55 protein-coding genes (2 of these 55 running past the window's edge) are annotated in these 57671 nt (G+C 32.4%); 25 read left to right on the forward strand and 30 right to left on the reverse strand.

Annotated features, from left to right (window positions below):
• On the forward strand, positions 1 to 254 hold the final stretch of the coding sequence (locus PW52_RS06660; protein ID WP_044632138.1) for a M23 family metallopeptidase. Its footprint begins 1435 nt before the window's first position; only the last 254 of its 1689 coding nucleotides appear in the window; its start codon lies off the left edge, out of view; its stop codon occupies positions 252 to 254.
• A gap of 12 nt (positions 255 to 266) precedes the next feature.
• Positions 267 to 2729 carry a TonB-dependent receptor gene (locus tag PW52_RS06665; RefSeq protein WP_044632139.1) on the forward strand — a complete coding sequence of 821 codons (2463 nt, stop codon included), beginning with the start codon at positions 267 to 269 and terminating at the stop codon, positions 2727 to 2729.
• Positions 2730 to 2735: 6 nt separating this feature from the next.
• On the opposite strand, the gene PW52_RS06670 is transcribed toward PW52_RS06665, so the two are convergent.
• Both PW52_RS06670 and PW52_RS06675 read right to left on the reverse strand, forming a co-directional pair.
• Complete coding sequence (locus tag PW52_RS06670; protein ID WP_044632140.1) at positions 2736 to 4184, reverse strand: hypothetical protein; 1449 nt, start codon at positions 4182 to 4184, stop codon at positions 2736 to 2738.
• Between the two features lie 84 nt (positions 4185 to 4268).
• Positions 4269 to 5408 (reverse strand): cysteine desulfurase family protein, encoded by a 1140-nt coding sequence (locus PW52_RS06675; protein ID WP_044632260.1) that lies wholly within the window; start codon positions 5406 to 5408, stop codon positions 4269 to 4271.
• 118 nt (positions 5409 to 5526) lie between these two features.
• Between PW52_RS06675 and PW52_RS06680 the strand changes: the two genes are divergently transcribed.
• Entirely contained in the window at positions 5527 to 6420 is an 894-nt protein-coding gene (locus tag PW52_RS06680; protein WP_044632141.1) for a hypothetical protein, read from the forward strand.
• Here the strand turns inward: PW52_RS06680 and PW52_RS06685 are convergent.
• Both PW52_RS06685 and PW52_RS06690 read right to left on the reverse strand, forming a co-directional pair.
• Positions 6413 to 6955 (reverse strand): Smr/MutS family protein, encoded by a 543-nt coding sequence (locus tag PW52_RS06685; protein WP_044632142.1) that lies wholly within the window; start codon positions 6953 to 6955, stop codon positions 6413 to 6415. The two genes, PW52_RS06680 and PW52_RS06685, sit on opposite strands and share 8 nt — an antisense overlap.
• Before the next feature lie 5 nt (positions 6956 to 6960).
• The gene (locus PW52_RS06690) at positions 6961 to 7155 is read right to left on the reverse strand and encodes a hypothetical protein (protein ID WP_044632143.1); all 195 of its coding nucleotides are present in this window, start codon (positions 7153 to 7155) and stop codon (positions 6961 to 6963) included.
• Between the two features lie 147 nt (positions 7156 to 7302).
• Here PW52_RS06690 and PW52_RS06695 point away from each other — a divergent pair, with 147 nt between their 5' ends.
• The 3 genes from PW52_RS06695 to PW52_RS06705 are packed head-to-tail and all read left to right on the forward strand — an operon-like array spanning position 7303 to position 9845.
• Positions 7303 to 9171 (forward strand): T9SS type A sorting domain-containing protein, encoded by a 1869-nt coding sequence (locus PW52_RS06695; protein ID WP_044632144.1) that lies wholly within the window; start codon positions 7303 to 7305, stop codon positions 9169 to 9171.
• 58 nt (positions 9172 to 9229) lie between these two features.
• Positions 9230 to 9505: a DUF2752 domain-containing protein gene (locus tag PW52_RS06700; RefSeq protein ID WP_044632145.1), complete on the forward strand. Its 276-nt coding sequence runs from the start codon at positions 9230 to 9232 to the stop codon at positions 9503 to 9505.
• A gap of 7 nt (positions 9506 to 9512) precedes the next feature.
• Entirely contained in the window at positions 9513 to 9845 is a 333-nt protein-coding gene (locus PW52_RS06705) for a CCC motif membrane protein (protein ID WP_044632146.1), read from the forward strand.
• A 54-nt stretch (positions 9846 to 9899) separates the two neighbouring features.
• Here the strand turns inward: PW52_RS06705 and rocD are convergent, their stop codons facing one another.
• Positions 9900 to 11141 carry an ornithine--oxo-acid transaminase gene (rocD, locus tag PW52_RS06710; protein ID WP_044632147.1) on the reverse strand — a complete coding sequence of 414 codons (1242 nt, stop codon included), beginning with the start codon at positions 11139 to 11141 and terminating at the stop codon, positions 9900 to 9902.
• Positions 11142 to 11543: 402 nt separating this feature from the next.
• On the opposite strand from rocD, the gene rlmD reads away from it, so the two are divergent.
• Genes rlmD through PW52_RS06725 form a run of 3 tightly spaced genes read left to right on the forward strand, consistent with a single transcriptional unit; the run spans position 11544 to position 14292 of the window.
• Positions 11544 to 12995: a 23S rRNA (uracil(1939)-C(5))-methyltransferase RlmD gene (rlmD, locus tag PW52_RS06715; RefSeq protein ID WP_044632148.1), complete on the forward strand. Its 1452-nt coding sequence runs from the start codon at positions 11544 to 11546 to the stop codon at positions 12993 to 12995.
• Between the two features lie 3 nt (positions 12996 to 12998).
• Positions 12999 to 13541, forward strand: a complete 543-nt coding sequence (locus PW52_RS06720) for a DUF6452 family protein (RefSeq protein WP_044632149.1) — start codon at positions 12999 to 13001, stop codon at positions 13539 to 13541.
• The gene (locus PW52_RS06725) at positions 13513 to 14292 is read left to right on the forward strand and encodes a DUF6048 family protein (protein WP_240475156.1); all 780 of its coding nucleotides are present in this window, start codon (positions 13513 to 13515) and stop codon (positions 14290 to 14292) included. The genes PW52_RS06720 and PW52_RS06725 overlap by 29 nt, the downstream gene beginning before the upstream one ends.
• An 83-nt stretch (positions 14293 to 14375) precedes the next feature.
• On the opposite strand, the gene glyA is transcribed toward PW52_RS06725, so the two are convergent.
• Positions 14376 to 15647, reverse strand: coding sequence for a serine hydroxymethyltransferase (gene glyA, locus PW52_RS06730; protein WP_044632150.1), 1272 nt, complete (start codon positions 15645 to 15647; stop codon positions 14376 to 14378).
• A 203-nt stretch (positions 15648 to 15850) separates the two neighbouring features.
• Here glyA and fahA point away from each other — a divergent pair, with 203 nt between their 5' ends.
• Complete coding sequence (fahA, locus tag PW52_RS06735) at positions 15851 to 17134, forward strand: fumarylacetoacetase (protein WP_044632151.1); 1284 nt, start codon at positions 15851 to 15853, stop codon at positions 17132 to 17134.
• A gap of 108 nt (positions 17135 to 17242) precedes the next feature.
• Here the strand turns inward: fahA and PW52_RS06740 are convergent, their stop codons facing one another.
• The 3 genes from PW52_RS06740 to ytxJ are packed head-to-tail and all read right to left on the reverse strand — an operon-like array spanning position 17243 to position 19723.
• Entirely contained in the window at positions 17243 to 18928 is a 1686-nt protein-coding gene (locus tag PW52_RS06740) for an RluA family pseudouridine synthase (RefSeq protein ID WP_044632152.1), read from the reverse strand.
• The gene (locus PW52_RS06745) at positions 18915 to 19322 is read right to left on the reverse strand and encodes a gamma-glutamylcyclotransferase family protein (RefSeq protein WP_044632153.1); all 408 of its coding nucleotides are present in this window, start codon (positions 19320 to 19322) and stop codon (positions 18915 to 18917) included. The genes PW52_RS06740 and PW52_RS06745 overlap by 14 nt, the downstream gene beginning before the upstream one ends.
• Positions 19323 to 19333: 11 nt before the next feature.
• Positions 19334 to 19723, reverse strand: a complete 390-nt coding sequence (gene ytxJ / locus PW52_RS06750) for a bacillithiol system redox-active protein YtxJ (protein WP_044632154.1) — start codon at positions 19721 to 19723, stop codon at positions 19334 to 19336.
• A gap of 193 nt (positions 19724 to 19916) precedes the next feature.
• On the opposite strand from ytxJ, the gene clpB reads away from it, so the two are divergent.
• Positions 19917 to 22523, forward strand: coding sequence for an ATP-dependent chaperone ClpB (gene clpB, locus PW52_RS06755; RefSeq protein WP_044632155.1), 2607 nt, complete (start codon positions 19917 to 19919; stop codon positions 22521 to 22523).
• 324 nt (positions 22524 to 22847) lie between these two features.
• Positions 22848 to 23606 carry a deoxyribose-phosphate aldolase gene (gene deoC / locus PW52_RS06760; RefSeq protein ID WP_044632156.1) on the forward strand — a complete coding sequence of 253 codons (759 nt, stop codon included), beginning with the start codon at positions 22848 to 22850 and terminating at the stop codon, positions 23604 to 23606.
• Here the strand turns inward: deoC and PW52_RS06765 are convergent.
• The 7 genes from PW52_RS06765 to PW52_RS06795 form a co-directional block, all read right to left on the reverse strand.
• Positions 23603 to 24343: a DUF6503 family protein gene (locus PW52_RS06765; protein WP_044632157.1), complete on the reverse strand. Its 741-nt coding sequence runs from the start codon at positions 24341 to 24343 to the stop codon at positions 23603 to 23605. The genes deoC and PW52_RS06765 overlap by 4 nt on opposite strands.
• Before the next feature lie 41 nt (positions 24344 to 24384).
• Positions 24385 to 25233, reverse strand: a complete 849-nt coding sequence (locus tag PW52_RS06770; RefSeq protein ID WP_044632158.1) for a 5-oxoprolinase subunit C family protein — start codon at positions 25231 to 25233, stop codon at positions 24385 to 24387.
• Positions 25226 to 25957: a 5-oxoprolinase subunit PxpB gene (pxpB, locus tag PW52_RS06775; protein ID WP_044632159.1), complete on the reverse strand. Its 732-nt coding sequence runs from the start codon at positions 25955 to 25957 to the stop codon at positions 25226 to 25228. The genes PW52_RS06770 and pxpB overlap by 8 nt, the downstream gene beginning before the upstream one ends.
• 3 nt (positions 25958 to 25960) lie before the next feature.
• Positions 25961 to 26698, reverse strand: coding sequence for a 5-oxoprolinase subunit PxpA (pxpA, locus tag PW52_RS06780; protein WP_044632160.1), 738 nt, complete (start codon positions 26696 to 26698; stop codon positions 25961 to 25963).
• Positions 26698 to 27933 (reverse strand): Nramp family divalent metal transporter, encoded by a 1236-nt coding sequence (locus PW52_RS06785; protein ID WP_044632161.1) that lies wholly within the window; start codon positions 27931 to 27933, stop codon positions 26698 to 26700. Before PW52_RS06785 ends, pxpA begins: the two co-directional genes overlap by 1 nt.
• Positions 27920 to 29044, reverse strand: coding sequence for a DUF2891 domain-containing protein (locus tag PW52_RS06790; RefSeq protein WP_044632162.1), 1125 nt, complete (start codon positions 29042 to 29044; stop codon positions 27920 to 27922). Before PW52_RS06790 ends, PW52_RS06785 begins: the two co-directional genes overlap by 14 nt.
• 72 nt (positions 29045 to 29116) lie before the next feature.
• On the reverse strand, positions 29117 to 30652 hold the full coding sequence (locus tag PW52_RS06795) for a YifB family Mg chelatase-like AAA ATPase (protein WP_044632163.1): 1536 nt from the start codon (positions 30650 to 30652) through the stop codon (positions 29117 to 29119).
• Between the two features lie 278 nt (positions 30653 to 30930).
• Between PW52_RS06795 and PW52_RS17080 the strand changes: the two genes are divergently transcribed.
• The 4 genes from PW52_RS17080 (at position 30931) to PW52_RS06815 (ending at position 33458) form a co-directional block, all read left to right on the forward strand.
• A complete protein-coding gene (locus tag PW52_RS17080; RefSeq protein ID WP_052823407.1) occupies positions 30931 to 31446 on the forward strand; it encodes a hypothetical protein in 516 nt (171 codons plus the stop codon).
• Between the two features lie 146 nt (positions 31447 to 31592).
• Positions 31593 to 32099 (forward strand): hypothetical protein, encoded by a 507-nt coding sequence (locus PW52_RS06805; RefSeq protein ID WP_131453982.1) that lies wholly within the window; start codon positions 31593 to 31595, stop codon positions 32097 to 32099.
• Positions 32069 to 32827 (forward strand): sensor histidine kinase, encoded by a 759-nt coding sequence (locus PW52_RS06810; protein ID WP_044632165.1) that lies wholly within the window; start codon positions 32069 to 32071, stop codon positions 32825 to 32827. The genes PW52_RS06805 and PW52_RS06810 overlap by 31 nt, the downstream gene beginning before the upstream one ends.
• Positions 32817 to 33458 (forward strand): response regulator transcription factor, encoded by a 642-nt coding sequence (locus PW52_RS06815; protein WP_044632166.1) that lies wholly within the window; start codon positions 32817 to 32819, stop codon positions 33456 to 33458. Before PW52_RS06810 ends, PW52_RS06815 begins: the two co-directional genes overlap by 11 nt.
• On the opposite strand, the gene PW52_RS06820 is transcribed toward PW52_RS06815, so the two are convergent.
• From PW52_RS06820 to PW52_RS06860, 9 genes are all read right to left on the reverse strand, one after another.
• Positions 33455 to 35743 (reverse strand): FdhF/YdeP family oxidoreductase, encoded by a 2289-nt coding sequence (locus PW52_RS06820; protein WP_316930129.1) that lies wholly within the window; start codon positions 35741 to 35743, stop codon positions 33455 to 33457. The two genes, PW52_RS06815 and PW52_RS06820, sit on opposite strands and share 4 nt — an antisense overlap.
• On the reverse strand, positions 35743 to 36363 hold the full coding sequence (locus tag PW52_RS06825; RefSeq protein ID WP_052823408.1) for a nucleotidyltransferase family protein: 621 nt from the start codon (positions 36361 to 36363) through the stop codon (positions 35743 to 35745). Before PW52_RS06825 ends, PW52_RS06820 begins: the two co-directional genes overlap by 1 nt.
• A gap of 1 nt (position 36364) precedes the next feature.
• Positions 36365 to 37375, reverse strand: a complete 1011-nt coding sequence (locus PW52_RS06830) for an XdhC family protein (RefSeq protein WP_044632168.1) — start codon at positions 37373 to 37375, stop codon at positions 36365 to 36367.
• Between the two features lie 7 nt (positions 37376 to 37382).
• Positions 37383 to 39602 (reverse strand): xanthine dehydrogenase family protein molybdopterin-binding subunit, encoded by a 2220-nt coding sequence (locus PW52_RS06835; protein ID WP_044632169.1) that lies wholly within the window; start codon positions 39600 to 39602, stop codon positions 37383 to 37385.
• Positions 39603 to 39614: 12 nt separating this feature from the next.
• Positions 39615 to 40079, reverse strand: coding sequence for a (2Fe-2S)-binding protein (locus PW52_RS06840; RefSeq protein WP_044632170.1), 465 nt, complete (start codon positions 40077 to 40079; stop codon positions 39615 to 39617).
• Positions 40080 to 40160: 81 nt separating this feature from the next.
• On the reverse strand, positions 40161 to 41126 hold the full coding sequence (locus PW52_RS06845) for a YheT family hydrolase (RefSeq protein ID WP_044632171.1): 966 nt from the start codon (positions 41124 to 41126) through the stop codon (positions 40161 to 40163).
• 17 nt (positions 41127 to 41143) lie between these two features.
• A complete protein-coding gene (gene ade, locus PW52_RS06850) occupies positions 41144 to 42763 on the reverse strand; it encodes an adenine deaminase (protein ID WP_044632172.1) in 1620 nt (539 codons plus the stop codon).
• A gap of 95 nt (positions 42764 to 42858) precedes the next feature.
• Positions 42859 to 44181 (reverse strand): tRNA lysidine(34) synthetase TilS, encoded by a 1323-nt coding sequence (gene tilS / locus PW52_RS06855; protein WP_044632173.1) that lies wholly within the window; start codon positions 44179 to 44181, stop codon positions 42859 to 42861.
• Positions 44182 to 44334: 153 nt separating this feature from the next.
• A complete protein-coding gene (locus PW52_RS06860) occupies positions 44335 to 45633 on the reverse strand; it encodes an anthranilate synthase component I family protein (protein WP_044632174.1) in 1299 nt (432 codons plus the stop codon).
• 87 nt (positions 45634 to 45720) lie between these two features.
• Between PW52_RS06860 and PW52_RS06865 the strand changes: the two genes are divergently transcribed.
• Entirely contained in the window at positions 45721 to 46611 is an 891-nt protein-coding gene (locus PW52_RS06865; RefSeq protein WP_044632175.1) for an aldose 1-epimerase family protein, read from the forward strand.
• A gap of 42 nt (positions 46612 to 46653) precedes the next feature.
• A complete protein-coding gene (locus tag PW52_RS06870) occupies positions 46654 to 48006 on the forward strand; it encodes a DEAD/DEAH box helicase (protein WP_044632176.1) in 1353 nt (450 codons plus the stop codon).
• Positions 48007 to 48070: 64 nt separating this feature from the next.
• Here PW52_RS06870 and PW52_RS06875 read toward each other — a convergent pair whose 3' ends face one another.
• A complete protein-coding gene (locus tag PW52_RS06875; protein ID WP_044632177.1) occupies positions 48071 to 48463 on the reverse strand; it encodes a MotA/TolQ/ExbB proton channel family protein in 393 nt (130 codons plus the stop codon).
• Between the two features lie 190 nt (positions 48464 to 48653).
• Here PW52_RS06875 and PW52_RS06880 point away from each other — a divergent pair, with 190 nt between their 5' ends.
• The 6 genes from PW52_RS06880 (at position 48654) to PW52_RS06905 (ending at position 53751) form a co-directional block, all read left to right on the forward strand.
• Positions 48654 to 49706, forward strand: a complete 1053-nt coding sequence (locus PW52_RS06880; RefSeq protein ID WP_044632178.1) for a sensor histidine kinase — start codon at positions 48654 to 48656, stop codon at positions 49704 to 49706.
• 2 nt (positions 49707 to 49708) lie between these two features.
• A complete protein-coding gene (locus PW52_RS06885) occupies positions 49709 to 50425 on the forward strand; it encodes a LytR/AlgR family response regulator transcription factor (protein ID WP_044632179.1) in 717 nt (238 codons plus the stop codon).
• Positions 50426 to 50562: 137 nt separating this feature from the next.
• Positions 50563 to 50925, forward strand: coding sequence for a hypothetical protein (locus tag PW52_RS06890; RefSeq protein WP_044632180.1), 363 nt, complete (start codon positions 50563 to 50565; stop codon positions 50923 to 50925).
• A 15-nt stretch (positions 50926 to 50940) separates the two neighbouring features.
• Positions 50941 to 51759 (forward strand): hypothetical protein, encoded by an 819-nt coding sequence (locus tag PW52_RS06895; RefSeq protein WP_044632181.1) that lies wholly within the window; start codon positions 50941 to 50943, stop codon positions 51757 to 51759.
• A complete protein-coding gene (locus tag PW52_RS06900; RefSeq protein ID WP_044632182.1) occupies positions 51746 to 52234 on the forward strand; it encodes a Rab family GTPase in 489 nt (162 codons plus the stop codon). The genes PW52_RS06895 and PW52_RS06900 overlap by 14 nt, the downstream gene beginning before the upstream one ends.
• Before the next feature lie 5 nt (positions 52235 to 52239).
• Positions 52240 to 53751, forward strand: coding sequence for an ATP-binding response regulator (locus PW52_RS06905; RefSeq protein WP_044632183.1), 1512 nt, complete (start codon positions 52240 to 52242; stop codon positions 53749 to 53751).
• A gap of 5 nt (positions 53752 to 53756) precedes the next feature.
• On the opposite strand, the gene PW52_RS06910 is transcribed toward PW52_RS06905, so the two are convergent.
• The 3 genes from PW52_RS06910 to PW52_RS06915 all read right to left on the reverse strand — a co-directional run bounded on the left by PW52_RS06910 (position 53757) and on the right by PW52_RS06915 (position 55900).
• Positions 53757 to 54305 carry an RNA polymerase sigma factor gene (locus tag PW52_RS06910; RefSeq protein WP_240475157.1) on the reverse strand — a complete coding sequence of 183 codons (549 nt, stop codon included), beginning with the start codon at positions 54303 to 54305 and terminating at the stop codon, positions 53757 to 53759.
• Between the two features lie 238 nt (positions 54306 to 54543).
• Entirely contained in the window at positions 54544 to 54714 is a 171-nt protein-coding gene (locus PW52_RS17525; RefSeq protein ID WP_165586765.1) for a hypothetical protein, read from the reverse strand.
• A 286-nt stretch (positions 54715 to 55000) separates the two neighbouring features.
• Positions 55001 to 55900 carry a YihY/virulence factor BrkB family protein gene (locus tag PW52_RS06915; protein WP_082050854.1) on the reverse strand — a complete coding sequence of 300 codons (900 nt, stop codon included), beginning with the start codon at positions 55898 to 55900 and terminating at the stop codon, positions 55001 to 55003.
• A gap of 268 nt (positions 55901 to 56168) precedes the next feature.
• On the opposite strand from PW52_RS06915, the gene PW52_RS06920 reads away from it, so the two are divergent.
• Complete coding sequence (locus PW52_RS06920; protein ID WP_044632185.1) at positions 56169 to 56951, forward strand: S1/P1 nuclease; 783 nt, start codon at positions 56169 to 56171, stop codon at positions 56949 to 56951.
• A gap of 34 nt (positions 56952 to 56985) precedes the next feature.
• Here PW52_RS06920 and PW52_RS06925 read toward each other — a convergent pair whose 3' ends face one another.
• Positions 56986 to 57671, reverse strand: partial view of an MGH1-like glycoside hydrolase domain-containing protein gene (locus PW52_RS06925; protein ID WP_044632186.1) — the 3' portion only. 1933 nt of this gene lie beyond the right edge of the window; only the last 686 of its 2619 coding nucleotides appear in the window; its start codon lies off the right edge, out of view — the gene reads right to left on this strand; the stop codon is at positions 56986 to 56988.

Below are 57671 nucleotides of genomic sequence, written 5' to 3' on the forward strand. Positions count from 1 at the left end.
TTAAAAACAAACAATGGCTTAGCGATTTTAGGTTTTTAAAATTAAACATTCAAGATAAGGAATCTGGTATTAAAAGTTATCACGCCAGCATAAACGATGAATGGATTTTAATGGAATATGAATACAAAAAAGATTTACTTACCTTCGATTTTAACGACCTAGACCAAAAAGAAACCAATAACAAATTAAAAGTAATTGTTACCGATAATGTTGGAAATAGTTCTACTTTTGAAGCTGTATTTTACAGAAAATAAATTCACCAACTTTTGAAACTTATACATTTATTTTTTACTGCTCTGTTTTTACTATTTTCAGTTAATATTTTTGCGCAAACGGCAACTATAAAGGGTGTTATTTTAGATGAAAATAACTTACCCATTGAAAATGTAAATATTAAGACAGAAAACTACGGCACACAAACCAATGCTAACGGTTTTTACTTACTAAAAATACCGGCCAATAAAAATATAACGCTAACGTTTACTCATCTTTCTCATAAAAAAGTAACCAGTACATTTAACTTAAAAAATGCAGAAGAAACCGAATTTAACCCGGTAATGAGTGCTACTATTGAGCAAATTGCCACCGTTGTAGTTACCAATACCAGCCGTAAAACTATTGAAGGTGTTGTTACCTTAAAACCTGAAACAATTCGTAATATTCCTGGTGCCAATGCCGGTGTAGAAAATTTATTAATGACGTTACCTGGTGTAAGTAACAATAATGAGTTAAGTACACAATACTCGGTTCGTGGTGGAAATTACGACGAAAATTTAGTTTATGTAAATGGTATTGAAGTGTATCGTCCGTTTTTAATTCGCTCCGGGCAACAAGAAGGATTGAGTTTCGTAAATACAAACTTGGTACAAAATGTCGATTTTTCGGCAGGCGGATTTCAAGCCAAATACGGCGACAAACTGTCTTCGGTGTTAGATATAACCTATAAAACACCTTACAAATTTGAAGCTAATGCCGACTTAAGTTTATTAGGCGCAAGTGTATCGGTTGAAAACACAAGTAAAAACAATAAATTTTCGAGTATTGTTGGATTACGCTATCGAGATAATAGTTTGCTAGTTGATGCTAAAGAAACAGAAACCAACTTTAACCCTATTTTTGCCGATGCTCAAGGATTTTTTACCTATAAATTTTCCGGTAAATTCCATTTGAGTTTTTTAGGAAATGCTTCGTTAAATAAATATAACTACCAACCACAAACCAGACAAACTAATTTTGGTACACTTACCGACCCTATTGCTTTACTTGTTTTTTACGACGGACAAGAAAAAGACCAATATCAAACACTTTTTGGAGCTTTTAAAGGTTCATATTTTGTAAACGATAAGTTAAATTTACACTTAACCGCATCAACATATCATACTACCGAAGAAGAATATTTCGATATTTTGGCGCAATACAGACTTGGAGAAGTTAACTCAAATATCGGCGATGAAAATTTAGGTGAAGTGGAATTTAGCGAAGGTGTTGGAAGCCAATTAAATCATGGCAGAAACGATTTAGACGCCTTAATTACTAACATTGAACATAAAGGTGATTTATCAATAAAAGGCAACAGAATAGAATGGGCTTTTAAATATACAAATGAAGATATTCGCGATCGCTTGGTAGAATGGGAAGTAATCGACTCGGCAGGTTTTTCTATTCGTCCACCAAAAACCACACCAATAAACGAGCAACCATATACACCTTATACAGGACCTTTAGAGCCATATCAAAACGTTCGTACCACTAACAACACCACAATAAATCGTTTTCAAGCCTACGCACAATGGAGCAAGCGTAGCACCATTGGTAATAGCAATGTTTGGTATAATGCCGGTATTCGAGCCCATAATTGGACTGTAAGTGGTGAGGGTTTATCAACACATACTCAAACCGTTTATAGCCCAAGGGCACAATTCGCTATTAAACCCGATTGGGAAAAAGATATGTTGTTTAGAGTTGCTGGTGGCTTATATTATCAACCGCCATTTTATCGCGAACTAAGAGACTCGGCTGGTGAAGTGCAACCTAATGTGAAAGCTCAAAAATCATTTCATGTCGTTTTAGGAAACGATTATAGTTTTAAAATGTGGGAGCGCCCATTTAAACTTACTACAGAAATGTATTATAAAGGATTAAGTAATGTTAACACCTATACTTTAGAAAATGTACGCATTCGATACAGAGCAAATAACAATGCCAAAGCTTACGCCTATGGTTTAGATATGCGCTTAAATGGCGAATTTGTTCCAGGTACAGAATCGTGGTTTAGCTTTGGTTATTTAAAAACTGAAGAAAACCTAGATAATCGCGGCTATATTGCAAGACCAACCGATCAACGTTTAAAATTTGCTGCTTTATTTCAAGATTATGTTCCAACCTTACCTAACTTAAAAGTTTACTTAAACTTAGTTTATAACACTGGATTGCCTGGTGGTTCGCCAAGTTATGCCGATCCATATGTGTACCAAAATCGTTTACCCGACTATAAACGTGCCGATTTAGGTTTACAATACGTTTTGGTAAATACACAAAAGCAATATAATAAAGGTTGGAAAAAACCATTTAAAGAATTATCCTTTGGTTTCGAGATTTTTAATATGTTCGATGTGCAAAACTCAATAACAAATACTTGGGTTCGCGATGTGTACTCTAAAACACAATATGCCATTCCAAATTATTTAACACCTCGTGTTTTTAATGTAAGAACAAGAATGCGGTTTTAATTTACACTAATTAATACTTAAATTTTCAGAAAATACGGCTAACGTGTCTGTACCACTACCTGTTAAGCGTTGAACATGAACTTCAATGTAATCTCCATTGGCTAAGCTTACATTAGCATTTAAAGATATACTTTGAATTTGAGAACTACTATTAATTTCAATTATCGAGTTAGATTCAATTAAAGCTGTTCCGTTTTTTACTAAATAGAAGGCGTAAAAATTACCGTTTGCCCCAGAAACTCTTACCGACATAGATGTGTTAATGTTAAACTCTCTTTCCTTAACACCATCGTAAACAAGCCTATTGTCGCCTCCGGCACTCGTAAACCTGAATAAACTATTTGCTGTAAAAGAAGGTAATGCTGACTCCACTTCGTAATCTGTATTAGTCGAATTAATAGTTTGTGTAAAACCTGTAGTTAAACTACCGTCATAATAAAAATTACCAGAGGCAACGCCATCAGTTTCTACAGGTATTCCCGGGCTATCAACATCCCAGTCTCGAGTAAAATTATACCCAGTATAAGGAGAACTGCCATTAATATAGTTACCACCACCATAAAAATCTACCGTCCTTATGGAATAACTACCAGTAGTCGACGTTATGCCTGTTACGTCTATCGCAGCTGTAGCACCAATTACTTCACTAAAACCACCTTGCTTTGTTATAACATCGAAAGTACCTACATATGTTTCGTAAATTCCACCATTGCTTTCATCCCAACCCAATGTATTTAATAATAGTTGATTAATGTTTGTGTAGGTTATGCCTACCGTATTAAATAAAAATTGCGTTGTGCTTACAAAAACTAAATTAAAGTTTGAAATTGTACCTACACTACCGGAATTTATAACAAAACTATCTCTAAATATTAGGTTTTCTGAACCAGAACCATTTAAACTAAAAACAGCACCTGTAGTGGTTAAAGTTAAATTTCTAATAGAACCTCCTGTTGTGCCTGAAAATATTATGCCAGTACTTACAAGTTTATCTTCATTTGTATCTTCGCCTGCTATATAAGCTCCATTTAAATTAATGGGTACACCTAAATTGATTGTTCCGTTTATTTCATAATATGTGTTAGTTGAAAGTTCATATTCTATATTACCACCAACCGTTAATTCATCTGCTAAATCAGCTACACTTTTTACTAATTTGTAATTATCTCTCATAACCACACCTTCAAGTTTAACCCAATTAGTAGCAGTTGCGTCGTAATAATAAAAAGCATCTTCGTCTAAATCAAACACCAAAAGCCCTTCTGCAGGAGAGACTATAGCAAGTCTTTGTAAAGATGTCATTCGTGGGGTTAAAACACCTTGGGTAGTAGATTCTATGTCTAAAATTGAAGATGCATTCGGATTAGTTGTACCTATTCCTACCTGTGCATAAGTTTCATTAAAAATAAATACTAAAAATAATATAATAAGAAAGGGATGCAAAAACGTCTTCATAACATCGTTAAGTATAAATAAATCCTAACTAATATAGCGATTTTTCATACATAAAAATGAATTAGAAAGATTTTTAACATAAAATCAACACAATTCCTCTATAATTTTAACTACATAATCTATTTCTTCTTTTGTATTATAGGAACTAAAAGAAAATCGAAGGGATGCCTTTTGCAACTCTCTATCATTTAAAATTTCGGTTAAAACATGCGATTTTATTGTACTTCCACTTTGGCACGCGCTACCTCTAGAACAAGCTACACCTTTTAAATCGAGCTGAAACAAAATCATATTCGACTTTCCATCTAAATTTGGTAATCGTACGTTTAATATAGTGTAACTACTATTATTTAAATCTCTACTAACCCCGTTAAACTCTACATTAGGTATTTTGCTTTCTAAACTTTTTATAAAGTATTCTTTAATTTCTAAAATATATTTTGAATATTTATCTAAATTATCATAAGCTATTTTTAAAGCAGTTTCCATACCGATAACATTATGCAAACTCTCTGTGCCAGCACGTAATCCACGTTCTTGTTCACCTCCAAAAATGATGGGTTGTAAATTTGAATTTCTTCTAATAAAAACAAATCCTACACCTTTAGGTCCATGAAATTTATGTGCCGAAGCCACTAAAAAATCAACAGGAATAGCTTTTAAATCTAAAGCATAATGTCCAACAGCTTGCACAGCATCAGTATGAAATAAACCGTGGTTTTCACGACATAAATTAGCAACCGTTTTTAAGTTTAAAACAGTTCCTATTTCATTATTAATATGCATTAAACTAACTAAAGTTTTCACTTCGGTTTGCAATAAGGTTTCAAGATGCGTTAAGTCAATTTTACCTTGGCTATCAACTCGTACATAACTCACCTTTACATCATTATTTTTCTCCAAGGCTTCAACTGTATTTAATACAGCGTGATGCTCAATTTTAGATGTAATTATATGACCAACTTTTAAGTTTTTAACAGCACTTTGTAATATTAAATTATTTCCTTCGGTACCGCCCGAGGTAAAAACAATTTCCCCTGCTTCGGCGTTTAAATACTTCGCAATTGTTTTTCTACAGGTTTCTAATAAAACTTTCGAAGATCTTCCAAAACTATGTGTAGACGAAGCGTTTCCATAATTAGATTTTAAAACCGTACTCATTGCATCAACAACAATATCGTGTACTTTTGTAGTTGCGGCATTATCAAAATAAACCTTTTTAATCATGGTAATAATCGAATTTTCTCTTCAAATAGTCAACAAAAATACTTTAAATAAAATTATTATCGTTAAGTGACGTTATAAATAACAATTCTATTATTTTTGCTTAAAAATTCAATTTATGCGTAAGCTTTTTCTATATATTTTATCAATTAGCCTTTTTACGCTTTTGTCTTGTGACGATGGCGATATTCTTGATTTCGAATTTGAATTCGATGAAGATTTCGAATACTGCGAAGGCGTTAGCGATTTAGTATTATACAAATCTAAAAGTGACCCATCGGAAACCATGTCGTTACTTATTTCTCGTTACGATTTAGACGATCTTCTTGATGTAGGGGCTAATGACACTTTATTTATTGAAGATGAAGATGCTTCGTTTACTTATAGAAGTTATTACGATACCAGTATTGATGATATTTTTTGTAACGAAATACCAACTAATCTCAACATTAATATTGATGAAACCGATGATGTTTTAGTAGATATTTTAACGGTATTAACAGCTTATGATGACGATGATATAGATTCAGATTTAGAAGACCTTGACGGTGATGGCGATTTAACAAATGACGACACCGATGGCGATGGCATACCAAACTATCTTGATGCAGATGATGATGGCGACAATGTTTTAACAGCCGATGAAAACCCAGATCCAGATGGTGATGGCGATTTAAGCGATGCTCAAGATACCGATGACGATGGCATACCAGATTACTTAGATGATGACGATGATGACGATGGCGTTTTAACCAGAGATGAAGAAAACGACTCTACAGACCAAAACCCAACCAACGACCTAACAGACGGTGTAATCCCAGATTATTTAAACGATCTAGTAAAAAACACAGTTCCTGCTACGGCATATCGCTCCAACACGTATTACAAAAGTTACTATATTACTTTAGATATAAAAGAAATTGGTTTGAGCATACTGTCTCAAGACACTCTAGATTTTGGCTATATGACTGAAGGTCCTGATTCTGTAACTACAACTCCAGATTTTAATTAGGGTTCTGAAAAATGTAAACCTCGGTAGCGCCTAAACCATACTTTTGATAATTGGCATCGTAGTATTTTACATTATCGTATCTGCCAAACAAGTATTCTAGTTCTAATTTTAATACGCCCTCGCCTACACCATGAATAAATACAATTTTTTGTATGCGTTTGGCTATGGCAAAATCTAACTTGCGTCTTGCTGTATCTAATTGCAAGGTTAGCATATCATGATTGGTCATACCACGAGTAGATGGCACTAATTGATGAATATGCAAATCGACCTCCATGGTTGGCTCAAATTTAGCTTTACCCTTTTTTACAGGAGATGCTTTACGTTTTTTTTCTTCCTTTTGAGCTAAACTAAAATTTGAAGTTAAAGATTGCTTACTAAGTTCGTTTTTTTGCTTTATTAAATCTGATGCGTTAAAATCTATTAAAAATCCATCTGCCGTTTCAATAGTAATCGTTTGTCCTAAAACTTTTTTTACAGTGCCCTGCAAGTCTTCATCTAAAACCATAACCATATCACCTAGCTTAAAATTCATTTTATTTAATTTTTATCTTCATCAAATTTATCAGAGTCATCTATAATTTTACTAGAAATTGTTCTAGAAACACGGTAAGCACCAACCATCAATAAAACAATGCCCACTATTAATATAATCTGGTTTTGATTTGCCCCTGCCTTTGCATACATTGCAATTACAGCTCCTATAATTATTAAAATATAATTTAAATACTTCATGTTAATAATATTGAATACAAATGTAAGCCATATTGAAAATCTATGAAATTAATTCGTCTAAACTCTTATTCTGAAAAGTTAAAACCATAAGTTTTCAATAATTTCAAAGTATTATGCGTATATTTAATTTACAATAAAAATTAATGTATGCAAAAACTTCTAACTTTAATAATATGGATTGGCCTCTCTAGTTTGTCGTATTCTCAAGATTTGTATATCGCCGATAATAGCTACCTTTTTTCTAACGATATAAATATTTTTGTAAATAATGATATTAGGTTAGAAACAGCAACATCATATATCTACTTGCGCGGCGATGCTCAATTAACGCAAAATAATGATATTAAAAACTCTGATGCTGGTTCTTTATCTATTTATCAAAATCAAACCACAAATGTTTACGAATACAACTATTTTTGCTCACCCGTAGGCTTAGGTACAGATGGAACTGTAAAGATTAATTCCGACTTTAATGGAAGTAATATTTATGACCCGATAGATGACACAGATGTTAGCAATGTTAATTCACTGGCTTACAGCTACACTACAAATTATAACAGTACGACAACCGAACTTTCTAGCTACTGGATTTATACTTTAAAAAATGCAGAAGGATATTACAACTGGCAGCAGGTGTTTAATACTGGAGATATAGAGGCTGGATATGGTTTTACCTTAAAAGGAAGTCCAAATGTAAACAATGTCTTAGATTTTAGAGGACGTCCAAACAATGGTACAATTACGGTAAGCTGCTCTTTTGACGGTATAGATGATCAACCTTCGGGACTTCCAAACTACGCTGAAACACTAACAGGAAACCCCTACCCTTCGGCCATAGATTTAAAGTTGTTTTTTGTTAATTCCAATAACCAAACAGTTCTAAGTCCGCAATTATTTTTTTGGGAACAAGAGCCAAAATTTTCTCATTATTTACAAGATTACGAAGGTGGTTATGCTACTTACATTCCCGGAGACCCAGCCGATTTAAGTGACAACGGAACCTATGTTATTGCTCCTTTTATAAGCTATAATAACGATGGAACTGATGGCACAGGTGCAACCGGAAATACTACAGATTATACTACTAATAACTCTAGAAGATATGCTGCAGTAGGTCAAGGTTTTATTATTGCTAGTAATGTTAATGGTGGTTATGCCGAATTTACAAACGCTATGCGCATAGCGTTTAGTGAAGACTCTAATCCTTTAGGAAATGGCTCTGTATTTGCCAAAAACACAAATTCCAAAGCAAATAGTACTATTAAACATCCTATTTCTCATAATGGAATAGATTATAAAAGTATTTTTGAAAATCCAACCGTTGTTCCTGAAATACGTATTCACACCAAAGTTAATAATACCTATTATAAAGAAAATGTTATTGCCTTACGAGATGCCACACCAAACAATAACACTTATAATAAGTTTTTTGATGCAATTAATATTAATAACTTAAATTCTGATGCTTATTTAATTTCTGAAGGAAAGCATCTTTCAATAAAATCCATTACTTATAACGTTAACACCACAATTCCTTTTGGACTTATAGCTAAAAATAATAATAGTACATTTTCAATAACTGTAAATGAAATTTATAATACACCAAATAATATGGAAGTCTTTTTACTCGATAAAGAGAATGGAGAATTTATAGATATTATAAATAACACTTTTAACATAACGCTTAACGCAGGAGAATACCACGACCGATTTGAGATTACTTTCAATAAAAAGTCTTTAAATACCGAAGAAAAGGTCGGTTTTAACCACTTAAACATTAATCAAAACAACCGTACCGCCGAACTTAATATTTCAAACCCGAGTTTACTTAAAATTGAAAGCTTAAGAGTTTTTGATATTTATGGGAAACAAATTTTAAATTATAATATTTCTGAAGCAAAATCGGAATATAGTTATAATACCAGAAATATTAGTGACGGCATTTATGTTGTAAAAATAACGCTAGATAATCAAAAAATTCTAGGTAAAAAAATAGCTATAAAGCATAATAAATAAGTTTTTGGCATTTTTCTTTTTTTTAGTTTTCATTACATTTAACATCTAAAAATTAGTTATGGAAAAATATATGCTTCCTTGCCTTGCTAAAAAATTTTTAGGTATAGACTGTCCTGGTTGTGGAATTCAACGTGCTACCCTTTTAATTTTTAAAGGAGAATTTACCGATGCATTCCACATGTATCCTGCCATTTATTTGCTTGTAACTTTATTTTCCTTTATTTTAATAAACTTTTTCTTTAAATTTAATTTTGCCAACCGAATTATTAATCCACTTGCTAATATTACAATTGCAATTATTTTAATTAGCTACATAATAAAACTATTAAATTAACACTTATATGGAACAACAAAAACTTAACCCAACAATTGTATATGTTTTAGCTTTAATTGGCTTATTATGCTGCTGTATTGGCGGTTCTGGGTTTATTTTATCTGGAATAGCCTTCTACATTGCACAAAATAAAATTAAAGAGGCTAAACTTAATCCAGAAAATTATGATCAAGTTAGTATAAAATCTATGAATACTGCTAAAATAGTTGCCTTAATAATTTTAATTATTAACGTACTTTATTTAATTATTACGGTATACAGAATATCAACAATTGGTTGGGATGAATTAATACAACAATCACAGGAAATGATGGAACAATGGCAATCACAAAATCAATAATAACAACGCCAATTATATCTTTTAAAAAAAAAGCACCCAAAAGGGTGCCTTTTTTTATTCAAACGTTTTTAATGTTTTTACAATAATAGCTACACACTCGCGTAACTGTATTTCGTTCATTACAAGTGGCGGCGCAAACCTAATAATATTACCATGAGTTGGTTTAGCTAGCAATCCGTTATCGCGAAGGGCTAAACAAATATTCCAAGCTGTATCGCTGTCTTCATCATCATTAATTACAATAGCGTTTAATAAACCTTTTCCGCGAACTAAGTTAACAATACCACTCGTTTCAATATATTTATTTATTTCAGCACGGAACAATTCACCTAAAACTTCAGCATTTTCGGCTAGTTTTTCATCTTTTACAACCTCAAGAGCAGCAATAGCTACAGCCGCAGCCACAGGGTTACCACCAAAAGTACTACCGTGATTTCCAGGTTTTATAACATTCATAACATTGTTATTGGCCAAAACAGCCGAAACCGGATAAACTCCGCCGCTAATAGCCTTTCCTAAAATTAAAACATCGGGCGTAACATTTTCATGATTAACTGCTAATAACTTTCCTGTTCTTGCAATACCAGTTTGTACTTCATCTGCAATAAAAAGTACATTGTATTTTTCGCAAAGTGCTTTAGCTTTAGTTAAATAACCTTCGGTTGGCACGTAAACACCAGCTTCACCTTGTATAGGTTCAACTAAAAAACCAGCAATATTTTTATTGTTTTTAAATGTAGTTTCAAGCTGCTCTAAATTATCGTAATCTATTTTTATAAAACCGTTAGTATACGGTCCAAAGTTTTTACGAGCAACGGGATCGTTACTAAATGAAATTATAGTTGTTGTACGTCCATGAAAATTGTTTTTACAAACCACAATTTCAGCTTCATTTTCATCAATACCTTTAACCTCGTATGCCCATTTTCTACAAATTTTCAAAGCTGTTTCCACTGCTTCTGCACCTGTATTCATTGGTAATAACTTATCAAAACCAAAAAATTCGCAAGCAAATTTCTCGTACTTCCCTAACATATCATTGTAAAATGCACGCGATGTTAAGGTTAATTTTTGCGCTTGCTCTACCATAGCGCCCACAATTTTTGGGTGACAATGTCCTTGGTTTACCGCAGAATATGCCGATAAAAAATCGAAATACTGCTTCCCTTCCACATCCCAAACATACACACCTTCACCTTTTGTTAAAACCACAGGCAACGGGTGGTAATTGTGCGCTCCATACTCGTTTTCTAAATCTATCGCTTGTTGCGACGTTAATTGCTCTAAAACAGCCATCTTAATTGAATTTAAATTGTAAAATAAATTCCTTCTGTACCTTTATTCTTTCGAATTCCCGACAAGTTTCGGGGCGAAAAAGCAGCGTGGGAGAGAAATCATCCCTGGATAGATGCGCAATTTACTAAATATTCGTATTTTTTTGGGTGCAACCCTATTATTTTTTCGGCAAATAATAGTGTCAGGCTTTACACTATATCTTTTTTGTATTAATGTTTCAACTTAACAAAAGTTTTAAAAACAATTCAAAATCAATTATTTAAACTTACATCTGTACAACAAAAAAGGATGCCGTTTCAATCCTTTGCACGAAAACTTGCGATAAATATTTAAAACTTCAGTATTAAAAAAAATTAGTAAACCAAAATATAAAAATCGCAATGGCTTCATTACTTTTGCAGCATGCCAAGAAGAGAACGAAATAAATTTGTAAAACGCGGACAAGTCATCGAAATACTAATCGAAGACTACGCCTTTGGAGGCAAAGGTATTGGCCGTATTAGGAATGAGCATGGTGAATTTGTAGTTTTTGTACCAAATACACTACCAGGACAATTAGTTAAAGCTCAGATAAAAAAAACAAGCAAAAAATACGCCGAGTGTAAACTGTTTGAAGTTTTAAAATCATCAGACGACGAAATTGATAGTCCGTACCAAGATATTCCTGGTGCGCCTTACATAAAATTACCCATCGAAAAACAACACGAGTATAAAAAACAAAGTACGCTCGAATTGTTTAAGCGCATTGGTAAGGTGACAGATATCGAAGACAAATTCGATGAATTTATTAACTCGCCAAACACCTTTCATTACCGTAATAAAATGGAATATGGCTTTTCTGCCATTGGTTACAATCATGAATTAAAAACAGACGTAGACGAGTTTACCCTAGGATTTAAAAAACGAGGTACATGGTGGTGTGGCGATAACTTAAATAACGATTCTGGTTTATTTGATGGTCAACTTGAAAACAACCTTAAAAACATAAGAGCATACTGCCAAAATACAGGTTTAGCACCTTGGCACGCGCCAAAAAAAGAAGGTTTTTTTAGGTATTTTGTAGTTCGAAAATCTTATAAAACCAACATGTTATTATTTAACCTAGTAACTACGTCTTACGATTTACCAAAGTTTAGTTTAAACAAATTTGCCGAGTATTTAACGGAACTATTTGGCGATCGAGTTGCAGGCTTTTTACATACAATAAACGACGAAATTGGCGACCGTACCATTGCCACATCTGGAAGCATTAAGTTAATTTATGGTGAAGATAAAATAGTTGAAGAATTATTAGGACTAAACTTCGAAATTAGCATGAAAAGCTTTTTTCAAACCAATCCTAAAAGTGCCGAAAAACTATACAGTAAAGTGGTAGAATATGTACTTGAAAAACAGGAGTCTGTAGATAATTCTGTGGTGCTAGATTTGTTTTGCGGCACCGGAACCATTGGACAAATTATTGCCAATAAAGCCAATAATACTAAAATTGTAGGTGTCGATATTGTAGCTTCTGCTATCGAAGATGCTAAAGAAAACGCCAAACGAAACAACATTGAAGGCTTAAAGTTTTATGCCGCCGATGTGGGCAAGTTTTTAAGCGAACACCCCGAATATAAAAACAAAATTGAAACCATTGTTTTAGATCCTGCTCGTGCAGGTATTGCGCCTAAAACCTTAAATAAAATAATAAACCTAAATGCAGAACGTTTGGTTTATGTATCTTGTAACCCTGCTACGCAAGCTCGAGATACCGAACAACTTATGCTAGCAGGTTATCAAATAAAAAAAATTAGTTTAGTAGACCAGTTTCCGCATACAGCACACATTGAAACTGTAGTTTTATTCGAGAAATAAATTATGAAGAAAACCGTAATTTTTATAATACTAATTGTTGTTTTAGCCATAAGTTGTGAAAAAGATGATATTTGCGCTGATGGCACTGCTACAACACCAAGTTTAGTTATTGATTTATACGATGCCTCTAGCCCTGAAGATTTAGAATTCGCATTCGATTTACTTATCTATGGTATTGGCAGCAACACCGACAGCGTTCTAACAGACTACGAAATTGTTGATGTAAACCAGTTGGTTTTACCTTTAAAAACCCATGAATCACCAACTCAGTTTGTATTAATATCGGATGCATATTTAGATGATAACGGCACCGAAGATGACGACACCGACGATTTTTACACAGGCAGTAACCGAGACACGATTACTGTTGGCTACGTACTTTCGGAAGAATATGTATCTAGAGCCTGCGGTTACCGAACCATTTATACAAACATAACCCTAACTATAGAACCAGACGACGATAACTGGTTGCTATCTAGAACACCTTTAACAGACGATCAAATTATTGATGACGAAGATGAAGCACACTTTAGCATTACACATTAGTATAGCGTTTTCTTTGTTAGTTATTTGCGTAAAAACCCAAGCGCAAAACAATCAAAATCCGCCAAAACCAAAACCGGAAAAAGAACTAATAAAAAAAACGAACGATACGGTAATTAAAACATCCGATTCTACCGCTGTTAAATTAAAGTATGGTTTACGCGCTGGTATTGACTTAAGTAAAATATTACGTTCGTACTTAGACGACGATTACAAGGGTTTTGAAATTTTAGCAGATTACAGACTTAAACCAAACTTTTACATTGCTGGAGAACTAGGTTTTGAAGACAAAACAACCATTTCGGATTATCTGGATGTTACAAGCAAAGGATCGTATTTAAAAGCGGGTATCGATTTAAATGTTTACCAAAATTGGCTCGATATGGACAACTTGGTATATTTTGGCTTTCGTGTTGGCGCAAGTACTTTTAACCAAACAATAAATAATTTTACTATTTATACAACAGATCAATATTGGACGCCTCAACTTACATCGACCGACGCTACAGAATACAGCGGGTTGACCGCTTTTTGGGGTGAAATTATGCTTGGTTTTAAAGTAGAACTTTTAACTAATTTGTATTTAGGAGCAAACGTACAATTAAAGTTTTTGGCTAGCGAATCTAGTATCGATAATTTTGAAGTACTCTACATTCCTGGTTATGGAAAAACTTACGATAGTGGCCTAATTGGTGCCGGATACAGCTATTTTTTAAGTTACCGTATTCCGTTATTTAAGAAGGCTAAAAGTTAAAATTGAAAGACTAAAAAAATATTTAAATAAAAAAAAGTCCTGCTTTTCAGCAGCACTTTTTTATTATCTATATACAAGTAAAATTAAACAAACAACGGTTTGTCTTTCATCATAGCATTAACTTTAGCTTTTACAGCTTCTAAGGTTGCTTCATCTTCAAAGTTTGTAATAACTTCATCAATTAAATCAACAATAGCAGTCATATCGGTTTCTTTTAAACCTCTTGTTGTAACAGCAGCAGCTCCTAAACGAATACCAGACGTTACAAATGGCGATTTATCATCAAAAGGAACCATATTTTTATTGGCAGTGATATCTGCTTTTACCAAAGCTTGTTCCGCATCTTTACCAGATACATTTTTATTTCTTAAATCGATAAGCATCATGTGGTTATCTGTACCACCCGAAATAATGTTATAATCTTTAGCTACAAGAGCATTCGCCATAGCATTGGCATTTTTCTTAACTTGTAATTGGTAGTTTAAAAAATCGTCTGTTAAAGCCTCACCAAATGCAATTGCTTTCGCTGCAATAATGTGTTCTAACGGTCCACCTTGATTTCCTGGGAAAACGGCAGAATCTAAAAGTGACGACATTTTACGTAAGCTTCCATTTTTTAAAGTAATTCCAAAAGGGTTCTCAAAATCTTTCCCCATCATAATCATTCCACCACGTGGTCCACGTAACGTTTTATGTGTTGTTGTTGTAACAATATGACAATGTGGTAACGGATCGTTTAAAATACCTTTAGCAATTAAACCAGCAGGATGCGAAATATCGGCCAATAAAATAGCACCTACACTATCTGCAATTACTCTAAAACGTTCAAAATCAATATCACGAGAATAAGCAGAAGCACCAGCAATAATTAATTTTGGCTGTTCTTTGGTTGCAATCTCTTGAATTTTATCATAGTTTAAAACACCTGTTTCTTGCTCAACGCCATAAAAAACAGGACTATATAATTTACCAGAAAAGTTTACTGGAGACCCATGTGTTAAGTGACCACCGTGAGATAAATCGAAACCAAGAATTTTATCACCTGGCTTTAAACACGCATGATAAACAGCTGTATTTGCTTGACTTCCAGAGTGCGGCTGAACATTTACATATTCGGCTCCAAACAAGGTTTTAGCTCTATCGATAGCAATTTGTTCAACTTCATCTACCACTTCACACCCACCATAATAGCGCTTACCGGGGTACCCTTCGGCATATTTATTAGTTAAAACCGAACCAGCAGCTTCCATAACTTGTTCACTTACAAAATTCTCTGATGCGATAAGTTCTATACCATGAAGTTGGCGCTCCTTTTCGGCTTGTATAAGTTCAAAAATTTGTTCGTCGCGTTGCATAATCTTTTTGTTTCTTTTTTATTGAAGTGCAAAAATAGAAAATACATTAGTTATAAGAGCCAAAAAACTCATAATTCCCTTTAAGTTTTTAACCAATTTATTAACTTTTTGATAAATTTTAATTTTTAGCATATTTTAACAATTAAAATGAAAATTTTATGTACGTTTGAATAGAGATTTGTATAATATTTATATTTTTAGTTATGTCACTTTCAGCCAACAATCCAGATAGAAAGTCGTGGTTACACGTCGATAAGAATTCAGATTTTCCAATTCAAAATATTCCTTTTGGAGTGTTTTTAACACGTGACGATATTATTACAATTGGTACACGAATTGGTGATACAGCTATAGATTTAGGAGCTTTACATCAGTTAGGTTATTTTGATGATATCCCGTTAACTGATGATATTTTTCTACAAGATACGCTCAACGATTTTATTGCCGATGGCCGTAAAACTTGGCGTGCTGTACGAAACAAAATTGCTGAAATTTTTGATGACAATAACGATATATTAAAACAAAACAAAAAACATAAAGAAATTGTTTTATTTAGACTGGATGAAATTGAAATGCAATTACCTGTTCAAATAGGTGATTTCACAGATTTTTACTCAAGCATAGAACATGCAACCAACGTGGGTAGCATGTTTAGAGATCCAGAAAATGCATTGCTTCCAAATTGGTTACATATTCCAGTTGGTTACCACGGCAGAAGCTCGTCGGTTATTCCTTCTGGCATTCCTGTGCATCGTCCGCAAGGGCAAACCTTACCTGGAGATGCCACAGAACCTGTATTTGGACCAAGTAAATTAGTAGATTTCGAATTAGAAATGGCATTTATTACAACCGCTGCTAACGATTTAGGTGAACCCATTCCTATTGATGAAGCTGAAGAATACATTTTCGGATTAGTATTGTTAAACGATTGGAGCGCTCGCGATATTCAAAAATGGGAATATGTGCCTTTAGGACCATTTTTAGCTAAAAGTTTTGCTTCGTCTATTTCGCCTTGGATTGTTACACTTGATGCTTTAGAGCCATATCGTGTTGAAAGCCCTAAACCTAAAACTAATCAATTAAAATATTTAAAATATAAAGGCAAAAAAAGTTACGATATAAATTTAGAGGTTTCTATACAACCGCAAGGTGCTAAAGAAACGGTAGTGAGCAACTCAAACTTTAAATATATGTACTGGAATATGGTACAACAATTAGCGCACCACACCGTAAATGGATGCCCAGTTAATTCGGGTGATATGATGGGAAGCGGAACCATTTCGGGACCAACACCAGAGTCGTATGGCTCGATGTTAGAACTTACGTGGAAAGGTGAAAACCCAATAAAAATGGCCGACGGTAGTGAACGTAAATTTATTAACGATAACGATACGGTTATAATGCGTGGCTATTGTGAAAAAGAAGGCACCAGAATTGGTTTTGGTGAAGTTTCAACTAAATTACTTCCTGTTTTTAAGAAGAAATAGTATTAAACGCTTTCTTCAATTTAATATATATATTAATTATAAAATGATTTTTGATACTGGCGAAGATTTAAAACTCAAACTAAAAGATATTTTAGCTAATCAGCAGTTTTAAAATGGCGCTTTACAAGTTATCGCCATTTTAGTTTTACTCACGGGGTGTTCAAACTCTAAATACTCTGCATGTAGCATGAGTCTTTCATCGTGTGTTCCGTATAAATCATCTCCAACAATTGGTATGTTTAAGCCATTACTATGCGCTGCGTGTACGCGTAATTGGTGGGTTCTTCCTGTAATTGGATAAAAATGAATCCGCGTTTTGCCATTGCTAACTTCTACAACTTTGTAAATAGTTTTTGCTAGTTTTCCATGCTCGTAACACACTAATTGTTGCGGACGATTATCTAAATCGACACGAAGTGGTAATTCGATTTCACCAAATTTTCGAGAGATTTCTCCGTTTAAAATAGCAACATAACGTTTTTTTACTGTTCGGTTTATAAATTGTTTCTGAAGCTTTTTATGAGTTCGTTCGTTTTTAGCGATTAACAAAATGCCCGAGGTCGACATATCTAAACGATGCACTAATAACACTTTATTATCTGGTAAATATTCTTGCATTTTGGTTTGTACCGAAGCCAAACTCGTTTTTCCCGGAACCGATAAAAATTCGGGCGGTTTATTAAGCAGCAATAAATAGTCATCTTCAAATACAATTTCTAAAGGTTCATCGAGTTTTTTTTCTTCTAGAATTGGATTATCTTCAACCTGTAAACCATGCATCATATGTCCTAAAATTGGTTCACATTTACTTCGGCATGACGGATAAAATTGTTTGTGTTTTCTAACCTCAGATTTTGGAGAAGCTCCCCACCAAAACTCTGCCATAGCAATAGGTTTTAACTTATTTTCGTAGGCGAACTGAAACAGTTTAGGCGCAGCACACTCACCCGCTCCTGCTGGTGGCACACGTAAGGTTGTATTTTTAAAAATATCGAGTAAATCTTTAGTTTCGCCTCTTGCATTTAAAAATTTATATTGTTGATGTATTTTTTTTTGAAGCGCTGCCGATTTAGTTTTTCGGCGTTCTTTTAAATCCTCCAATTTCGTTTCATACTCCGAGAATGCTGATTTATAAAAAGCTAATTTTTTCTCGCAACCAACCCATAACATCTTTAATTTAATGTTGTATTGAATGCTTTCATTTTTAAGTTTTTCTAATAAAACCTCGTAAGCTTCAGCCGATAATTTTTCCGCTTCAGTAATTCTTAACTGTTTACGCTTAGCTTTCTCCTCTTTAATCGTTTGTTTTAAAGCCAGTAAATCGGCTTCATAATTTGCTAAAAGCTTTTTTATTTGCGCTTTAATTTCAATAAAACCATCGGAAGTTTCAATACATTCAATCTCATAATTAATTTCGTTTAGCTCCTGCTCTCCTATTTTATAAAACCCATCGGGATCGAGCGTATCGAAAACAGTTGACACAAACCCTGGAACTTTATTGCTTTCTGCAAGTTTTCCAGAAAAAGCCGCTAAATATCCCAAATCGCCGTCCTGATTTTGCACAACCATAACCCCAAACATTTTACCTATCACTAAGCCTTCAGCCTTTGCTTTTAGCCCAAAATTATGATTTAAATCGGCGGTTTCTAAATAAGTTTGTAAATCCTTAGCCGCCAAAACACTCAATTCATGAGGCGTATAATAAAACGGAAATGTAAATTTTTCTGGTAATTGCGGAGCCTTCTTTAAATTTAAAGTATGAAAAAAAGTATTGCTAAAACTAAAATGCGCCATGGTTTAAGAAATCGCCAGATAAAATGCGTGTAGCTTCATCTGTTTTTTGGTTGTAAATATACATCCAAGCATTATAATCAATCCCTTTTTCGGTATAAATTCTATTTTTTTGTCTGATAAATAAACTAGAAGTGGCATTATTACTATTGTAGCCTTCATAATCATCTAAATGCGCGAGAACATTTTCAACATCATGCAACTTCACCAAAGTTCCATAAATTTTTTCAGTTTGGTTTTCGCTTAAAACAGCCCCAGGAAACCATGTTATTTTATAAAGTTTTCCAATACAATATGCGCGACCAAGGTGTGTTGAATTCGCTATTAAAAATTTGGACATGGCATTATTAGCACTTTGTAACAATGTTCCGTAAACAAAAAGATAACTTGAAACCAATTTGTGCTGTTTTATATAAACTGCTCTAAGTCTAAATCGTTAATAGCGCCATGAGAATCGTGAGCAACAGTTATCCCATTTTTAATTACAATTAATTGAGGCGATTGGTGCATAACTTGAAATTTATATCCCACTTCATCTGAAACGTTTCTGTAATTCAACAAATCCAAATAATATAAATCGGCTTGTGCTTCGCTAAAACTATAACTGTTTTTAAATCCTCTTAAAACCATACTACTTATACCACAACGCGTAGAATGTTTAAAAATAATTTGTGGTTTTGTTTTCGATTTTTCAGCAATAATATCGAGTGTTTCTATATTGTCTAAAGGAATCCAAGGCAGTGCATTCTGCTCATTTTCTTCATTAGTTCCTCCAAATATTTTATTAAATAATCCCATAAATAGCTTCTATATTTTTATATTATAATAATTGTCGATTATTTCTCTAAAACTTACAAACTGACTAAAAGTCAGATGTTTTCAAGCAATTTACGTCATTATGTCTTACTTTTTGCATTGGTAAGGTTATTGACTTTTACTCTGTGAAAAAGAAAAAAAAATCCGCGTACAGCGAAAATAAAATTTTAAACCTATGAATTTTAATAATTATACCATAAAATCGCAAGAAGCTATACAACAAGCGCAGCAAATTGCTCAAGGTTTTGGGCATCAACAAATTGAAAACGAACACCTTTTTAAAGGAATTTTAGAGGTAGACGAAAACGTTTTACCGTTCTTATTAAAAAAATTAAATGTTAATGCTTCCATTTTACAGCAAGCTTTAGACAAGCAACTGGAAAGCTTCTCTAAAGTTTCTGGAACCGACATCATGCTATCGCGCGAAGCAGGAAAAAGCCTGAACGAAGCTTCGATTATTGCGAAAAAAATGAACGACGACTTTGTTTCGATTGAGCATTTGTTATTAGCCATTTTTAAATCGAAGAGTAAAATAGCTCAAATGTTAAAAGACCAAGGTGTTACCGAAAACCATTTAAAAGCGGCTATCGAAGAGCTTCGAAAAGGAGAAAATGTTACTTCGCAAAGTCAGGAAGACACTTATAATTCGTTATCAAAATATGCAAAAAACCTAAATCAGTTAGCAAAAGACGGCAAGTTAGATCCTGTAATTGGTCGTGATGAAGAAATTAGAAGAATCCTTCAAATTTTATCCCGTCGAACCAAAAACAATCCTATTTTAGTTGGTGAACCTGGAACTGGTAAAACAGCCATTGCCGAAGGTTTAGCACACCGAATTATAGACGGAGACGTACCAGAAAACCTAAAAGAAAAACAAATTTTTGCTTTAGATATGGGCGCGCTCATTGCGGGAGCCAAATATAAAGGCGAATTTGAGGAGCGTTTAAAATCGGTAATAAAAGAAGTAACTACAAGTAACGGCGACATTGTGTTGTTTATTGATGAAATACACACGCTTGTTGGTGCTGGTGGCGGTCAAGGTGCTATGGATGCTGCCAATATTTTAAAACCAGCTCTTGCGCGTGGCGAACTTAGAGCTATTGGTGCAACCACTTTAGATGAATATCAAAAATATTTTGAAAAAGATAAAGCCTTAGAGCGTCGTTTTCAAAAAGTAATAGTTGATGAACCCGATACCGAAAGCGCCATATCTATTCTTCGAGGTATTAAAGAAAAATACGAAACACACCATAAAGTGCGTATAAAAGATGAAGCTATTATTGGCGCAGTAGAGTTATCTACGCGATACATTACCAATCGATATTTACCAGATAAAGCTATTGATTTAATGGATGAAGCGGCATCAAAACTTCGCATGGAAATTAATTCGAAACCAGAAGAATTAGATGTTTTAGATAGAAAAATAATGCAGCTTGAAATTGAAATTGAAGCTATAAAACGTGAAAAAGATGAAAGTAAATTAAAAATTTTACGAAGCGATTTAGCCAATTTAAAAGAGCAACGTAACGACATCAATGCCAAGTGGAAAAGTGAAAAAGAAGTAGTTGATAATATACAAAACACCAAACAAGATATTGAAAACTATAAACTTGAAGCTGAAAAAGCAGAACGTGATGGTGATTATGGCAAAGTAGCAGAATTACGCTACGGAAAAATAAAAGAAGCCCAAGAACAACTTGAAATTTACCAGAAGCAGTTGCAAGAACATGCTGAAAATTCGTTAATTAAAGAAGAAGTAACTTACGATGATATTGCCGAAGTTGTTGCTAAATGGACAGGTATTCCTGTTACAAAAATGCTGCAAAGCGAACGTGAAAAATTACTAAATCTTGAAAACGAATTACATAAGCGTGTTGTGGGGCAAGAAGAAGCCATTGAAGCTGTAAGTGATGCCGTTCGACGCAGTCGCGCAGGTTTACAGAATCCGCAAAAACCAATTGGAACCTTCTTGTTTTTAGGAACTACTGGCGTTGGTAAAACCGAATTAGCAAAAGCCCTAGCCGAGTATTTGTTTGATGATGAAAACGCGATGACCAGAATTGATATGAGCGAATACCAAGAACGTCATGCCGTAAGTCGTTTGGTTGGCGCACCTCCAGGATATGTTGGTTACGACGAAGGCGGACAACTTACTGAAGCAGTGAGACGTAAACCTTATTCTGTCGTACTACTCGATGAAATTGAAAAAGCGCATCCAGATACATTTAATATCTTATTGCAAGTTTTAGATGAAGGTCATTTAACCGATAACAAAGGCCGCATAGCAGATTTTAAAAACACTATTATAATTATGACTTCTAATATAGGAAGCAATATAATACAAGAACGTTTTGAAGCTACAAAAGATATAGATTCGGCTATAGAAGCTGCGAAAGTTGATGTTTTAGGTCTTTTAAAACAAAGCGTTAGACCTGAGTTTTTAAACCGTATAGACGACACTATTATGTTTACGCCTTTAACCAAGGACCATATCATTAAAATTGTGGGTTTACAACTTAAGAGTGTTACAAAAATGATTGCACAACAAGGCATTACTTTTGATGCAACACAAGAAGCCGTAAATTATTTAGCAGATAAAGGTTACAATCCTGAATACGGAGCGCGACCTGTAAAACGAGTTATTCAAAAAGAAGTACTCAATGCTCTTAGTAAAGAAATTTTGGCTGGTAAAGTTACCACAGATAGTATTATTTTATTAGATGCTTTTGATGACCAATTGGTTTTTAGAAACCAAGGTGATTTAGTGACTCAAAATGCTTAAAAACAGATATTATGTTTAGCGAAATTTTAATTTTTCGATAAAACACACTTAAAAGTAATCGAATTTTAAATTATAAGAATTCGATTACTTTTTTAATTTACCAATATCTCTTATTGATTATCAATAAATTACTATCACAAAGTACTAAAACCACAATATCCTAAAAATAAATCAACATTCTGATGTTAATAAAAATGAACAATCTTCGACAAACGGTTGCCTTTTATCTTTAATTTAGCATCATAATAGCAAATCATCAGTTAGTAATTCTATACTAGTGTATTGCTGTTATACGTTATAATATTAATACCCTATAGAGAACTAATGAATATATCACATTTTATTGATTATACCCTTTTAGAACCCTCAACTACCGAGCACGAAATTATAAATCATTGCTATAGTGCCAGAAAAAACGGGAATTACGCAGTTACAATAAACAGTTGCTATGTCCCTTTAGCCAAACAATTGCTAGCTGACAGCTCTATAAAAACCTGTGCTACCGTTGGATTTCCTTTTGGGTTTTCCGACACTAAAACCAAAGTTTTCGAGGCAACCAATGCTTTAAACAATGGTGCAGATGAAATTGACATGGTTCTAAACCTAGGTTACTTAAAAAGTAGAAATTATGTATCGGTTTTAAAAGATATTTTTGAAGTAAAACGTGCTATTGGAAATACACCATTAAAAGTAACTATTGAAATTTCCGAATTAACCAAAAATGAAATTATAAAGGCCTGCGAAATATGCTTAGATGCCCGAGTAGATTTTATTAAAACCTCAACTGGATTTTCGAAAGGTGGTGCTACATTAACGGCTGTGAAAATTATTAAAAAGACTGTAAAAAATAAAATAAAAATAATTGCATCAAGCGGAATTGACGATTATGAGTCTATTTTAAAATACATTGAAAGTGGTGCCGATTTAGTAGGAACCTCAACAAATGTAATGCAGGTTAACAAAACGCAACAAGCAAGAAATTCTAAAATATTTAAACAGTATATTGATAATTTAGAAGATAAAAACTCTGAAAGTAAAGAAAGAGATTTTACCCAAAATTCGGAAAATAAAGTTAAATTTTAAAACGCAACTTGTACGTTTTCTAGTTCTATTTTAGACACTTCTGTTAATTCGTTTTTTTCGAATAGAACGTCTAAATTTTCAATTAAAACATCATTTAAATTAGGTTTGTAATTAGTGTAATTTACAAACCTAATTTTATTTATAAACCGTTCGTTATAAGCTTCTCTAAACCTATAACCTCTTCCGGTAGCTTCAGCGTACGAATAGGCTAAGTAATCAACAAAAAATGTGTTCTTATTTATCCAATAAATAAACTCATCATCAAAATCTTCACCACCGCCTTCTTCATTAAATGTTACTTTTATTTTATAGTAAGTTTCACCTTTAATTTCAGTTTCAGCTAAAAACTTTTTATTCACAGCCTCATCATTTAAACCATAAGGCAACACCGAAAAATAATGTACAGAATTCACAGAGCTTGAATAAGCATCGGCCTTCTTTTTATCAACCTCAACTAAAGTATCATTAATATATCTTTTAAAACCAGAGTTGTTTAAAACATCCTTTACTACACCTGTAGAATCGTTAAAAACACGCTGAAACTCAAACTTACCTCCTGCCCGTTTTGCTTTGTAATGCTTGTCTCTAAAATCGAAGTCTAGAACCGCATTTTTAAGTTTTTCGCCTCCAGATTTTAATATTGATGTATTTATAATTTCGTTAGCATTAGGTTGTTCTGTTTTACAACTAAAAGCTAAACAAGTAATAATTAAAATGATGATATTTTTATAAGACATGATGGTTCGTTTATTTTAAAAGTCGGAAAAAATGATGTAACCTAATATTTTAAGTTGAAAGTAATTTTTTGCTGAGTAAATTTCTGAGATAAAACACTAATTGAAGCTTCGCTAAGCTGTAAAACTCTGGGATAACCACCTGTGGTTTGGCAATCGCGCATTAAAATAATGAGTTTTCCTGCTGGTGTTAATTGCACCGTACCTGGTAAAACTAAAGATGTTATAATGGGTTTTAAATTATTAGGAAGAACTTCGTTTAATTGATATGCCATACGGTTATTATCTTTTGAAATACTAAATTCTTGCGATAATAATTGACGTTGCTGTTCCTTGGTTAGTAAATTAAACTCGGGACCTTTAAACACGTTTATATTGGGATTTTCTAGATAGGCATCATTAAACTTAATGGAAGCGAATGCAGGTTTAAAGCTAGTGTTTAAATCATCAAACTCTAGTTCATCATTATTTTCTAAAACATATGTTTTTGTGATACCAGAATACATCGATTGACTTCCCAATACTTTATTAGATTTTATTCCGCCTAAAACTGCTAAATAACACCTAAACCCCTTTTGTAGTTTACCAAAAGACAAAATATCTCCTGAATTTACAGCAACAGCCTTATTTATAGTAATGGCTTTGTTATTTAACCTAGGCGACATGTTTGCGCCAGAAATAGCCATTAATGTTGGTTTGGTAAACAGAAGTTTTGCTCCTAGCATGGTCATTTCTAAAACAGCTGCATTAGGTTTGTTGCCCAAAATTGCATTAGCAAAAGTGGCTGCTTTTCTATCCATGACTCCAGAAAATGGCACACCAAATTCTTGATAGTTTTCACGACCAAAGTCTTGCACAGTGGTAAATAAACCTCTATTTATTACTTTAATCATTAATCACCTCGCTTTCTATAATATAAACATCATGTTTAACTAAAGTTTTAATATCTAAAAACTCTTTTTTAGAAACCGGAATAAACTTTATACCATCTCCTGCTCTAGCAAAACAAGGCTCACTTTTATTTGCGTTAAAAAAATTAATAGGTGTTTGCCCAATAATATTCCAACCGCCAGGGCTATTGCTTGGGTAAATTCCAGTTTGATTTCCACCAATTGCGACAGATCCTTTTTCTATTTGTAAACGTGGTGTCGCTTTTCGAGGTGTTTCTAAAGCTTCATCTAATCCGCCTAAATATAAAAACCCTGGTAAAAAACCAATAAAATAGACTTTGTAAGTAACTTGCGAATGCTTTTCAATTACCGTTTCACTAGATAGACCTTTTTCGTTTGCTACATGTGCTAAATCTATACCAAAAAACGGGTCGTAACACACAGGTATTTTCCAAATTTTATTTTGAAATGATATGATTTCTTTTTCAGATTGATAAATACTTTTAAGCGTAGTTATTAAACGTTCAACATCTGCAATGTTATTTTTAAACTGAATTAATACGGATTGATACGCGTGTTTTATCACCGTAATTTCAAACATTTCTGAAGCTTTTATTTTCGCTTTAAATTGTAAAACATCATTTAAAATATCTTCATCAATGGTTTTAGGCCATTCAATTAAAATGGAACGTTCGTTAAATTGCTTATATGTTAAATTATAACTCATAAACTAACTTATAAATATGCCTTTACTTTTTAACTGTGTAGTTAAATATTTTATTAATTGTATGGCTTTAGGGTTGTCTCCATGCACACAAAATGTTTGTGCTTTTATTAGTGTTTCTGTGTTTTTTATAGTTAACACTTTTTGTTGAGTAAACATTTTATAAACATGGTTAAACACCAATTTTTCATCTTTAATAACTGCATTTTCCTGGTTTCTGGACACTAAAGTTAAATCGGGATTATAATTTCTATCTGCAAAAGCTTCAAGAACAACTTCAATATTATTTTTAATAGCCAAATCTGCTAAAACCGATTTATATGGCGCATACAATTTAACCGCAATAGATAATTGCTTCATTGCTTCAACTACAGCTGTAGCTGCTTCGGTGTTAATTGCAGCATAATTATAAAGTGCACCGTGAGGTTTTATATGATGTAACGCAGCGTCTTCAGCTTTAACAACCTTCAATAATATTTCAATTTGATTTTTTAAAGATGCAACTAAATCATTAAAAGGCATGTCAACAATAACTCTTCCAAAGTTTTCTTTATCTGGATACGATGGATGCGCGCCTATTTTAACATGATGTTGTTTCGCTAGTTTTACAACGGTTTGCATCGTTTCTTTATCGCCCGCATGACCACCACAAGCAATATTACAAGACGAAACTAGCGGTATTAATTGCGCTTCGTTGTTTATTCCTTCACCTACATCGGCATTTATATCGATTATATTTTGCATTAAAATAAGTTGAAGTTGAATATTTTGTTAATTGTTGCTACCGAAAGTAAAATACTAATTAACAGAATTAAAATGGCCAATATATTTTGCTTTAATGAATTTTTAAATGCTCCTAAAACTGATGATTTGTTAACTAACCATAATAAAATTACAGCCATAAACGGTAGTAAAATTCCATTAGAAACTTGAGCAAATTTTATAATATCGATAGGTTTTATACCTATTGATGAAAATATAACACCTAAAATTAAAACGATTGCCCAGACCGATTGAAACTTTTTACTTTTTAAATGAGACGACCAACCAAAACACCCACTAGCCACATAAGCAGCTGCTAAAGGCGCTGTAATTGCACTTGTTAAACCTGCAGCAAATAAGCCAATAGCTAGAAAATATTTTGCAAAACTACCAAATAAAGGCTCTAAACTTTTTGCTAAATCTGATGCATTGCTAATATTGTTTCCTTGCATTGATGCGGCCGAAACAATTATAGCCATTGATACTACGCCGCCTAGGACGACAGCAATTATAGTATCTTTTTTAGCCAGACCTAAATCGGATGTTTTATTCCATTTTTCTTTCACTAAAGAAGCATGTAAAAACAAATTATACGGCACTACAGTTGTACCAATTAAACCTATAATTAACAACAAACTATTATCTGGAAAACTAGGAACAAAAGCACCTTTAAAAATAGATACAACATCCGGCTGTGTTAATATTGCTGAAACCAGAAAAGCTAAACTCATTAAAATGACTAAAGCTAAAAGCACACGTTCTAGTATTTTATAATTACCCAAATACAGCAAAACAAAGGCTAATCCTCCTAAAATGATACTAAGAATATTAATTGAATATCCAAAAACATTAACTGTAGGATTACCTAAAACAGTTTGCAAGCCTAAAACACCACCAGAAATATTCCCTGCTTCGTAAGCCGCATTACCAATAACTATGGCCGATAGCATTAAAACTATTACAAAACCTTTAAACCAAGGATGCTTTATTTCTGTTCTGATGATATCTGATAAGCCTTTTTGAGTAATTATACCTAATCTGGCAGACATTTCTTGAAGCACAATAGTTGCAACTATTGATAATACTAAAGCCCACAATAAAGCATAACCAAAACCCGCACCAGCTAATGTGCATACGGTTACAGATCCAGGACCAATAAAAGCAGCTGCAATTAATGGACCTGGACCTATATTTTTAAACCAATTATTGAATTTCATTAGCTGTATTCAAAGCATAAATTGCAAAACTACCTAACCAATGACTTCCCATATAATCGTCACCAAAAATGCTTGGTAGCGAGTGTTTAATATGATAATTTGCTACATTTTGTAAATGTTGATATTCTGGTAAGCCTTGTGATATTTTATAGAAATTCCAAGCTCGCGAAAAGTTTACACCATCTAAATGCACTAAATGTCCATCGGTTCTATCGGAAACCAAACCGACTTCAAGATTATAATTTTTGTTTTTAAGCTCAGGTAAAAAAGCATTTAACCAAATTTTAAACTCATTTTCTGGTAACAAGCGCTTAATTAAAGCGGCTTCTTCTAAACATGGCGATAAAAAATCACTTCCGCTAGGTTCCCAACTCATCGGGCAATTTTGGTCGTTTAAATAAAAATATTTTGCGCGCTCTGTAATCGCTGCTTTTAAGGCTTCGTTATTTACTGTATCGGCATAATCGTAGGCGAAATTTAGTCCGAAAGCGGTGTTGGTGTGTGTTCCAACACGTTGTGCATAATTCAATTTAGGTAAAAAAGCAATATACTTTTCTACGATTAATTGGGTTAATGGTTGCAAGTTGCTCTCTAAAGTTCGAGCTGTTTCGCTATCCCAAGTATGTAATTCTTCGGCTAATTTTAATAACCATGCCCAACCGTAAGTACGCTCGTAGTTTTTATTGTGTTTACCTTGAAAATATTCAATTTCTTTTGCAATATTTTCTTCTGAAATATTGTTTAGTAAACGCTCTTTAATGGCTTCGGATTTTTCAATTTCAGGAAAATACTTTAATAACGAAACTAAACTCCAATGCCCGTGTACCGATGAATGCCAATCGAAACACCCATAAAATGCAGGGTGCAATGTACTCGGTGATTTTAAATCGCTATCGCCACCCAAAGTTTGCGAAAGTCTATTCGGGTACTCAATGTTTATACAATGTAGAGGTAATTCGGCCAATTTATTGGCTTGTTCTAAGTTAAGTTTTGGAGCTTCTGCAAGTTCTGGCTTTTCTCTATTTTCTTGTGTTGTTTCAATCTTTTGTTTTGAACTATTATTACAGTTTAAGATTGATAATAATGTGATTGTTAGGATTAGTTTTTTCATGATCTAAATTTAGAAAAAATATATCCTAGATAATTACTAACAAACGAAATGTTTTTAGCATTAGTTCATTTTCTACCCCAACCAACCATCACGATCTAAACTTCTGTATTGTATAGCTTCACTAATATGTGTTCCTGTAACTGTTTCGCTGGCTTCTAAATCGGCAATAGTTCTAGATACTTTTAAAATACGATCGTAAGCTCTGGCCGATAAATTTAAACGTTCCATAGCGGTTTTTAGTAATTGCTTTGAAGCCTCATCGAGCTGGCAATATTTGCGTATTTGTTTGGTATTCATTTGGGCGTTATAATGCACGGTATCGCTCTCGGCAAATCGCTTGGTTTGAAATTCTCGGGCTTTTGTAACGCGTTTGCGAATTTCAACCGAAGTTTCTCCTTTTCGGTCATCGCTTAATTTATCGAAAGGTACTGGAGTCACTTCAATATGAATATCGATTCTATCTAACAACGGTCCAGAAATTTTACTTAAATAACGTTGCATTTCGGCGGGACTTGAAGTTACTGGGGCATCGGGATCGTTAAAATAACCTCCAGGACTCGGGTTCATACTAGCCACCAACATAAACGACGACGGATATGTTACCGTAAATTTTGCTCTAGAAATGGTTACCTCTCTATCTTCTAGTGGCTGACGCATCACTTCTAAAACTTCGCGCTTAAACTCGGGTAATTCATCTAAAAACAAAACCCCGTTGTGCGATAATGATATTTCTCCTGGTTGCGGATAACTACCACCACCAACTAAAGCCACGTTCGATATAGTGTGATGCGGACTCCTAAACGGACGTTGTGCCATTAAACCGCTATCTTTTACTCGCCCAACTACCGAGTGAATTTTCGTGGTTTCCAGAGCTTCGTGCAGCGTCATAGGTGGTAAAATACTAGGTAAACGCTTTGCTAACATAGTTTTTCCTGCTCCAGGTGGTCCAATTAAAATAATATTATGTCCGCCGGCTGCTGCAATTTCCATACAGCGTTTTATGCCTTCTTGCCCTTTTACATCGGCAAAATCGAATTCGGGAAAATCAAGGTTCTTTTCAAATTCTTTTCTAGTATCTATAATGGTTTGTTCTAGAGCTTCACCTTTATTGAAAAAGTCTATAACCTGCTTTATATTTTCAATACCATAAACCTCTAAATCGTTTACAATAGCAGCTTCTTTTGCATTTTGTTTAGGCAAAATAAATCCTTTAAATCCTTCTTCTCTGGCCTTAACAGCAATTGGTAATGCGCCTTTTATAGGCTGTAACGTGCCATCGAGCGAGAGTTCGCCCATAATTAAATACTGTTCTAAATTATCGGCTTTAATTTGGCTGGTTGAGGCCAAAATTCCAATGGCTAAAGTTAAATCGTATGCACTGCCTTCTTTTCGTAAATCGGCTGGCGACATATTAATAATTATTTTTTTACCCGGAATTTTAAACCCGTTGTTTTGAAGTGCAGCCGCTATGCGATAATTACTTTCTTTAATAGCATTATCGGGTAACCCAACAAGGTGATACCCTATTCCCTTATCTACATTTACTTCAACTGTAATGGTGGTGGCTTCAACGCCAAAAACGGCGCTTCCAAAAACTTTTTTTAGCATATAATTGGTTTATTCATTTTAAATGTAAGAAAAGTATTTTAAATGTTACACCTCGTTAATCATTTTAAAAACTCCATTTCTTATAATATTACAGAAAATTCTTAGGGTGTTTTTCCCCTTTTTTAAAGGAAAAAGATGTTTTATTAATAGTAAATGCCTTATTACAGAATTAATTTTCAGAACTTTAACCAAATCTTATTTCAATCTTAAAATTTGACGCTGTGAGATTTTTAATATTAATCTGTACTTTTATAAAAACCTCTAAACAATCCATTATTATGAAAACTAAATCTTATTTTTTAATATCCACAACATGCGCTTGTGCTATTTTTTTAATAGCATCTTGTATTTCGAATACATCGAGTGTAAAAATTGATCGAGACAAAGTGCCATCGCAAGCCATTAGTTATAAGGAAGCAAATGTTTTGGAAGAAGAATTTAAAACAACACGAGCCAAATTTTTAAATGAACATTTAGGTTTTGAAGATTCTAGAGAATTTTTGTTTTCATTAGATTCTTTAAAACAGTATATCGCTTTTTTTGAGCGTGAAGCAAAAAAACAAGGCTATACAGATTTGGGAATTAGAATATATTATGGTGCTTACCCAGAAAGTAAAAATTACCCAGATCCAGGAAGAGCTACGGTATTTTTAGTGCCTACAGGAAATAAAGTTAAATCGCAAGGTAGTGCTCTTCCGTTTGCAATGCCTACTCGAATTGTAGATGACAATATTGAAAGTATTCCTGGTTATAATTACGGGCACGCTGGTAAGCCACCAAGAGAACTTGATTAAATTTAAAAATGCACATAACTGTTATTATATCTTATGCCATTAGTTCACTCGAACTAATAGCTGCTTTTTTTGCCCTTATCCATTATAAAAAGTACACTCAATCTACCGAGCGGTACTTTTTACACTTTTTATGGTTTACTTTTTTTATGGACACCATAATGGGTTCGTATATTGGGCCTTATTTAAATATTAATAACACTTGGATATATTTTATTTACACAGGTTTAAGTTTTACCTTTTATTGCTGGTGGTACTACCAAGTATTGCTAAAAAGAATTCATAAAAAAATAAGTGCTTATTTATTAATAATTTATATATTAACTTTTGTCATAAGTATTAATAATAATCAGTTACAAAAATACCTTTTTATTATAGGCGCATTTTTTGTTCTCATTTTAACTGGGTTTCATTTACATCAACTATCTAACTCAGATTATACCTTAAAAATAAAACACAAATTAAGTTTCTGGATTAGTACCGCTTTAGTGCTTTTTAATATTGGTATGTTTCCATTAGTTCTTTTGAGTGATTATTTTGATGTAAGAATGAATAATACAGTATTTAATATTGTTTTATTCTTTTTAAACCTAATTCTTTATACCTGCTTTATAATTGGATTTATATGGACGAAAAAGAAATACAATCATTATTAATAATTTTTTCGGCGGTACTTTTTGTTATTGCTTTTACCATGATTTCTCTTTTTGTGCTTTTTCGTAAAAAGAAAAATGATTTATTACTAGAAAAAAGAATTGCCGAACAAAAGTTTGAACAAGAAATTGCCAAAACTCAAATTGAAATTAGAGAAGAGACTTTTAGAAACATAAGCTGGGAATTACACGATAACATTGGGCAATTACTAACTTTGGCAAAAATACAACTAACCAATAATTTATCTCAAGATGAAGTAAAACAAACTATAAGCAAAAGTATAAAAGAACTTAGGACGTTATCTAAACTAATAAATCCTGATGCCTTAAAAAATATCGAATTAAATCAGGCATTACAAGATGAAATAGACCGGTTTAATCGATTAAATTTCATAAAAGCCAAATTAGTAATTGAAGGCGTTACAAGAAAATTAAATCATAAAACCGAAATTGTTTTTTTTAGAATGTTGCAAGAATTTTTCTCAAACACCATAAAACATGCAAAGGCTTCACATTTATGCGTTACCTTAAACTATACGCCAAACATGTTAATGGTAACGGCAAAAGATAATGGTTTAGGTTTTGACATGAATGAAACTCAAAATGCTGGCATTGGATTAATTAACATAAAAAGCAGAGCTAAACTAGTAAAGGCCGAAGCCGAAATAATCTCAAAACCTAATGAAGGTACACAACTAACTATAACATACCCTTACCAAAATGGAAACTAATAACGTTGTAATTGTAGAAGACCACAACCTACTGTCACAAGCCATTGCTGGATTAGTGAATTCATTTGAAAATTTTGTTGTGCTTTATACCTGCAAAAACGGTAAAGAACTTTTAACAAAACTAAAAACACCAGAGAATATACCTGATGTTATTTTAATGGATGTAAATATGCCTATTTTAAACGGTATTGAAACAACAGAAATACTAAAAAAAGAATACCCAGATATTAAGGTTTTAGCACTTTCGGTAGAAGAAAACGAAGCCACTATTATAAAAATGTTAAAAGCTGGAGCTAAAGGCTATTTGCTAAAAGATGTTGAAAAAGATATTCTTGAAACAGCCTTAAATGAAACCATTAAACATGGTTATTACCACACTAAAGATGTATCGAATATTTTAATAAACTCTTTAACCGAAGGTAATACGGGTGGTATAAAACTTAAAGAGCGTGAAATAGAATTTATTAAGTATACCTGCTCTGAAATGACCTATAAAGAAATTGCCGAAAAAATGTTTTTAAGTCCGAAAACTATTGATGGTTACCGCGATAATTTATTTACCAAACTGCATATAAAAAACCGTATAGGCCTAGTTTTATATGCTATAAAAAATGGCATTTTTAAAATTTAAGCTTCAATGGTAATAACAATACTTTTTGATGCTGGGGTTTTTGCTGTATGTGCAAAATTATCTAATGGCACCAACACGTTAGTCTCAGGGAAATAGGTTGCACAACAGTTTTTAGGAATGTTATAACCAACCACCTTAAAATTATTTGCACAGCGTGTTACGCCGTTAAATTCCGATTTTAAATTAACCACTTGTAATTCTTTTAATCCGCGAGCTTTCATATCATCTTTATTCATAAAAATAATGCGTCTTTCGTTATAAACACCACGATATCTATCGTCTAAGCCATAAATTGTGGTATTGAATTGATCGTGACTTCTAATAGTCATCATCACCAATTCGTCGTTTTTTAATTTCCAAGTTGGCATTTTATTAATACTAAAATTAGCTTTACCGGTTTTGGTATTAAATTGCCTTTCGCGCGCACCGTTTGGCAAATAAAAACCCGAAGGTTTTTGTAACTTAGTATTGTAATCTTTAAACCCCGAAACTACTTCGGCTATATCATTTCTAACTAAAGTATAATCGTCTTTATAGGCTAACCAATCAATTTTACTTTTAGCACTTAAAGTGGCATTGGCTATACCACAAACCACAGCAACTTCGCTTAACAAATCTTTAGAACAAGGTTCTAAAACACCTTTGGTTGCAGACACAATGCCCATAGAATTCTCTACACTTTGTATTTGTAACCCCGTTTTTTGGTAATCTTTTTCTGTTCTTCCTAAACATGGTAAAATTAATGCTTCTTTACCCGTAACCAAATGCGACCTGTTAAGTTTTGTACTTACATGAACCGTTAAATTACAATTCTGTAATGCTTGCGATGCGTAAACCGTATCTGGAACAGCAGAAATAAAATTCCCGCCTAAACCAAAAAACACTTTAGCTTTGTTTTCGTACATGGCTTTAATGGCATCTATTACAGCATAACCATGTTTTGTAGTTGGCTTAAATCCGTATTTTGCTTCAATTTTATCTAAAAAAGCTTGAGGTGCAGCTTCCCAAATACCAACTGTACGATCGCCTTGCACGTTAGAGTGCCCACGAACAGGACAAGTTCCTGCGCCCTCTTTTCCTATGCTTCCTTTTAATAATAATAAATTTACCACCTCGCGAATATTATCCACCGCGTTTTGGTGTTGTGTTAAGCCCATAGCCCAACAAATTATAATTTTATTATGGTTAAGAATTAAATTGAAAATGGCATTAAAAGTATCTTCATCTATTCCTGAAGCCTTTAAACAATCGTTAAAATTATACGTTTTTAAATCTGCTATAAAAGCTTCATAACCAAAAGTGTGTTTTTCAATAAAATCTTTATCAAAAACATGGGCTGTTTCTTCTTCTTTTTCTAATAGTTTTAATAGAATGGTTTTAAATAAAGCAACATCGCCATTAATAGTAACTTGTGCAAAAACATCGGCTATTTGTTTACCACCTGTTAGCATTTTAATAGGATCTTGCGGATTTGTAAACTTTAAAAGTCCGGCTTCTGGCAACGGATTAACCGCTATAATTTTACCTCCGTTTTTCTTACACTTTTCTAATGCCGACAACATTCTCGGGTGGTTAGTTGCTGGATTCTGGCCAATAACCATAACTACTTCGGCTTTATATAAATCGTCTAATGTAACAGAACCTTTACCAATGCCTAAAGTTTCAGACAAAGCACTTCCACTCGCTTCGTGGCACATATTGGAACAATCTGGTAAATTTGCTGTACCAAATTCGCGAACAAATAATTGATATAAAAACGCAGCTTCATTAGTGGTTCTTCCTGAAGTATAAAAAATAGCTTCATCCGGATTATTAAGTGCATTAAGGTGTGTACCTACTTTACTAAATGCTTCTTCCCATGAAATCGATTGATAATGTGTTGCTCCTTCTGCTAAAAACATAGGTTCTGCCAAACGGCCAGATTTACCAATTTCAAAGTCTGTCCAAGTGGCTAATTCTTCAACAGAATGCTTTTTAAAAAAAGTGTTATCTATAGTGTTTTTTTGGGCTTCTTCTGCAATTGCTTTTATTCCATTTTCGCAGTATTCACCTATGCTTGAACGCTCATCGTCTGGATCTGGCCATGCGCAACCCGGGCAATCGAATCCGCCTTTTTGATTTATTTTTAATGATAGTTTTACACCATCTTTTACACGAGTATATTTTGAAATTTGAGTAATTGCAGACTTAATAGATTGAAAACCTGCACTATTTTTATAAGGTTTTTTAACACTTATATCTGTGAATTTTTCTGGAGTTAAGGCTTTATTTTTCTTGGAATTCATCATTTAAATTCAAAATTACGACTCGCAAATGTACTGTAGTCTTCTTTTGTGTCTAAATCTACATTTTTATTAGGAGGTATTAAAGTTTTAACAGAAGATTCCAGTTGCATTAGCAAGTGTTTTGCTCCTTCATCTCCTTTAAAAATTTTCAAGTCTTTAAAGTAAATTTTGTTAAAAATAACCGGTACGCCATTTTTTTTATCTGTATACATAGTTGCTATAATCGTTTGTTTATTAAAGCTATAACTAACTATCATTTCATTTAAATAATTTGCAGTAATAAACGGCTGATCTGCTAAAACAAAAAGAATAGCATCAAAATCTTTATCAGAATTTATTAAAAAAGTAGTAGAACAAGCTATAGAAGTTCCCAAACCTTGATGCCATAACTCATTATTCAAAATTGAAACGGGATAGTCTTTTATTTCAGAAGAAATTAAATCAAAATTTGCTCCTAAAACCACGTATACATTTTTACAATTTACCTGTAAAACTGTTTCAATAGTGTGCGAAATAAGCGTCTTTTTTTTCCAAGGCAGTAATTGTTTAGGTTCTCCCATTCTTGTAGAAGCACCTGCTGCCAATACTACAATTGCTATATCTTCTATGCTTTTAGACAATTTATTTTGAATGAATTCTACCCGTTTTTTTACTTAAAGACAAAGGTTTTATGTCCCTTGTATAAGCCAATATTTCTGAAATTATAGAAACAGCAATTTCTTGAGGAGTAATTGAGCCAATACTTAATCCTGCTGGTCCATGAATTGTATCTAAAAAGTCATTACTAATATTTGGACAGTATTCCATAAATTGATTTAGTAAATCCTCTCGTCGTTTTACAGAACCTAAAAGTCCTATATAATTTGGCGACGTATTTTTTAAAGCAACCAAATATCGTAAATCGTAAGCAAAATTATGAGTCATTAACACAATAGCCGTTTGATTATCGATAGCAAAAGTATTAATAGCTTCTGGTGTTGTGGTTACTAATAATGATGCTCCTGGAAAACTATCTATAGATTTTAATTCTGAAACGCCCGAAATTACAGTCACTTCCCAACCTGTTAATGCAGCATACTTGCATAGTTCCACGGCATCATGTTCTGCGCCAATAATCACTAGTTTAAAGAGAGGTTTTAAAATTTGGCTAAAAACTTGTAATTTGAGGTTAACTTTTAATTTTGAAATTGAAAATGCTTTATCATTTAAGAAAACACAAGACCCTATACCATTAAAAACACCTTCTTGCTTTTTGTAAAATGATTTTATTTGAAAATTGATTCTTGATTTTAAAGTTTTAAAAAAAGAAGCTTCGAATTCGGAATTAAGATTAAAAAGTTCGAGCAAAATATACAATACACCCTCGCACCCCAGACGATATCTACCATCGTAAGTCATCATTCTAGACGCTCCAGTTTTAAAAACTTGCTTAGATTGTAGCAGCACTTCTTTTTCTACACAACCTCCACTAACTGCACCAACCATGGTTTCGTTTTCTAGAGTTAACATTCTAACTCCAGGTTTACGGTATGAAGAGCCATCTAAAGCCACTACTGTAGCTAAGACAGATTTAAGCCCTTTAGATTTTGCTTTAAAAGCTTCTTCAACAATATTTTTGAACTCATGAGTCATTACCTAATTATACTTTAAGTTCTTCAGCTATTTTTAAATTAGCCATATAAGGTTGTTTGGTTAAACGGGCTCCTGTAGCCTGATAAATGGCATTTGCAATTGCACCTCCAACGGGCGGTAATGTAGGTTCTCCAAGACCTGTAGGCGCAATATTATTTTGTACAAAATGTACGTCTACCTTTGGTGTTTGCGCCATTCGTATTAATTGATACGTGTTAAAATTATTAGATTGTGGCTTGCCATTTTTAATAGAAAAATCGGCATACATTGCATGACCAACACCATCAATTACTCCTCCTTTTGCTTGATTCAAGGCGCCTAATGGATTAACCACTATACCGCAATCTATTGCACAAGTTACTTTTTTAACAACCGGCAGACCATTTTCTAAAACAATTTCGGCAACTTCAGCAACATGCGTATTATGAGAAAAATACGCTGAAAAACCTTGGTAAACATGCGGTTCTGTTTTTCCCCAATGGGACTTATCTACCACAAGTTTAATAACATCTTCCATTCGTTTTGGATTAAACTTCATGCGTTTATCGTTAACACCTTTTAAGTTCTCTAACAAATCTAAGTAGAGTTGAACGTGGTCTATTTGCAATTCTTCAGCTAAAACATTAAAAAAACTTTGCTCTGCACTTGCTAAAAAATGAGTTACCGGGGCTCTCCAAGCACCTGTCGTAATGTTACTTTTGTATGTTGCGGCATCAACCTGATAATTTTTAATGGCTCCAGCAGGGAAATAGTTAGCCATTGGCGTTGGAATACTTGCATTAACACCTGCCCCTTTTAAATGATAGCCTGTTAACTTACCGTTTTTTATTGATGCTGTAAATCGATACTTTACACAAGGGCGGTAAACACCTGTTGTCATGTCTGCTTCTCTAGATGATACCATTTTAATAGGTTTTCTTATTACATCCGCAATTTCAGCAGCTTCCATTACAAAATCGTTATAGAGGCGTCTACCAAAACCACCGCCCATTCTGGTTATTTCGGCACTCACTTCTTCAATAGGTCTTTCTAATACTTCAGAAACCATTTTAGCAGCAGCAGCAGGCGTTTGCATATTACCTATTAAGCGCACTTTTTCATTCGTTACGTGAGCAAAAAAGTTCATCGGTTCTAAAGTATTATGTGGCAAAAAAGGTGCTTCGTATGTCCGTTCTATAACTTTATCGGCATTGGAAAGTGCTTTTTTTACATCACCATCGGAACGCCGTGTTTCAAATTTATCGCCATCTAATAAATCCACTAATACTTTGTCATGATCTTTGGTGCTTTCTAGTTTTGTGTCTACTTTCCAAGTTGTTTTTATAGCTTTTATACCTTTAAAGGCATCCCAAGTTGATTTTGCTATAACAACAACTTTATCACTATTACTGGTTACGAGCGTCCAATTTTGTTTCCCATTGTTTTCGTAATCTCGTATTTTACTTCCAACGGTAATTACATCAACTACACCTGGCAAAGCTTTAGCCTGTGTTGCATCGAAAGACTCTAATATTTGCCCAAAAGCAGGAGGGCGTATTATTGATGCATATAGCATGCCTTCTTCTTTATAATCTAAACCAAATAAAGGCTTTCCTGTTATAATTTTATCTACATCAACATTCAATTTTCCTTTTCCAATAATTGTAAAATCTTTTGGATCTTTTAGTGTAACATTTTCAGGAACGTCGAGAGCAGCAGCTTCTAAAACTACATCGCCATAACCCATTGTATCCCCATCATCATTAGTTATTAAACCAGCTTTTGCAGAACATTCTGATGGAGAAATACCCCATTTAGCAGCAGCGGCATTAATTAACATTTGCTTTGCTGTGGCACCGGTTTCTCTAAGGGGTTTCCAAGATGCCCGTATCGAGCCACTTCCACCTGCTATTTGTCGGTTATAATTTTTTGTATCTAACTTTCCTTGCACCACAAAAACATCTTCCCAAAGCACATCTAATTCTTCTGCGATTAACATGGGCATTGAGGTTTTTACACCTTGACCTATTTCTGGGTTTGGTGAAAAAATGGTGACTTTACCTTCTGGTGATATTTTAATATAGGCATTAAAATCGTTATAGTTTAACTGACTTAAATCTATTGGTGGCTTAACTTCTGCTTTACAAGCATTAAATAAATTAAATCCAATAAGCATACCGCCACTTGCTAATGCTGATGTTTTTAAAAACGATCTTCGGCTAAACGTTAAATTCTGTTTGTTTTCCATTTTAAATCGTTTTTAGAAGTTTAATTTATCAGCTGCTACTTTAACCGCTTCCTCTATACTATTATAAGATGCACATCTACATATATTGCCATGCATAGCATTTCTTATTTCTGAAGTATTTGGCTTAGGGTTTTTATTTAAAAACGCCGAAGCGGTCATTATTTGTCCTGCTTGACAATATCCACACTGAGGCACATCTATTTCTTTCCATGCTATTTGAACTGGGTGTTCCCCTTTTTCCGAAAGACCTTCAATAGTTGTAATTTCTACATCTTGCGTAAATTGAACTTGTAGTAAGCAACTTCGAGTGGCAACACCATCAATATGAACTGTACAAGCCCCGCATTGCCCAATACCACAGCCATATTTTGTTCCTAGTAAATTTAAATGGTCTCTTAACACCCAAAGTAAAGGTGTATCTTCATCAACCTCAACATTACGTTTTTGGTTGTTTATTTTTAAAATGAAAGTTGGCATAATTACTTAGATTAGTTTAGTACATTGTAAAACAAGCACTTACTAAAACTATGAAAAAATGCAGGTAACCGGTGAAAACAGTTATGTATTTAACATAGTTTTAATAAACTCTAAAGCGCGCCTCTCATTGTAGTACACATTTTTCTTATCTATAAAACCAACATGACCGCCATGGTTTGGCATTTCTAAATATAATTCCTGGTTTTGTTTAGCTTCTTTGACAGGATAACATTCTGGCGACAAAAATGAATCGTTTAAAGCATTTATAATTAAAGTAGGCACTTTAATATTTGGTAAAAATTGTAACGCACTGCATTTTGTATAATAATCAACTGCATCAATAAAGCCATGTGCTTTTGAGGTGTAAACATTATCGAAATCTTGTAAATTTTTAATTGATTTCACAGCTTCAATGGTTAATTTATCTGGAAATTTTTCTTGTTTTTTTGATAGTGCAACTAATAAACTTTTTAAAAACCTATCGTGATAAGGTTTATTTTTAAGCTTGCTTATTTCTTTACATGAGCCATATAAATCGCACGGTACAGAAACCGCAATAGCTTTTTTTATTTCTTTAGGAACATTTTGAGTTTCTCCTAAATATTTTAGTAAGAGATTAGCTCCTAAACTAATGCCTTTAATATATATTTCGTCATACTTGTTTTTAGATAAAACATGATTAATCACCTCTTGCAAATCTGTAGTAAAACCAGAATGATAGGTGTGATAACTCAAGTTATCCTCTTCGCTACAACCTCTAAAATTAACCGCCAAAGCATCTACACCATTTAGGTTAAACAATTTAGCTGTTCCGGTTATATATGGACGTTTAGAATTCCCCTCTAAACCATGAAGCAAAATGATTATTTTATTAGTTTTCTCTGTAGAATAGCTCCAGTCTAAATCTAGAAAGTCGTTATCTTTTAAAGTAATACGTTCACGTTCTTGATTTAATTTTACGCGGCGTACTAAACCAGAATAAACAGTTGATACAAATCTGTTTTTAAAATAAAATGCTGGCTTGTAGGTCGATTCTATTACAGGCATAAGTTAGTTGTAATTTTCTATAATTGTAAGTCTGTAAATTTAAATGCTTTTCCGTTAAACAACCCTTTATCGCTTAATTTTAACGAAGGTATAACTAAAAGCGCCATAAAAGATAACGTCATGTAAGGTGCATGCAAATTCGAGCCCAATGCTTTTGCCATTTTGTCGAGTTCGGCATATTGTTTACCTATAGTTTCACCATCTTGGTCGCTAATAATTCCAGCTACTGGAAGTGGTACTATTTTAGATTCGGCATTACTTACAGCACAAATGCCACCTTTATTTTCTATTATTAAATTCACAGCTTTACAAATAGCTTCATCTGTGGTTCCTACCGCAATAATATTGTGCGAATCGTGACCAACAGAACTGGCAATAGCACCTTCTTTTAAACCGAAATTTTTAATAAAAGCTAAAGCAGGTGTATCGTTTTTATAGCGGTTTACAACTGCCATTTTTAATATATCTTTATCGGTATTCGATTCTAAAAATCCGTTTTTTACAGTCGCTTCTTCAATAAGTTCGTTGGTTACTAACTGCCCTTCTAATGCTTCAATTACACGAATTTGTTTTGCTGTTGCCTCAATTTTAAATTCTGAAATATCTTTTTTATCGCAATTAAAATTATTCAAGTTTTTAAAAGCTACAGATGGTATTAAACTTTCACCTTCATTGTAAACCAACGCACCGTTTATATAAGTTTGAAGCGTTTTAAATGTTTTTAAATCTTTTACTACAATAAAATCTGCAAAATCGCCTTCTTGTAATAAGCCAACGTCTAAACCATAGTGCTTTACCGGGTTTATACAAGCTGCCTGAAGCACTTTAAACAAATCGATTCCTTTAGCAATTGCTCTAGCACACAATTTATTAATATGATGTAAAAGTAAATCGTCTGGATGTTTATCGTCGCTACAAAACATCATGTTTTCAAAATATTCTGGCAGTAAATCTATTAAAGCTTCAAAATTTTTGGCAGCACTACCCTCGCGAATTAAAATTTTCATGCCTTTTTGAAGTTTTTCAAGTGCTTCGTTATAAGTAAAACATTCGTGATCGGTGTAAATACCAGCACTAATATATTTAGTAATATCGTCGCCAATAACTCCAGGTGCATGCCCATCAACTGGTTTGTTATAATGTTTTGCCCAAGCTATTTTTTTAAGAACTTCTTCATCGTCAAAAATAACTCCAGGGTAATTCATCATTTCTGCTAAGTATTTAATATCTGGATTTTCTAGCAGTTTTTGTATGTCGTCGGAATCTATAACCGCTCCGGCCGACTCGAAAGTTGTTGCAGGCACGCAAGAAGGCGCTCCAAAATTGAATTTAAAAGGTACTTTTTTACCGTTTTCAATCATAAATTCAACACCTTCAACACCTAAAACGTTGGCTATTTCATGCGGATCTGAAACTGTACCAACCGTACCATGTTTTACAGCTAGTTTTGCAAATTCGCTAGGAACTAACATAGAGCTTTCAATATGAATATGCGCATCTATAAAACCGGGTAAAATATAATGATCTACATCATGATTTTGTTCTGTAATAGCTACAATTTTATCATTTTCAACCGTTATTTCTCCTTTAAAAATGCGCTGATTTTGTATATCTACAATTTGACCTTTTACTTTCATATTCTCCTTTTGTTAGTCGTTTTCAGTTCTGTTAATTCTGAAATAAATTTAGATTAAATATTATTAAAACCAATTTATCATTTTTAAAATGACCTTTATTTTAATTCTATTTTTAAAATTTGCTTTGTGTTTTTAGTTACTTTAAATCTATCGTCGGCGCGCTTGTTTACAATCCAAACAATTTGATTTTTAGAGCATAACAACAACGTATTTTCCTTATCGATAAGCGAAAACTTCTCATCTTTAAAATATTTACTCAACTTCTTTTTACCTTGCATTCCTATTGGGAAAAACACATCGCCTTCCTCCTTTTTTCTTATGGTTAAAGGAAATTCAAGCGTGTTTTTATCGACGTAAATAATATTTTTTGCAGTTTTTATGTTGGTTTCAACAGCATCAATTTCTGCAAAGCTTAAAGTGCCAAACGGTGTTTCAACTTTATCGGTTATACTTGAAATAGTAGTTTCTGAAAACTGTTCAACTTCCTTTTTAGTTAATAATAAATAGTCGCGATCTTTTATGAGCCTAAATTCGTTAGAAAACACTTGTTTTCCTGGTTGAGCATCTAATAAACTCACAATATCGTCCCATTCTGTAAAACCAAATTCTTTTAAAGCTTCAAATAAATACGCTTTTGGATGCTTTGTTTTTTTGAATTCTGAAATTTTAAAACGTACCTCGTTTTCACTAATGGTTTCAATAGTTTTATTTAAAAATTCATCAATTTTATCGTTTATAATAGTTGATGAATCTTGCAAATTATTTAAAGTGGATTGAAAACTTTGTAACAAACTCGGGTTAATTTCTTTTAAAATAGGAATAACCTCGTGGCGTAGTTTATTGCGTAAATATTTTACCGATTTGTTACTACTATCGTCACGCCATTTTATACTGTTTGCATTGGCATACAATTCAATATCATCGCTTGAAAAATGTAATAACGGACGTACAAACTTCCCGTTAATTTCTGGAATTCCGGTTAAACCTTCTATACCAGTGCCTCTTGTAAAATTGATTAAAAAAGTTTCTAAGTTATCATCGGCATGGTGAGCCGTTAAAATGTAATCGAACTTTAATTGTGACGACAATTCGTCGAACCAATTATAGCGTAATTCGCGTGCTGCCATTTGTATAGAACGCTTGTGTTCTTTAGCATATAATGTGGTGTCAAAATTTTGAATAAACACCTCTAAACCTAAACTTTCGGCTAAGGTTTCAACAAAAGTTTCATCGGCATCACTTTCGTTTCCGCGTAAATTAAAATTGCAATGCGCTAAAGCTATATTTAAACCTATTTTGTGGCATAAATGTGTTAAAACCACACTATCTATACCGCCAGAAATAGCAATAATTACTTTGCTTTTGGTTAAAAAGTTTAGATTTTTAGTAATATGTTTTTTGAATATTTCTTGGGTCATTTTTCCACCGATTCACGGATTATTTTTCAATATAATTGGATCTCGACTGCGCTCGATCTGACAATTAATAGTAATTCCAATCTATAATTTTGATAATTGTACTACTCAAATATACCAACTTGAATAGTTAATTTTTATGTTTCTGGGTAAAAACTAGTTTTCCAGCACTTCGCGCATCGCCTTTGCCTTTACCAAGCATTCTTCATATTCGTTTAAAGGATTGCTTTTTGCTGTAATGGCACTTCCTACCGAAAAGGACACGTATTTTTTAGTTTCGTTGTATAAAATACTGCGAATTACCACATTAAAATCGAAATCGCCATTTGGTGTAAAATAACCAACAGCGCCAGAGTAGAGTCCGCGTTTGGTTTCCTCTAAATCTTCAATAATTTGCATTGCCGAAATTTTTGGAGCGCCCGTCATGCTTCCCATAGGGAATGTGGTTTTTAAAACATCAACCGGGTTGGTGTCATCGTTTATTTTTGATGTAATGGTCGATATCATTTGGTGCACTTGATCGAAGGTGTAAATCTTACATAACTCTTCTACCCTCACCGAATTTTTTACAGCGGTTTTCGATAAATCGTTTCGCACCAAATCTACAATCATAATATTCTCGCTACGCTCTTTTTGATCTTGCGATAAGTTGTGTTTAAGTTGCTCGTCTTCAACTTTATTTTTAGATCGTTTTGCGGTTCCTTTTATTGGTTGTGATATAATTTTGGTTCCTTCCTTTTTTATGTAACGCTCGGGCGATGCAGAAAGCAAATATTTATCGAAACTTTTAAAATATATAGCAAATGGCGGGTTGGAAATATCATTTAGCTTTTTATAAGTTTCTAAAGGGTTTATTTCTGTGTTTTCGGCATAAAACTCCTGGCAAAAATTAGCTTCATAAATACTGCCGTGGTGCACATGCGCTAACATTTTATTTACTTTATTAAAATAGGCATCTTTGTGAATACGCAGATGAATTTTTATGTCGTTTGAAGGTCTTGTATTAAAATCTTCTTCGCTATTATAAATATCATTTAAATCGGCATCAATTTCATCATCAACTGCTTTTAAATATTGAATTTCGACGGTGTTATCTTTAATTAAAAATAGTTTTTTTGGCTGAAAAAAGTACAAATCGGGGAATTGTAAACCATCAAAATTATTAGATTTTAATGGCTCTACATCGTTTTTTAAATCGTAAGTTAGGTAGCCAAAAATCCAATCGTTAGTCGTTTTTTGGTAATCATTTAACTTAGAAAAAGCATCAAAATAATCTGTTTTTATACTTGTAAAAGCATCAACTGCTAAAACGGCATCGTAACTTTTGTATGTTTGTGTGTTTTTTTTATTGTTAGAATCTAACCAAACCACATCGTCAAACTGTTGAGCCCATTGCAATAATTTAGTTTTAAATTGTGCGATGTTTTTTTTGCTGTAAGTAAAAGTTGTTCTCAAATAAAACAGAATTATACTGCAAATTTAGTTAGAATACTTAAATTTATTTCAAAATTGTAAAAACAGTTTCAAACAACTAAAAAAAGCATGCATACTTTAAAAAACGATAAACTTAAAATAGCCATTAAAAATATTGGTGCCGAACTTTGCGAAATTTCTTCAGTAAAACATAACACACAATTTATGTGGGATGCAAATCCAGACGTTTGGGGTAGTTTTGCTCCTAATTTATTTCCTGTAATTGGTGCTTTAAAAAACGGTTCGTTAACCTTTGAAGGTGAAACTTATAACACACCAAGACATGGTTTTATAAGACATAGCAAAGACATTACGCTTTATAACAAAACAGATAACAGCTTAACTTTTAAATTAAAAAGCAATGCTGAATTACTTAAAATTTACCCTTTTAAATTTGAGTTTTTAATTACATTTACATTAACAGACAATACACTTAATGTTTCGCATACCGTAAAAAACACCGATACAAAAACCATGTATTTTTCTCTTGGCGGGCATCCTGCATTTAAATGTCCGGTTTTTGAAAACGAAGCATACGACGACTATTTTTTAGAGTTTGAACATAAAGAAAACTCTAGTCGCTATTTAATTGAATTAGGAAGCGGACTCATTTTAAACGAAACCGAACCCGTTTTTAATAACGACAACATTTTACCTTTAAAACACGAACTTTTTGATGTTGATGCGCTTGTTTTTAAAGACTTAAAGTCTCGAAAAATTAGTATTAACAGTAAAAACAATGGTAAAGTATTAACTGTAAGCTACCCTAAATTTAATTACATGGGCATTTGGGCAAAACCAAACGGCGATTATGTATGTATTGAGCCTTGGCTTGGAATTGCCGATAATGTAAACGCAAGTGGAAATTTAAAAGAAAAAGAAGGCATTTTAAGTTTAGAAGCAGGTAGCGCATTTGAAGCTAGTTACAGTATTGAGATTGAAGACAAGCATTTAGTTTAAACTTAAGAATAAACCTTACCTTTGCCCCAAAATACAGTAGTTTTGACTTTTGAAGATTTAAATTTAAACACACCGCTATATAACGCCATAAACGATTTAGGCTTTACAACCCCAACTCCCATTCAAGCAGAAGCTTTTAACGTGGTGGCTTCGGGAAAAGATATGGTTGGAATAGCACAAACAGGTACTGGTAAAACCTTTGCCTATATGTTGCCCATTTTAAAAAATTTAAAGTTCTCGAAACAAGACAACCCCAGAGTTTTGGTACTGGTACCTACCCGCGAACTTGTAGTACAAGTGGTTGATGAAATTGAAAAACTATCAAAATACATTAACAATCGTGTTTTAGGTGTATACGGTGGTACAAACATTAATACCCAAAAACAAGCTGTAGCAGAAGGTTTAGACATTTTAGTGGCCACACCCGGTAGACTTTACGATTTAGCTTTAAGTAGAGCGTTACAATTAAAATCGATTCAGAAATTAGTGATTGATGAAGTTGATGTTATGCTAGATTTAGGGTTTAGGCATCAGCTTATAAATATTTTTGATATTCTTCCGCAAAAGCGCCAAAACATTATGTTTTCGGCCACAATGACGCAAGATGTTGAGCTTTTAATTAACGATTTCTTTATTAAACCAGAACAAATATCTATTGCTGTTTCGGGTACACCACTTGAAAATATTACACAAACCAAATACAAAGTTCCTAACTTTTATACAAAGGTTAATTTATTGGTGCATTTACTTAAAGACCAAGAAACCTTTAATAAAGTTATTGTTTTTGTGGCTTATAAACGAATGGCAGACAGATTATTCGAAAAATTAGACGAATATTTTAAAGAAGAGCTCTGTGTTATTCACTCCAACAAAACCCAAAACTATCGTTTACGCAGTATTGAGCAATTCCGCGAAGGCGTTAACCGCATTTTAGTTGCAACAGATGTTATGGCGCGTGGTTTAGACATTGAGAATGTTAGCCATGTTATAAATTTTGATACTCCAGAATACCCAGAAAACTACATGCATCGCATTGGTAGAACAGGTCGTGCAGAACGCAAAGGTGAAGCTTTAGTGTTTTCAACCGAAAAAGAATACGAAGCCATTGAAGCCATTGAGAACTTAATGCAAATGGAAATTCCTTTAGCAGAATTACCCGAAACGGTTGAAGTTTCTACAGAATTAATTCCTGAAGAACGCCCACAAATTAAAGAGCGTAATAACCCTCACAAACAAAGGGATGAAGATGCTCCTGGGCCAGCCTTTCATGAAAAAAAGGCTAAAAATCAAAAAGAAAACTTAGGTGGATCTTATAAATTTAAGATCGCAAAAAAATACAAAAAACCTAAAACTAGAGGCGATAAAAACTATAACAAGCGCAATAAGAAAAAATAAAAAAATCCTTCTCATGTAAATGAAAAGGAGCTTTAAATTGATTGATGAAGAACCACTATTAATTTTAATGCTTCTGTAAATACTTTAAAATAATTATACCAATCCTTGGTAAAATAAAAGTAACCAATCCAAAAACGGTTGTTAAAAAGGATACTTTTAAGCCTGCAGCCATCATTCCAGCACTAATATCTCCCATAGATTCTATAGTATCGAAAGCTGTAATCATTCCAATAGTTGAACCCAAAAACCCAAATACTAGACCTAGAATACTAGCTTCGGAGGCTAAATTGTTCATTTTTTTAGATTTAGCGACATCTTTTTTAAGGTGAAAAAAACCTATTATTAGAAACGTTGTTGCAAGCAATAAGCAGATTAAAATAAAAGACATAAATAATGGGCCGCCTTCAATAAATCTATCTACAAAAACATTTAGCGGGAAAACAGATAATAAATTCATAAGTAATGGTTTTAATTAAACATGCCACAAACATATAATCTAAAATCAAAGCTAAAATTAAAATGCGACAGATAACCAAATTAGCTATAAAAATAACAAACGGTTAAAACCAATACAAAATCGGTTGTTCGTCTATAAAAACTTTTTAACCTTCTAATTTATACTAATATTGTAACTTATAAATTTAAAAATGGTTACAAAAAAGTTCGTATTAAAAAAAATAGCTCAAATTTTTATCCATGCTTTCTTTTGGTGTGGTGTGTTGCTATTTTATACTTACTTTTTTGCCGTAAATAGCAACGATTTTAACTATGTGCTTTCTTTCTCGCTATTTTTAATGCCAATTACCATTGCAACAAGTTATGTTTTTATTTATAAAATAATTCCTGAATATTTTATTAGTAAACGCTACGTTTTGTTCGGTTTATACAGCTTGTATACATTAATAATATCGGCCTATCTTATTGTTATTTCTGTGTTTTATGGATTAATTTACCTATCTAATTTTCAATACAACAAGATGGCTCCTATTAGTAAAAGCCTACTGTTAGTTGCCATTGCGGTGTATTTGGTAGTTGTAGTTGTTAGCGCCTTTAAACTTTTAAAACTTAATGTAAAACATACCGAAGCAACTAAAAAACTTGAAACCAAAATTTTAGAAACTCAGTTAAAACTTAAAGAACAGGAACTTAATTATTTAAAAATGCAAATACACCCGCACTTTTTATTTAATACGCTAAATACCTTGTATGGGTTCGCTTTAAAAAAAGCCGATGAAACTCCCGAAATGATATTAAAATTATCAAATTTATTAGATTATTTACTTTATCAAGTAGATAAACCCTTTGTTTCATTACAAGATGAAATTAATCATATTAATGATTATATTGATTTAGAAAAAATGAGGTTTAACAATACTCTTCAAATACATTTTAATGAAGAAAATATACGAGACAACATAAAAATTGCCCCCATGTTGCTACTGCCATTTGTAGAAAATAGTTTTAAGCACGGTAGTTTAAATCAAGGCATTTTAATAGTTAATATAAACCTTTATACTCGAAAAAATTATATTTTTTTTGAAATTGAAAACACCAATAATGCGAATATTGTTTCAGAAAAAGGGATTGGGTTAGAAAATATAAAAAAGCGATTGGACCTGCTTTATAAAAACAAATACACGTTAAATATTAATAACAAAAACGACTTGTTTAAAGTTAATTTAAAGCTTATCACAGATTAAAAATGGCAGAAAACAAAACGATATCATGCCTTATACTCGACGACGAACCAGTTGCTAGAGAAGTTATTGCTGCTCATCTTGGTAAAATACCAAACATTAAAATTGTGGCTAGTTGCAGCAATGCCATTGAAGCTTTCCACATATTAAGGTCTCATAAAATAGATTTAGTTTTTCTTGATATAAATATGCCCGAAGTTTCTGGTATTACATTTGCAAAATCTATAAATAAGGATATAAAAATAATTTTCACAACAGCTTATCGCGATTTTGCAGTTGAAGGTTTTGAGTTGCAAGCTGTCGATTATTTGCTAAAACCAATTTCATTTGAAAGATTACTAAAGGCTGTGCATAATTATTTTGACATTCATACCAACTCAAAACAAATTGAACCAACTCACATAAATAGCAACGATTTTATGTTTGTTCGTGCAGACAGACGCATGATAAAAGTTGACTTCAGCTCTATTATTTACATTGAAAGTTATAGCGATTACATAAAAATTCATTTAGCAAACAACACTTTAGTAACTCGAGAAACTTTAAGCGCTATTGAAGTAAAGTTGCCAAATAAAAACTTTATTCGAATTCATCGTTCGTATATAATTGCATTAAAACACATTCAGTCGTTTACAAATGAAGAAATTACAATTAACAACACCGCTTTAACAATTAGTAGAAGCTATAAAAAAGAAGTTTTAAAAGCTTTAGAGCAGTATTAATTTATAAAAGCAACTAGAAAATACACAAATAAACTACGAGCTTTTTTTTAGTTATTTCTTACAACTTAATTAAAACATTACTTAATTTAGGAGATAATTGTATATTTTTGTTAATAACCTTTGCTAACAAACTTAAAATGAAAAAAGATACTAAAGCCGAAATTACAGAAAATTTAAACGGTGAACATAAAAATGCTAGTTCGAAAATTGATGCCATTAAAGAACTTATTTTTGGAGAAAACATCCAAGAATATAATGAAGAATTCGAAACTTTAAAAAAAGATATTTTAAATAAAAAAAACGAACTTCAAGAATTAATTAGCACTGTAGAATCTGAACTATTACAAAGTATAGACTCGCTTAGTACCGATATTAATATTCGTGTAACTGAGCTAGAAAATACCGTAAACGATAGGCTAGATGATTTAGGCGACAAAAAAGCAGATAGAAAATTACTAAGCAAACTTTTTATACAATTAGGCGAAAAAATTGCTGAGTAATTTATTTTTTTATAGATGAATCAAGATGAGAAACTAAATATAATTAAAGATATTTTACTTACCGATGAGCGTGAGTTTGTTTCATCGATTGAAAAAAAAATACAAAATCTTGAACGCACCATTAATGAAAAGCCACAGTTATCGAAAAAGGTTAACCCTATAATCGATAATAAATTAAACGAGTTCATAAAAGACATTCCTGAAACACTCGGTCCAACAATTACAAATACATTAAAGCAAGAAATAAAAAACTCACAAGATGCTGTGGTTGAAGCGCTATTCCCCATAATTGGAAAAATGATAAAGCGATACGTACAACATGAAATTCAAGTTTTATCAGAGCGAATTAACAACCAAGTAAACAAAACCTTTTCATTTAAACGCTTTTTTAGAAGAGCGAAGTCCAAGGCTGCTGGCGTTAGCGAATCCGACTTAATTTTACAAGAGCAAAACAGTGCCAAAATAGAGCAAATTATTGTTATAGAGAAAGGCTCCGGCTTGCTTCTCGCAGAATACTCTAAAAATAAAATGGCCGACGAAGATATGGTAGCGGGTATGCTTACCGCCATTAAAAGTTTTGTTGAAGATGCCTTTAAAAAAGAAAACCAAAGTTTACAATATATAGAATACGACTTATATCATATCCACATTCAAAATTTTTCATCGTTTTACATTGCTGTTGTAATTTCTGGCGTTTTTAATGTTATTTTTAAAGACGATTTAGAAGATGAACTTTTAGAATTTGCAGACAAACATAAAATAGCTAAACTTCTACAAAACAAACCACTATTATCTAAAAAACTAGAAGAATTTTTTAAGAATGACAATATCTAAGAAAATTGTTTTAATTGGTCACTTTGGTGTTGGGAAAACGTCTTTAATAAGGCGTTTTGTTGAAAATACGTTTACCGAAGACTATAAAGTTACCATTGGTGTACACATTTCTAAACGAACCATAAATATTTCTGAAAATGAAGATATTTCATTAATTATTTGGGATTTAGAAGGACAAGACGATATAAAAAAAACCAGACCATCTTACCTACTTGGTACAAATGGTTTTATTTATGTTTTCGATTTAACACGACCTGTAACTTTCGAGCATCTAAATGATGAGCTAGCATTTTTAAAAGAAAATTTTGTTACAACTCCAATTAAAGTTGTAGGAAATAAAGTCGATTTAGTAAATAAAATCTATTTAAAAGAACACAGCGAACAATTTGATAATGTTGTAGATTATTTTGTTAGTGCAAAAACAGGAAGCAGAGTCGAAAAATTATTTGCTAAACTAGCCGAAGAATTAATATAATTACCATGCTAACAAAGTATATAGAAAAATATCATAAAAACAATTTTCAATATATTTTAGTTGATGATGCTGGTAAAATCTTAGAGCAAGACAATCCTATTTTACCATTAACTATTGGTGAAAATATTCAAGATATTCACCCTTTTTTCGAAATTTTAACGCACTTACTTCCAACTATAGATGAAAGTTTCGAGTTTTCGTGCATAAATCTCGATTACAATAATCAAGAAACTTTAGTTGTAGATATTAGCTTAAAAACAAGTACTAATAACAACAATTTGGTAATTATAGAAAACTTAACCAATCATTATAACAATTACCAACTTACGGCACAGTCTAGAAACGAATCGATAATAAACTCACAAATTCTCGTACTTAAAAATGAGTATTTACTCGAAAAAGAAACCTTTAAAAATAATTTTATAGCTAATTTTAGTCATCAATTACGTAATCCCATAACGGCCTCAACCATTTTTAGTGATTTACTAATTAATAGCAACTTAAATTCTGAGCAAAAAAATTATTTACAAATTATTCAATCGGCAAACAAAGATTTAAAACAACGAATTGAAGACATTTTAGATATCAGTAAAATAGAGTCAGGAAAGCTCATTTTAGTAAACAAAGTTTTCAATTTAAAAGAATTACTAAAAAACCTTGAAATCATCTACTCCTATTTAGGTAATAAAAAAGGAATTCATATTCAATTTAATATAGAAAGCAATATTCCAGAATTTGTAGAAGGTGATCAGTATAGATTAAAACAAATTATTGGTAATTTACTTACTAATGCTTTAAATTTCACTAATAAAGGCTCAATAATAATGAATGTTTCATTAAATTATTTTAGGGCAAAAAAGGTAAATTTACATTTTGAAATAATAGACTCAGGCTGCGGAATCGATGATGAAAGTATAAATTCTATTTTTGATAGATTTACAAAATTAGATACTACAGCAGGTACGGGAATAGGTCTTGGATTAGCCATAGTTAAATATCTAATTTCTGAAATGGGAGGGAATATTAGTGTAGAAAGTGAAGTCAATAAAGGTTCGAAATTTACTTTCAACATCAGTTTTAAAACTTCAAATCATAGTAATGATCAAAAAATAGAAATCCTAAAAAATCAAACGCCTCAATTAAAAAGAAAGTATAACGTTTTATTAGTAGAAGATTCTGAAGTTATTCAGCTTTCTATTTTAAAAATCTTGGCCTCAACAGGACTATTTTACATTCATATTATAGATAAAGCAGAAATGCTTATACCACATCTCATCGACAATAAAGTGGATTTAATTTTACTATCTAACACCATTCAAGATTTTTCGGCTATAACATTAGCTTCTTCCGTTCGTAACCTGTCCAAAGAATATAAAAAAACTCCAATAATTCTGTTATCTACACAAGGATATAAAGATGACATAAAACATTTTAAGAAAAACAGTATTAATCATGTTTTGGTTAAACCATTTGATAAAAACAAGCTTTTGGAATTAGTTAAACAATCTTTAAAATAATAAAATTATACGGCAGCAACGTAATTTTCAGCCAAACGAGCTTTAGCTCTTTTAATTCTCATTTTAACAGCACTTGCTCCTAAACCTAATTCGGTTTCAATAGCTTTTATTGTTAAGTTTTTTTGATACTTTAATTCAAGAATAATTCTATCTTTAATAGGTAACTTTTTAATTGCTTTAACCAATTCTTCCTCGGCTTTTAATTGCAATGATTCCGAAGAATCTATAGTTTCTCCGTAATTTTGAATATCAAAATTTTCATTTAAACGCATTTCATACTTACGTTTAGCATTTCGGTTTACATAGTTTATACAGTAGTTATATGTAAATGAATATACCCAGGTTGAAAATTTAGATTTTCCTTTAAAACTAGATAATTTTAAATATAATTTTAAAAAAATATCTTGTGTTAAATCTTTAGCCTCGTCTTCGTTTTTTACAAAAGAAAAGCATTTATTGTAAATGTGCTTTGAATATCTATCATAAATAATCTCGAAATATTGAGTTTCATTATGCTCTAAAATTCTGGTAATTATGTTTTCGTCAGTCATCATTTTAATGAGTTATAGTTAATGTTGTTCAATATTATTGATTACAACACCGTTCCAACTTTTTTAATAAACCGAAAACACAAAATCGACAAAACACATATTTTCATGATTAAACGAAAAAATACATGTAAGAAAAAACGTTAATTTGAAAATTTATAAAGAAAGAAAAGAATACACTCTTTTTTGTAATCTCAAGTATTTGTTAAATTTTTAACACTAATACTTACTTAAATAAAACTTATTAGTTCTTTTTTTTTCCACGAATTAAATCGAATAAGTCTGCCATTTTAATTGGGAACTTATTTAGAGTTTCTTTAAGTTGTTTAGCCATCGCAATATCCTTCATAACTTTAGGCTTTATATCCTTTGGAACATCTTTTAAGTGCTCATCAGAATGCTGTGAATCCTTCATGTATTGCTCTTTTGGTTAAATTATTGGGGTGTCAATTTTAACATTTAATTTATTAAATGCTTTGACTACTATGCTACATTTGAAACAGTTTTAAGCAAATAGTCACAATATTTGAAAAGAAAATAGATAACTGTTTTAAAAAAAATTTATATGAATGAGTCTACTTTACTATAAATTGTTGAGCCAACCGGAAAAAACGACAACTCAAAAAAATTAAAAACAAATTTAGATGTTTGAAAACTGAACACCATTTGGATTTAAGAAATTCAAACAATTAAAAATACATTTAGTTTAACAAATACCTATCTGAGTATACCTTTGTAAAATTTGCTCCATAAAACAATATTAAACTTGAGTAAGAAACCCACAACATAATTAAAACCACCGATCCAGCAGCTCCATAAGTTGATGCTGGATTCATTTCTTTAAAATACCAGCCCATTAAAAACTTTCCAATAACAAATAAAAATGCAGTTAACCCCGCCCCAAATCTTACTGCTTTCCATTTTATTTTTTTACTTGGTAAATATTTAAACATTGCTGCGAATAACACATAGATAAATACTGTTGAAATAATTACATCGAATACATATACTAAATCGAAAAGATTTTCTGGTAAAAACTGTTCTATGCGTTTACTAAAAGCACTAATTAAAGATGTTATAACAAAACTAATAAGTAATAAAAACGCTATTATTAAAATAAAACCAAAGCTTTTTAAACGGTCTATTATAGTTTTTATAATGCTATTTATATTAGACTCTGTCTTCACTTTCCAAATTTTATCAAACACTTCCTGCAATTGGTAAAACACACCTGTTGCACCATAAAGTAAAGTTAAGGCCCCCACTACAGTTGTAAAAACAGATACAGTTTCATCTCCCCTATCAACCATCATTTTTCTAATAAATTCTGCAGCTTCAATACCTATAGAATTAGTGATTTCATCAAGTAATTCCCCTTGCACAATTTCTTTACCCCAGATATTACCAACAATATTTAATATTAAAACTAGAAGCGCTGGTAACGATAAAATTGCATAATAAGCAACTATAGCGCTTAATTGAAACGGGTTGCTCTTTAACCAATTTCTTGAAGTATCTATTAATAATTGTGGGAAATGTTTAAAATTAAACTTGTTATAGTTATCCAAAATAGCATTATTTAATTTATAAATTCTATTCATTAAATTAACACAAATATTTTTCTAACATATTTTTTTAAAATAATTAACTTGAAAATAACATTTTTTAATAAAGCTTTAGTTTTTCTAACTATAAAGAGGTAATTATCTTAATATTTTAAATAATGTTTTTTTAGTAATCACAATTATTAACTAGCTACAAGTTCCAGTTAAATGTATGTATACAGTTTAATATCTTCTTAACTAATTTAGCTTTAATAAAAGTTATGTATAGAAATAAATATTTATAAATTTGACAAAAAATAATTTTATGAAAACTATAATATACTTCATTCTACTTATTTGCTTTTTATTTCCAAAAGAAAGTTTTGCAACATCCGATTTTTGGGGACCAACAGGACATCGTGTTGTTGGAAAAATTGCCGATGAACATTTATCTGGACGAGCTAAACGAAAAATTCAGAAGCTATTAAAACGACAATCTTTAGCATTCGTTTCTACTTTTGCTGATGAAATTAAATCGGATAAACGATATAATAAATTTTATACCTGGCATTACATAAACATGCCTTTTGAGACAACTTACGAAACCTCTGAAAAAAATCCTGATGGTGATTTAGTTTCTGGAATAAACGAATGTATTGCCGTTATTAAAAGTGAATCTAGTAGCGACGACGACAAGGCTTTTTACTTAAAATTACTAATACATTTAATTGGCGACTTACACCAACCTATGCATGTAGGCTTAAAAGAAGATAAAGGCGGAAATGATATTAAAGTACAATGGCACTACAAAGACTCTAACCTGCATCGTGTTTGGGACTCTGATATGATTGAAGAATTTAACATGAGTTACGACGAACTCGCAGCAAATGCTGATGTTTTAAGCAAACAACAAATAAAAACATTACAACAAGGTACTGTTATTGATTGGGTTAACGAAACTCACGAACTTGCCAAAACTGTTTACAAATCGGCCAAAGCCAACGAAAATTTAAGATACCGTTACTCTTATAACAACTTTAAAACCGTTAGAAGCCAACTACAAATTGCGGGAATTCGTCTGGCAAAAGTTTTAAATGATTTGTTTTAAATATAGATGAAATAAAACGATATTAATAATCGATTTATTCATCCATTTCCATAATTAAATTTGCAATTAAAGCTGTCCAACCCGTTTGATGTGATGCGCCTAAACCTTTACCTGTATCGCCATCGAAAAACTCGTAAAATAAATGTAAGCTTTTAAAATGCTGGTCGTTGGCAAATTTATTTTCGGCATCGTCGGCATGATATTGAAATTTACCGTTATAATTAACTTCAAACAATTTAATTAAACGTTTTGTTAACTCGTTGGCAATTTGCTTTAAATTCAATTTATTACCAGAACCTGTAGGAAACTCGTATTGGTATTCGTCGCCATAAAACTTATAGTATTTTCTTAACGACTGAATAATCATATAATTTACTGGCATCCAAATGGGTCCGCGCCAATTGGAATTACCACCAAACATACCCGAACGACTCTCACCAGGTTCGTATTGTATTTGATGATGACCATGATGCTGGAATACAAAAGGATGCTTTTCGTGGAATTTAGATAAAGACCTAATTCCGAAATCCGATAAAAATTCATTTTCGTCTAACAGCCTAATTAACAAATGCTCTAGCCTAAAACCTCTCATTATAGAAAATAAGTAGTTTCCATCTTCATTTGGAGCATCAATATTTGAAATTAACGAGGCTAAATCTGGACGTGTTCTTATAATTTCGTTAGCTCTAAACCTAAAATCCTTTAACTCTTCAAAAAGAT

The organism is Neotamlana sedimentorum, from assembly GCF_000943565.1.
Classification (GTDB): Bacteria; Bacteroidota; Bacteroidia; order Flavobacteriales; family Flavobacteriaceae; genus Neotamlana; species Neotamlana sedimentorum.

Bases quoted from the DNA above. Each gene is read 5' to 3' on its own strand.
- PW52_RS06705 (WP_044632146.1), top strand. From the start codon at position 9,513: ATGGAACAACAAAAACTTAACCCAACAATTGTATATGTTTTAGCTTTA.
- PW52_RS06875 (WP_044632177.1), bottom strand. From the start codon at position 48,463: ATGAATTTATTATCTGTTTTCCCGCTAAATGTTTTTGTAGATAGATTT.
- PW52_RS06790 (WP_044632162.1), bottom strand. From the start codon at position 29,044: ATGAAAAAACTAATCCTAACAATCACATTATTATCAATCTTAAACTGT.
- PW52_RS06880 (WP_044632178.1), top strand. From the start codon at position 48,654: ATGGTTACAAAAAAGTTCGTATTAAAAAAAATAGCTCAAATTTTTATC.
- glyA (WP_044632150.1), bottom strand. From the start codon at position 15,647: ATGCAACGCGACGAACAAATTTTTGAACTTATACAAGCCGAAAAGGAG.
- PW52_RS06835 (WP_044632169.1), bottom strand. From the start codon at position 39,602: ATGGAAAACAAACAGAATTTAACGTTTAGCCGAAGATCGTTTTTAAAA.
- PW52_RS06765 (WP_044632157.1), bottom strand. From the start codon at position 24,343: ATGTCTTATAAAAATATCATCATTTTAATTATTACTTGTTTAGCTTTT.
- rlmD (WP_044632148.1), top strand. From the start codon at position 11,544: ATGCCAAGAAGAGAACGAAATAAATTTGTAAAACGCGGACAAGTCATC.
- PW52_RS06740 (WP_044632152.1), bottom strand. From the start codon at position 18,928: ATGGCGCATTTTAGTTTTAGCAATACTTTTTTTCATACTTTAAATTTA.
- PW52_RS06905 (WP_044632183.1), top strand. From the start codon at position 52,240: ATGCTAACAAAGTATATAGAAAAATATCATAAAAACAATTTTCAATAT.
- PW52_RS06845 (WP_044632171.1), bottom strand. From the start codon at position 41,126: ATGCCTGTAATAGAATCGACCTACAAGCCAGCATTTTATTTTAAAAAC.
- PW52_RS06720 (WP_044632149.1), top strand. From the start codon at position 12,999: ATGAAGAAAACCGTAATTTTTATAATACTAATTGTTGTTTTAGCCATA.
- PW52_RS06895 (WP_044632181.1), top strand. From the start codon at position 50,941: ATGAATCAAGATGAGAAACTAAATATAATTAAAGATATTTTACTTACC.
- PW52_RS17525 (WP_165586765.1), bottom strand. From the start codon at position 54,714: ATGAAGGATTCACAGCATTCTGATGAGCACTTAAAAGATGTTCCAAAG.
- PW52_RS06785 (WP_044632161.1), bottom strand. From the start codon at position 27,933: ATGAAATTCAATAATTGGTTTAAAAATATAGGTCCAGGTCCATTAATT.
- pxpB (WP_044632159.1), bottom strand. From the start codon at position 25,957: ATGAGTTATAATTTAACATATAAGCAATTTAACGAACGTTCCATTTTA.
- rocD (WP_044632147.1), bottom strand. From the start codon at position 11,141: ATGGCTGTTTTAGAGCAATTAACGTCGCAACAAGCGATAGATTTAGAA.
- PW52_RS06725 (WP_240475156.1), top strand. From the start codon at position 13,513: ATGAAGCACACTTTAGCATTACACATTAGTATAGCGTTTTCTTTGTTA.
- PW52_RS06840 (WP_044632170.1), bottom strand. From the start codon at position 40,079: ATGCCAACTTTCATTTTAAAAATAAACAACCAAAAACGTAATGTTGAG.
- fahA (WP_044632151.1), top strand. From the start codon at position 15,851: ATGTCACTTTCAGCCAACAATCCAGATAGAAAGTCGTGGTTACACGTC.
- PW52_RS06680 (WP_044632141.1), top strand. From the start codon at position 5,527: ATGCGTAAGCTTTTTCTATATATTTTATCAATTAGCCTTTTTACGCTT.
- PW52_RS06920 (WP_044632185.1), top strand. From the start codon at position 56,169: ATGAAAACTATAATATACTTCATTCTACTTATTTGCTTTTTATTTCCA.
- ade (WP_044632172.1), bottom strand. From the start codon at position 42,763: ATGAAAGTAAAAGGTCAAATTGTAGATATACAAAATCAGCGCATTTTT.
- PW52_RS06915 (WP_082050854.1), bottom strand. From the start codon at position 55,900: ATGAATAGAATTTATAAATTAAATAATGCTATTTTGGATAACTATAAC.
- PW52_RS06670 (WP_044632140.1), bottom strand. From the start codon at position 4,184: ATGAAGACGTTTTTGCATCCCTTTCTTATTATATTATTTTTAGTATTT.
- PW52_RS17080 (WP_052823407.1), top strand. From the start codon at position 30,931: ATGAAAACTAAATCTTATTTTTTAATATCCACAACATGCGCTTGTGCT.
- PW52_RS06810 (WP_044632165.1), top strand. From the start codon at position 32,069: ATGGACGAAAAAGAAATACAATCATTATTAATAATTTTTTCGGCGGTA.
- deoC (WP_044632156.1), top strand. From the start codon at position 22,848: ATGAATATATCACATTTTATTGATTATACCCTTTTAGAACCCTCAACT.
- PW52_RS06830 (WP_044632168.1), bottom strand. From the start codon at position 37,375: ATGACTCATGAGTTCAAAAATATTGTTGAAGAAGCTTTTAAAGCAAAA.
- ytxJ (WP_044632154.1), bottom strand. From the start codon at position 19,723: ATGGGATTATTTAATAAAATATTTGGAGGAACTAATGAAGAAAATGAG.
- PW52_RS06820 (WP_316930129.1), bottom strand. From the start codon at position 35,743: ATGAATTCCAAGAAAAATAAAGCCTTAACTCCAGAAAAATTCACAGAT.
- PW52_RS06700 (WP_044632145.1), top strand. From the start codon at position 9,230: ATGGAAAAATATATGCTTCCTTGCCTTGCTAAAAAATTTTTAGGTATA.
- PW52_RS06815 (WP_044632166.1), top strand. From the start codon at position 32,817: ATGGAAACTAATAACGTTGTAATTGTAGAAGACCACAACCTACTGTCA.
- PW52_RS06695 (WP_044632144.1), top strand. From the start codon at position 7,303: ATGCAAAAACTTCTAACTTTAATAATATGGATTGGCCTCTCTAGTTTG.
- PW52_RS06690 (WP_044632143.1), bottom strand. From the start codon at position 7,155: ATGAAGTATTTAAATTATATTTTAATAATTATAGGAGCTGTAATTGCA.
- PW52_RS06900 (WP_044632182.1), top strand. From the start codon at position 51,746: ATGACAATATCTAAGAAAATTGTTTTAATTGGTCACTTTGGTGTTGGG.
- tilS (WP_044632173.1), bottom strand. From the start codon at position 44,181: ATGACCCAAGAAATATTCAAAAAACATATTACTAAAAATCTAAACTTT.
- PW52_RS06770 (WP_044632158.1), bottom strand. From the start codon at position 25,233: ATGATTAAAGTAATAAATAGAGGTTTATTTACCACTGTGCAAGACTTT.
- pxpA (WP_044632160.1), bottom strand. From the start codon at position 26,698: ATGCAAAATATAATCGATATAAATGCCGATGTAGGTGAAGGAATAAAC.
- PW52_RS06885 (WP_044632179.1), top strand. From the start codon at position 49,709: ATGGCAGAAAACAAAACGATATCATGCCTTATACTCGACGACGAACCA.
- clpB (WP_044632155.1), top strand. From the start codon at position 19,917: ATGAATTTTAATAATTATACCATAAAATCGCAAGAAGCTATACAACAA.
- PW52_RS06795 (WP_044632163.1), bottom strand. From the start codon at position 30,652: ATGCTAAAAAAAGTTTTTGGAAGCGCCGTTTTTGGCGTTGAAGCCACC.
- PW52_RS06890 (WP_044632180.1), top strand. From the start codon at position 50,563: ATGAAAAAAGATACTAAAGCCGAAATTACAGAAAATTTAAACGGTGAA.
- PW52_RS06685 (WP_044632142.1), bottom strand. From the start codon at position 6,955: ATGAATTTTAAGCTAGGTGATATGGTTATGGTTTTAGATGAAGACTTG.
- PW52_RS06865 (WP_044632175.1), top strand. From the start codon at position 45,721: ATGCATACTTTAAAAAACGATAAACTTAAAATAGCCATTAAAAATATT.
- PW52_RS06910 (WP_240475157.1), bottom strand. From the start codon at position 54,305: ATGATGACTGACGAAAACATAATTACCAGAATTTTAGAGCATAATGAA.
- PW52_RS06805 (WP_131453982.1), top strand. From the start codon at position 31,593: ATGGACACCATAATGGGTTCGTATATTGGGCCTTATTTAAATATTAAT.